Genomic DNA, 57,671 nt, shown 5'->3' with positions numbered 1-57,671 from the left:
ACCGCCTTGGTGAAACGGGGGACCGTATAGATGATGAGCAGCGTGAGTGCTACCAGAGCATACATCACCCACCCTTGTCCGCTGAAATGCGTCAACTGCGCCATAAAGATCAGAATCGCCAGCGCATTCACAAAACCGGTCATGACCGGCTGCGGTAAAAAAGTAATAAATCTGCCGAGCTTCAGCATCCCCATGAGGATTTGAATGATTCCGGCCAGCACGGTTGCTGCGAACAAATACTCTATCCCGTGGTTCAGGACCAGGCTACCGACCAAAAGAGCCATGGCCCCCGTAGCTGCCGAGATCATGCCAGGTCTCCCGCCCGCAAATGCCGTAACCACTGCAATACAGAACGAAGCGTACAGGCCTACCATCGGACTGACTCCCGCAAGTATGGAAAAAGCGATTGCTTCCGGGATGAGGGCAATCGCCACAGTCATCCCGGACAAAACATCATTCTTTGTGTTCAAAAACCACACATTCTTCAAACTAAGCTGCTTCAAATCTTTTGTTCCTCCTGTGAATGATATGGATGAGGCGCTTTCTGTATACGTCCGGGTCCGATGCAACTCCAATGCTACTTATTGTACCTGACCCTCCATAACCTCCACAAAAGTTCAATATGCTATTGTAAGCGTTGTTTATGGCATTATACTCGTCCTAACTGCACTATTCGTCCAAATTCTATATATTCAAAATTCGATTTTTGAATTCAACAGCTTCAGCGGGTTTAGCGGTATAACCCGGAAGCTTTCACTTCATTGAAGAACGTATTGAATTCCTCAATATTCAGCTGCTGTGCAGCATCGGACAACGCAGTAGCCGGGTCAGGATGCACTTCCACCATAATCCCGTCGGCTCCGGCGGCGAGCGCAGCCTTGGCACATGGGATCAGAATGTCCTTGCGTCCGGTAGAATGCGTCACATCGACCAGCACCGGCAAATGACATTCCTGCTTGAGAATTGGCACAGCGGAAATATCAAGCGTATTGCGCGTCGCTTTTTCATAGGTTCGGATGCCCCGTTCAATTAGCATAATCTCCATATTTCCCCGGGACATAATATATTCGGCCGCATGAATGAACTCATCGAGCGTAGCAGATAGTCCGCGTTTCAACAGCACCGGCTTATTCACTTCTCCGACTGCTTTGAGCAGCTCGAAATTGTGCATGTTCCGTGCACCAACCTGAATCACATCCACATAATCCAGTGCTTCTTCAATATGGCGGGGGTCTACAATTTCACTAATGGTCAGAAGACCATATTCTGTAGCTGCTTCCCGCAGAATTCGCAGTCCATCCATTCCGAGTCCCTGGAAATCATAAGGGGAGGTACGGGGTTTGAAGGCTCCACCGCGCATAACCTTCACACCGGCCTTCTGCAAAGCCGCAGCAACGGTGCGGGTCTGCAGTTCGCTCTCCACAGAGCACGGGCCAGCGACCATCAGCGATGATAATCCGCCGACCGTAACATTACCCGGCAGTTCGATTACGGTATCCTCCGCATGGTTTTTCCGGGCTACCAGCAGGGACTTCTTATGTTCCGTACTTTGCAGATCAAGCGATGCGGAGAAAATCTGCTTGAAGAGGGTGCGGATCGCTCCGCTTGTGAAAGGGCCTTTATTGCTTGCCACCAGCTTCTCGAGCATCTGTTTTTCCCGTTCGGGATCGAACTTAGGTACACCCTGTTTTTCTTTTAACGCACCAATTTCCTGCACAACCTGGGCCCGCTCGGAGATTAGCTCCAGCAGTTTTCCATTGATCTCATCCAGGCGGCCCCTCAGGCCATTAAGTTCCACGTTGCTCATTACCTTCCACTCCTTCTTGTCCGCTAAATTTGAAATATGAACGCAAAAAGGCCCCCGCCGCAAGGGACGGGGAACCGTGGTACCACCCTAATTTAGATATTAATCCATTCTGAAGCTTAGGCAAAATAGCACCTTCAAGCCAGGCTGGAATTAACTCTGTCTTACACCCTTAACGCGGAGCGCGGGCCGTCCTACACATAACTGCTGCAGCAGTGTACTTCAGCGGCCAACTCGGAAGTGAACTTCGGCGCAAATCGTCTCTTGAGGGTGCTCTCAGTCTCCGGCACACCTTCCCTGTTCAGATCCGTTCCTTACGCTTACTCTCTTCGTCATCGTCATTGTATTATGTCTGGCATCTCAAATGACCAGTTTCTGCTATCTTAATCAAAATAAGTATGACATGCAAGATATCCATTCACCGCATCTCAGCTTTAACGCAGTGCAATTAAATATCCACACTCCAGCAGCACCGATCAGAAAAACTTGCTTACAGTATTAATAACCGTCTCGCTTCTCAGCGGTTTGCTGATATATTCATCCATTCCGGCAGCCAAACATAGCTCGCGGTCTCCTTTTAGCGCATTGGCGGTAACGGCAATGATGACTGGCCGCTTCTCCGGCGGCAGCATTTCTGTGATCGCCTGTGTGGCTTCCAGACCATTCATGCGCGGCATTTGTACATCCATAAAAATAAGATCGTAGCTCTCCCCGCGCACCATCTGCATCACCTGCAGCCCGTCTCCCGCAACATCGACGGAATAACCGCGTTTCTCCAGAATTTTACGCAGCACGATCTGATTGATCTCATTATCCTCTGCTACAAGAATCCGCAGGGGACGGCCTACCGTAAGCGGTTCCGACTCTTCCTTGCCGGCCTCTGTGCCAGACTGCCTGCCGGTTTCTTCCCGGAGTGCCACTGTGAATACAAAGGATGACCCTGACTCCACTGAAGTATCCAGAGCGATTGTGCCGCCCATCATCTCCACTAGCTGTTTGGTAATGGCAAGTCCAAGGCCTGTCCCCTCATGGCGCCGGTTCATGAAATGATCGAGCTGATAGAAGGGCTCAAATAACCGGCTGCGCGAGCTCTCGGGAATCCCGATACCGGTATCAGCCACTGTAAATTGCAGGACCACCCTTTCCCCGGTTCTTGCTGCCATCCGCGCCGTTACCTTTATCCCTCCGGTGTAAGTAAACTTCACCGCATTCCCTACCAAATTAAGCAGGATCTGCTTCAGCCTGTCCCCGTCGCCAATCAGATGGTTTGGCACATCCGGACTGATGTCCATCTCAATACTCAGGCCTTTCTTGTCTGCTCTATGCTGCAGCAGCTCAAGCACTGAATCTACACAGGTCATAAGCATAAACGGCTCTTCATGAAGGACCGTTTTGCCTGCCTCGATTTTGGAAAAGTCCAGAACATCGTTGATGATGGCAAGCAAGGTATCTCCGCTTTGGCGGATGATATCCAGGTACTCTCTTTGCTGCGAACCCGGCTCGCTCATATCCAGCAGCAGGTCCGTCATTCCGATGACACCGTTCATGGGTGTACGGATCTCATGACTCATCATCGCCAGAAATTCACTTTTGGCGCGGTTTGTTTTCTCTGCTGCTTCTTTGGCAATCAACAGCTTCTTCTGTTCAGTAATATCCTTTACGATGATGTAGAATCCTACTGTGATCTTGTTGATAATGATCGGAGCAATGGTCGTCAGCACTTCAACCGAATGTCCCTCCCGATGCCAAATGTGGTCGATGTTCACCTCTGCAGTACTGTTTTCTCTGGGATAGGTGATCACTTCCTCCAGATGCTCAGCCCCGATAATCCGGCCCAAATTCATTCCGACCAGTTCTGGAATGCTATAGCCTGTAAGCTGGCAGGCTTTCTCATTCCCGTTAATAATCTTGCCCTCAAGGTCAAGGGAAATGATCGCATCATGGTTATACTTCTTGAGAGAGGTATACCGTTCGACGGATTCCTGCAGCTTCTTTTCCACATTTTTACGTTCGGTCACGTCACGTCCTACAGCGAGCACGGTGTGCTTCGATCCTTCCTCCATTAGACGAAGGGTGAACTCAATCCACAAGTAACGGCCGTCGGCATGTTGAACCCGGATCTGAACCCTCCGGAAATCTTGAGCTTCAGGGAACTCTAGCCTCTCCAGATCATCGGGATGAATCAATCCGCGGATATCCCGGCCCACCAGCTGCTCGGGATCATAGCCCAGCACCTCGCTTACCGAAGGCGAGCAGTATCTGCAAATATTGTCCGGTGTTGCATAATAGACCACATCGGAAATATTGGCGATAATCTGTTTAAACAACCCGTTCGAAGGATAACCCTGCTCATCCGCCTCTTCTTCAGCAACCAGCTCTGCCAGATGCAGCAGATAATACAGCCTTTTTCCCGTCGAAGGATCGCTGATGAGCGTCATATGGAGCAGCACCGGCACCGGAGGGCCGGAGGCCGTGGATAAATTGATTTTGCACTCAAAAAAAGGTGTCTCTCCAGCATCAAGAGCACCTGCCATCTTTATATATTTCCCTACTGAATCCCCGTATAGAAGCTCTCTGAAATGCTGCCCCAGGAGCTGTTCCTCCGTAAACCCAAGCAACGTGGTTACTGCCGGATTTACGCTGGTCCAGCGTTCGTCAATGGAAAGGAACGCTACTCCAACCACTCCCGTTCTGCATGCATAATCAAAGTGGGAATACGCTTCTGCATGATGTTTTGACATCTATTTTCACCGCCCGTTTGTGGAGTATCAAACGCAAGAAATTTATATTAAATCTTCAATATTAATATCTTGCATTATATGGCGAATGTCAAATGGTAATCTAAGTTTGTTCAGTTGAGCACAACCGGTCTTCAGGGCGGAGTTCTCCCCAGTTCTCCACCTATCCCTGACCCATTCCTTCTCCACAGAAAGGTAAGCAGCATCAGTTAATCCCGGCTAAAAGCTTCTCCACAACCTCTGTAAGGGCCTTAACCTGAAACGGTTTGGTCATATAACCGGAAAATCCTACATTTTGAGCCCGTTCGATATCAGAACTCTGGGCAAACGCACTGATCGCCAGCACCGGGATCGGACGTGTTGATTCATCGCTCTGCAGCCGATCCATCGCTTCATATCCATTCAGATCGGGCAGACCAATATCCAGAATAATCAGATCCGGCAGCTTTCGCCGGGCGATCTGCAGGCCCAGCGCTGCCGTCTCAGCTTTCAGCAGAAGTACGGAAGGCAGATTTTTTTTGAAAATATGATGCATTAAAGCCATATTCAGTTGATTATCTTCCACATACAGCACTGTCTGCTTATATTCCTCCAACAGCATATCCTCCTAAATGTCCAGCGTAATTCTCCCTATGAGACGTCAGAAAAAATAAAAAGCCGAAGAAGGGGACAATTCCCCCCTCTTCGGCTCATGTTCGGCTCATTCGCATGTCCGACTCATTTCCGCCTCATATGATGGTGCTTACAGAAAAGTATAGGCTATTACGCTGGTGTCTTTGTCAAAATCCCAATCCACATAGATGTCGGCAAGCTCCTTACCCAGCATCGGTGCAATGGTGGTAGTATCCTCCAAATATCGTTTTTCCATTTTGCGTTTGGTTGTCTTAAGCGTGTTCTCATAACCAAGGCCAATCAATTCCTTCTCCAAAGGAATCAGAATACCTTCACGTTTAATAATCAGGGTGCGGGGGCCAAGCCACCAGGAATCCGTATGTACCGGCTCCTTCTGTACCTTTCTGCTTACCTCATTAATTTGGGCATGAACCTCATCCCGTCCAGCATAATCGTCAATCTCCGCGTCCTCATGCTTGATGAGCGCAACGATCATTCCTGAAGCGTTATGTATCCCCCAATCATAGAAAAGCTCGCCGACCTCAACAGCCATCATGTCCTTCAGGTAAGCTGCGAGCTCTGGAAGCAACGATTTCATCAAAAGCTCACGTGTGTACCGAAAAGCCTGCTCCTCTTCCTTGTTAAGCAAAAACCGCTCCACAGGTCCGATAAAATTACGTATATGCAGTGCTATGCAGTGCTTCCCGATGGAAGCATGTATGGACTCAGGTCCCTTCCCAAATCGCTCCCGAAGCAGTCTTCCTGCATAACTGGATAGTTGGCTAGTAAGTTCCGTAGTGCTCATTCAATTTCCTCCAGCATTAAATTCTTTTGTGTGTGTGGGTCTGTGGGGAGAACTTCGCCTGCTGAAAGAAACGGCTAGTTCACTTAAGTATAATATTATCCAGCCTCTGCGTATACAGTAAAATTACCCAAAATATCGAACCCGGAAATAAATCCCATATAGATTATATAGCTTGTCCAAATAATCAAAAGCGGACTACACCTGCATCCCTGTCCGGTTCAACAAAAAGGAGTGCCGTTGCTGCTGCCAGCGCTGGCACTCCTTGATCATGATCATATCCCTAGTACCTTACTATTACCATTATTGCAGCTGCCAGTCACTGATATTGAAATCTTTTTTGGCGAGCTTCTCCTCTACCAGGAAGATCTTTGTACCTTCCAGCAGCTTCGTCCCCTCATCAGTGAAAGGCGTATCCTTGATATCACTGATCGGATTTACCTGCTTAGCAAGTTCTGGTGTAGTATCCCCGATTTCAGCCAGGAACTGATAATATTCATCTTCATGCTGCTTCAAATCGGCCAGTGCCTTCTCGCGCGCCGCATTCCAGACTTTCGGGAAATCCGGGAACTTCTCCAGATATTTCTCGGATACAACCGTAGCGCTCGAGCCCAGCAAGTCCGGATGGCTCGAAGCATCATCCAGATGGGCATAGCCCTGCTCAAGCAGCTTCAATGCATTCACCCCGGTGTTGGTTGTGGCGTCCACATCTCCACGTGCGAGTGCGGCTGTGGCGTCAGGAATAAGCATATGGACCAGTTTATAATCGGTCACACCCTCCTGCTTGAGCAATCCGACCACATAACGGTGCATGAAGGAGCCTTTTTGAATAGCGATCGTCTTGCCCTGAAGATCTTTTACTGTCTTCGGACCATCTTTTTTACCAATCAAATAGCCTACGGTATGGGCTGAGGATTGCCCGATTAATCGTGTTTTGGCCCCAGAGGCATATGCGATAATGGCCGGGGTGTCACCAAGACTGCCGAAATCCAGGCGGCCGCTGATCAGCGACTCCGTTTGATCCGGACCATTCGGGAAGCCGGTCAGCTTCACTTCAGTGATGCCGTGCTTCTTAAGTTCATCCTGAATGATTCCTTTGTACAAGCCCCAGCCCTCTGCGCCTCCCGGCAAGTTAAGCTTATTAGAACCAATGAAACCAAAATTCAGCACCGCCGGAACATTACCGGACCCTTCAACACCCGCTGCCTCAGCAGTGTTTCCTGCCGCGGCTGGCGAACCCTTGCTGCCGGGATTTGCATTATTTCCGCAAGCCTGCAGGACTAGCATTACCATTGTTACGCCTGCGATAAGTGCAAGGCGGCCCCCTTTTGCCCATCGGTTCTGAATTCCTCTATACGTCTTCTTCATTAACCTGTCCCCCTCAATCTTCTGCTAAATATGATCTATGAAGTCTCAGAATCCGGCTCTGGCGGCCAGCTTATACATAAAGTCATGACTGGCCACCGGCTGTCTGCCCTTGCCCCAGCCCACTTTTTCACGGTATCCTCCGAGCAGTCCCTGCAGTTCCAGCTCCTCCTCTGTCACCCCGGTAACCTGTTCAGAATCGGGAGCGACATACAGGGCATCCGCCGGGCAGTACAGCTCACACATGAAGCAGGTCTGGCAATCGCTCTGCCGGGCGATGACGGGAATTCCATCCTCCACCCTATCGAACACGTTCGTCGGGCATACAGACACACATTGGTTGCATTCTACACACTTGGCAGCGCTGATGACTTCAATCACAACCGCACACTCTCCTTCGCTACGTCTTCTGTTCTAACCCAGACCTCATCCAGTCCGCCACTGATCAGGCGGTGATGCTGGCCGTTGTCCGTCTGCTTGTAATCTTCCCGCTTATGCATGCCGCGGGTCTCCGTTCTTGCCAGCGCGGAGCTGTACATCCAGCGGGCCGTCGCCGTCATGGCTTCTGCTTCACGAGCCCGCACGCCTTCAGATGTGCGCTGGATTTCGCGGCTCCGCTGCTCCTTCCATAGTCGGTTCAACCGGTCAAGTGACGCGGTGAGCCCTTGTTCCGTCCGGAACAAATTAATATCATACGGCTTCACTTCAGCCTGCACGGCAGCGGCGTAATCTGCTGCTCTGGCTGCCGCTCCCGGCTGCACTTCCTGGTGAACCAGCGGCGAGGAAGACAAGCCGCTTGGCGCACGTTGCACCGAATATCTGCCGAGGCTCTCCGCATAAGCCGCTGCCCCTTCTCCGGCGAAGGAGCCGGAGGACATGGCCCAGGCGGCATTGTGGCTGCCGCCGCCCGTAAAGCCGCCGCAGATCAACTCGCGGGTAGCGGCATCTCCTGCGGCATACAAACCGGGCACGCCTGTTCCGCAGGACTCATCCGTAATGCGGATACCGCCCGTTCCGCGCACTGTGCCTTCAAGCCGCAGGGTCACCGGAAAGGCTTCCTTGAAGGGATTGATACCGCGGCGGTCGAACGGCAGGAAGAAGTTCGTCTGGGCAACCCGCAGCAGCGGCTGCAGCTCCTCCGAAGCGCCGTCCAGCTTCGCATATACCTGCCGTCCGGCCAGCAGATTTCGGGCAATGACGGAACGGCCCTTCTTGGAGCCAGCGCCTTCCACTTCACTTCCGTCTTCATAATAAAAGCTGGCATAGCTGTAATATGCCGTCTTCGTGACGGAAGAGAAGGTGGGGCAGATGGCATAGGCATTGGAGAACTCCATGCCCGATAAGCTTGCCCCCGCCTCGGCGGCGAACAAATATCCGTCGCCAGTAAGAACGTTGCAGCCCAGCGCCTTGCTGAGGAAGGCGCACCCGCCTGTGGCTATGACGACGGCCCCCGCCTGTACGCTCCAGGGTTCACCGTTCTGGGTCTGCACCCCGGCGGCTCCGGCTACGCCGTGTTCATCGGCCAGCAGCTCAAGCACCGGGCTGTGATCGAGAATCTTCACACCCGCCTTCTTCACCAGCTTACGCATCAGCCGCATATATTCCGGCCCCTGCAGCCCTCTGCGGTAGGGGTTGCCTTGCTCATCCACCGGAAATGGATAACCCGAGACGCCAAGCCTGTTCATGTTCTCATAGGTACGGTCCAGCACCCGGTCCATCCAGCGGTGCTCGGCGAGCTGGCCGCCCAATGCGAAGCGGCTGGCCTTCGCCTCTTCCCGGAGCTTAACGTCAGGTTTCACATACCAGACGCCTGTACCCGAAGGCGCCGTTGCGCCGCTTGAGCCGCAGTAGCCTTTATCGGCAAGGATGACCTTCACTCCCTTGGCCGCCGCCGTAAGTGCTGCCCAGGTTCCTGCCGGCCCTCCTCCAATTACAAGCACATCCGCTGTCAGACTCAGCGTTCCCTTAGATACCGTATTATTCATTTTCATTGCCCCCTTGGATTCATGGTTTCAAAAAGCCTTACCCTTGATAGCTGTCACGCCAGTACAGGAATTTGCGCTCAATGGCGCGGAACAGGGAATCGATCAGTTTACCAACCACAGCGAAAATAAGAATGCCTACAAAGATAACTTGCGTATTGGAATTCTGCTTCGCTTCATTAATGAGGAACCCTACGCCAGACTGCGAGCCGATCAGTTCAGCTACAACCAGTCCGATCCAGGCCACCGCCATCGACAGGCGCAGACCCAGCAGAATGCCGGGCAGCGCCGCCGGAAGAATCAGCCGCCGCAGCCTCTGGAGCGGGCTGAAGCCCAATACTTTCGCTACTTCAAACAGCTTGTTATCCACTCCCCGGATGCCCATAAAAGTATTGATATAAAGCGGAAAAAAGGATCCGCTCATTATAATGACCACCTTCGAGACCTCGTCAAAGCCGAACCATAGAATAATCAGAGGAGCAATCGCCAGATGAGGAACCAGCCGCAGCACCTGAATGGTGGGGTCCAGCAGGTATTCCGCACTGCGGAACAAGCCGGTCAGAACACCGAACAGCAGACCGAGAATACCGCCGATGAGAAAGCCAATGCCAGCTCTGCCTATACTGACACCCAGATGATGGGGCAGCTCCCCGGTAGCGGTAAGCTCGGCAAATGCCGATATAATCGACAGCGGTGTCGGCAGGAACTCCGGTGAGATCAGGCCGGCACTGCCGGCAAGCTGCCATACCGCAAGGACTACGGCAGGAATGGCAGCGCCGCTTCCCCAATCGGACAAACGCATCTTCCAGGCAGAGGAAGTTGATGAATTCACGTTCTTAGCTGCCGTTATGGGAGCCGTTCCACTATAATCCCTCGCTTCCCGTACCCCTTTGACTGTCTTGACGATCGCCTCTATTCCTTCACTCATGCTGTGTATCTCCTCCTATCCTTGGTAACTGTCCTGCCATCTCAGCAGACGCCGTTCAATCAGACGGACGATTGTATCACTCAGCAAACCGGCAGCAGCAAAAACAATAATGCCCACGAACACCACAGGTGTATCGGCAAATTGGCGTGCATCTGACATCATATATCCAATACCGGAGGTTGAAGCAATCAACTCAGCGACCACCAGTCCCAGCCAGGAGAGTCCAAGCGACAGGCGCACACCGAGCATAATGTTCGGTACTGCCGCCGGCAGCACCAGCCGGACAACCTGCTTCATTCGGCTGAAGCCCAGCACCTTGGAGACCTCGAACAGTTTGTTATCAGTCCCGCGTATGCCCATGAACGTATTGATGTATATCGGGAAAAAAGCACCTTTCGCGATCAGCAGCACCTTGGATTCCTCCCCAATACCGAACCACAGGATGAACAGAGGTACCACAGCCAGACTGGGAATCATGCGGATCATTTGCAGCGAGGGGTCCAGCAGCTTCTCCGAACTGCGGAACAACCCGACCAGAATACCAAACAGCAGTCCCAGCCCGCCGCCAAGAATAAAACCAGACAGCGCCCGTCCCGTGCTAATTCGCAGATTGCTCCACAAATCACCGCTGGAGGCCAGAGACACGAACGACTTGGCAATCGTGTAAGGAGTTGGAAACAGCATGTCGGAGATCATTCCGTAATGTCCCAGCACCTGCCATAGAATCAGAATGCTTCCCGGCAGCAGCAAGCCAAGTCCGGCTATAGCTGCTTTTCCGGTTCTTCTTGCACCACTCAATGCCACAGCCCTTTGACTCATTAGTGCTTTCACCTCCTTCTATCCATAAAGTAATAAAACACATCAGATAAGTCGGATATAATGCCGTAAAAAATGCTAACCTTTCACGTTCAGGAGTGTTGTGCGATACACATACAACGGTTCAGCACAAGCACTAGGAGATTGCGCATGAGGCCTTAATGAAATGGAATACATTAAATCCCTGCACCGTCTGTGAGCTCAAGCTCATCCACCTTTTCAAAATAATTCAGCACCTTGAGGCGCAGCTCCTGAAAAGAACTTGTCGTTTTTTTGCGCGGATACGGCAGATCCACCGGTACGATCTTGCGGATCTTGCCGGGACGCGGTTCTAGAATGACTACCCTGTTGCCTAGGAATACCGCTTCATCAATATCATGGGTTACAAAAATCATCGTGGTCCGGTTCCGCCTCCAGATGTCCAGGAGCACCGCCTGCATATGCGCCCGGGTGAAGGCATCCAGTGCTCCAAACGGCTCGTCAAGCAGCAGAATCTTAGGATTCCGAAGCAGCGCGCGGGCAATGGCCACACGCTGGGCCATGCCGCCGGACAACTCGCGGGGATAAGCTTTTTCAAATCCGCCGAGCTTGACCAGATCAATCAGCTCATCAACTTTCCTGCGGATTTCGGGATTACCGAGCGGCAGATCGGAGGCGATATTCCTTTCTACGGTAAGCCAGGGGAACAGCCGGTGCTCCTGAAAAATAAACCCTTTATCGATGCCCGGCCCCCCAATCTCAGCCCCCTCCAGCGTGACTCTGCCGGTATAACCGGTGTCCAGACCGGCGATGATGCGCAGCAGTGTGCTTTTTCCGCACCCGCTCGGACCGATGACCGTAATGAATTCACCCTCCTGCACCTGAAGCTCCACATTCTGCAGCGCCTGCACCCGTCCCCCAGCCTTACCAAAGCTCTTATTCAGCTGTGTGATCGACAGCAATGCTTCTCCCATATCCGCTCCTCCTTCAGCTTGTTCTCTAGAGATGCAACAAAAAAACAGAGGTTCCGCACGGTAGATTAGCACGGATACCTCTGTCTGAACAGTCGGCAATATTTAATTCAAAGTAAGTCAATTGGAATTTGTATATTTAAAATATCATCTAACTCTGAGTCTGTCAACAGTAATTCACAATTAGATCAGATACCTCAAATAGATATACACACTTGAGATTACAATCGACAGAATCATCAGAGGAAAGCCGAATTTCAAATATTTCATGAAGGTGATCTGATGACCTTCTTTTCCCGCGAGACCTGCTACAATAAGATTCGCACTCGCGCCAATCAGCGTCCCGTTCCCTCCCAGACAAGCCCCGAGTGCGAGACTCCACCACAAAGGCTCCAGGTTGTGGATGCCCAGGGTGCCCATCTCCTGAATCAGAGGAATCATCGTTGCTACAAAAGGAATGTTGTCCAGAAAAGCAGAGGCCAGCGCGCTCAGCCATAAGATCAGCATCGAGCTGGCCACCAGATTTCCGCCGGTAAGCTCCATCGCTTTGCCTGCCAATTCTGCGATCACACCCGTCTCCACCAGGCCTGACACGAGCACAAACAGACCGATAAAGAAAAATATCGTAATCCATTCCACACTTTTAAAAGCCTTAAGCAGCATCTTTTCTCCACCAGTCAGGAGAAGCAGCACAAAAGCTCCAGCTAATGCCACTGTTGCCGACTCCAGATGAATCAACTGATGCAGGAAGAAGCCTAGAATCGTCAGTCCCAGCACCCATAGACACTTGCGCAGCAGCTTGCGGTCCTTAAGCATCGCATGTTCATCCATCTCCATTATTCTCTGCTGCAGTTCAGGAGAAGTCTTGAGCTGCTTGCCGAACATCAGCAGAAACAGCGGCAAAAATGCCAAAATGATGATCAGGATCACTGGAGCGAGGTTGTTGATAAACGCCATGAACGTCAGCTCTTTCACGGCACTGCCGATCATAATATTCGGCGGGTCTCCAATCAGGGTCGCCGTTCCGCCCACGTTCGAGGCAACGATCTGCGATAGCAGAAACGGCATGGGTTTGATTCGTAGCTGCCTCGTAATACTGAAGGTAATCGGCACCATTAGCAGGACGGTGGTCACATTATCCAGAAACGCCGAGCATAGCGCTGTAACGAGCACCAAAGCCACTAGAATCCGCCTTGGCTCACCCTTAGCCAGCTTGGCTGATTTTACCGCCACGTAACTGAACAAACCAGTCTCCGCAGTAATCCCCACCATCATCATCATCCCCACCAACAGGCCAAGTGTATTGAAATCAATATGCTTCAGCGCTGTTTCCTGTGTGACAATTCCTGCCCCAATCATAATCAAGGCTCCCAGCATCGCCACAATCGTGCGGTGAACCTTCTCAGAAATAATCAATCCGTATGTAAGCAGAAAAATACCAATTGCCCAAATCCCTTGCTGTTCCATAATGCCCCCCATATATTTCGCCTTGCTTGTCCTAGAGCTTATCATATCTTCCTTGGCGGCAAAAAAAAAGCCCGAAAGCCATTCGCCACTCAGCAGTTAGCTGCGCAGGTTCAAGGACATCCGGGCTTTGGAGCGTTATTTTGGAAGATTTTACACTTTGCTCTACATCTCTTTCGTCAAGGTAATCAGACCTTCCGTCTGGTTCCAGGCCACATTCCATTGCAGAAGTTCGGCAATGAAGCGCAGGGGAACCATCGTTCTGCCATCCTTGTTAATGATGACTTTGGCACCGACGGATTTCTGCATGCCATTGACTTCCATTACATTGCTATCAATCCAGAACTTCAACGTATCGCTGCCCGCCATTACCCATACGGTGCGGGTCTGGTGATCATATTTCACTTTTGCACCAATCCCCTCACCAAGGTAACGCAGCGGGATATAGGTGGTACCGCTCATATTGGAAGGCATCGTATCCATCATCGTTACATTCCCATTAATGTTCAGTTCTTGGCTGTGCAGCTTCATCCACACCGTGGTCATGCTGGCTGGAACAGCCGCTTCCTGAAACTTGTCGTTGAACTGGGAGACAATTGCTCCCGACAGAGCTAGTCCTACACCGAACATCGTCTTATAGCCAGCGCGGTTCGTGGAATAAGAAGCCGAATAATCTCCTGCAGCATACTGGTCCAGCGTGCTCTGCACCTGTCCTTCATGGGCCTTGAGTGCAGTCTGTGCCGCACCTGTCGGCAGGTTCTCAGCAGTTGCAGTACCCAGGAATTTGCCCAGCTCCATAGTGAAGCTGTCGATCCGGGCAAGCACTGCTGCACGAGCGGCAGTATCATTATTCTTCACTGCATTCACATAATCACTTTGTGCAGTGATATGGTTGCCTACCCATATCTGTTCAAAAGCATCCCCGCCAGCAGCGCCATAGATCGAGGCTACAGCCGCCTTGAAATCAGCTGTGTTACCCGCTTCGGCATTAATAAGGGCCTGGTAGTCGGCTTTGCCGTCCAATTGCTTCTGCATTTCCAGTACCGAGAGCGCAAAGTGCTCTGCAGCTACACTGTTCAGGGCGGAACGGAGGTCAGCAGCCTTCGTATCCGGACGGGTGTTCTGGAACTTTTCTGGCATTTGCGTTGCAATGGCTGTAGACAACACCTTGCTGATCGTGAACATTTCCTGGAAGCCTGTGCGATAGGTCGTATAGGCCTTGTCATAATCACCGGCGACATAAGCATCGAATACCTGCTGCACATGATTTTCATGACTGCGAATGGCTCCTTCTGCCGCTGTTTGCGGAAGTTTACCGGCAGTTGCGGTACTCAGAAAGGCAGCAAACTCTGTGACGAAGCCCTGAACCTCCTGCTCTGCTTTTTGACGGGCAGGGGTGTCATTCGCTTTGGTGGCTTTGACCAAATCATCCGTATATTTATTATGTTCGCGGAAGATCCGTTCAAATTCCATACCTCCGGCTTCACCGTACAGCGAGGTAATCGCCGGCTGCATGTCCAGCGCATTCTGATCCAACGCCTGATATGCGGCAGCAGCATCTCTGGAACCGTCATAGGCTTTGGTCATTGCGGTAACCGCAAGGGTAAAATGCTCGGATAGCAGATAGTCGAGACTCGCTCTAAGCTGGGCTGCAGGTGTATCAACAACTGCTTTAGGCGGCGCAGCTGCCGCACTCGCCATCACCGGCAACATCAGGGACAAACTTAGTACAGGGGCTAGCAATTTCTTCAGCTTCATTTTCTTACCTCCTTGGAATGGGTGAGCCTTAGCTCAAGTGAATGATGCATAATCGATACTCACTCTTCAGTCTCTTCAGCGCATGCGCAATAACTTGCTTACACTAATGAATCGTAGCGTTTATATTTTTGGATCACCTTTTTTCATAAAAAATTTTTAAGCTCATCCATTATCAATCACAGCCCTGCCCGGATTCCAATGGATGAAAACGAAAAAAAACAATACACTAATCCAATACACTCAACTAGTACTCTCACCCACTACACTAATCCTCAGCAAAAACATCTTTTCAACGAAACTGCAAACTTACACTCATATACTTACATTTTGTAAGTTTATTGTGATACAATAACTTCATCATCCTGCTTACAAACGGAGAGGCGTGCAGACCCAAACTTACATTCGGGGTGAACCCTTCGCCGCCACTATAAGCTTCTATATTTCACTCAGACAGAAAAACACATATTCTACATTACAAGGGGTTTGAACGATGGACAACGACGCTACAGTAGAAACTTTGCCGGAATTTGAGTTTGGCATTTACACATTGGGGGATATCGTTACCGACTGCCATACAGGGCAGCGGATCAGCCCCCATCAGCGGATGAAGGAAGTGATCGAGGCCGCCAAGCTGGCGGATGAAGCGGGGCTTGATGTATTTGGGGTAGGTGAACATCACCGGCTGGACTTTGTGATCTCATCTGTACCGGTTGTGCTGGCCGCCATCTCCCAAGTGACCAAGCGGATCAAGCTAACCAGTGCAACAACGGTGCTCAGCACTATTGATCCGGTGCGGGTGTTTGAAGATTTCGCTTCACTCGACTTGTTGTCCGGCGGCCGCGCGGAGATCATCTCCGGACGGGGGGCATTTCTGGAATCCTTCCCGCTGTTCGGTTACGAACTGGAAGACTACAAACAGCTTTTTACCGAGAATTTGGAGCTTCTGCTGCAGCTCAACCAGCAGGAAGTCATGAATTGGAAAGGGCATTTCCGCTCCCCGCTCAAGAATGCCGAGATCGCCCCGCGCCCCCTGCAGCAGAAGCTTCCGCTCTGGGTCGGCATTGGCGGCTCCGCCGAAAGCGCCGTACAGGCTGGAAGCTTGGGTATCGGCATGGCTATTGCCATTCTCAGCGGCAGCCCTGAGCCTTTCCAGAATCTTGCCGACACATATCGGCGGAGTGGAGCCGCAGCTGGACATTCAGCCGCAGATTTGAAGATCGCGATTACGAGCCATGGCTACATTGCCAAGACATCACAACAGGCGTTGGACGAATATTACCCTTACTATTACAGCTACCGTAACGCCATCAGTCCAAGCCGTAATCAGGAATACCGCGTCTCCCGCAGCGATTTTGGCCACTTCGTGTCCCCGGTCAATACACTGGCTGTCGGCAGTCCGCAGCAGATTATTGAGAAGATCCTCTACCAGCATGAGCTGTTCGGCCACAACCGCTTCATGACCCAATTGGATATCGGCGGCATTCCGTACAGCAAGGTGGCTACAGCAATTGAACTGCTGGCTACTGAGGTAGCCCCGGTTGTTCGCAGAGAAATCGCCAAGAAGAGCAGCATTTCACCTCAGAAGAAGGGGCTGTCCCAGCAGTAGATTTTCTACAACTCACCAGCTTCCTTCATGTATAAATCCTCAAAAAATAAACAGCGATTCTCCCGTTAGTGGAGAATCGCTGCTTTGCGTTTTGGGTCATTGGCTGCAAGGGTGTCCCAGCCATTTCATGGCTGAGAGGGCACCTCCGTGCTCTATCACCTTTTGCCAACAGTACAGTCCATCAAACTCTGGCAATAGAATGAAAAATTCCGATGAGTTTGTCAGCAATTTGGGTGAGGGGCAGCAGATGGTCGATGCACTTCAGCTCCACTGCAGCTTTTGGCATACCATATACTACACAAGTGGCCTCCGATTCGGCTATGGTAACGCTCTGAAGTGCTGCTTCCTTCGCACGCTTCATGGCGTAGGCCCCATCAGCTCCCATTCCAGTCATAATGACATAAGCCTTCTTCAACCCTCTTAGCTGTGTGATAGAATCAAACATTACCTCTACAGAAGGCCGATGGCCATTCACCGCGTTCTGCTCATGAATGACCGTGCGGTATTTGCCCGCTCCTATACTTTCTACTTCTAGATGTTTGCCCCCAGGCGCAATGTACACGTAACCCGACTCCAGGATTTGATGGTGCCCCGCTTCCACCACCCTGAGATTGGAATGCTGATCCAGACGCTGAGCAAGGGAGGCGGTGAACCTAACGGGCATATGCTGAACCACCACTACCGGAACACCAAAATCTCCGGGTAAAGCTGTAATGACCTTCTCCAGTGCCTTCGGCCCGCCTGTAGAAGTGCCTATTGCACAAATACCGCTAATCCGCTGTTGATGGGGCTTGATTTCTACGGATGGGGGCGGCGAAGGGATTCTAACCTGTCTGCCCGCCTGCGCCGTAGCAGGAGCCTTTGGTGCATCATTCCCCCACTTTTGGACGGAGGGATGTGAAGAAGAAGCCGCCTGGAGCATCATTCTAAGTTCTTTCTGCTTGGAGATTAGCTCGGTAGAGATGGAACCCGAAGGTTTGGCAATGAAATCCACTGCACCCAGCATCAATGCCTGAACGGTTGCATCTGCCCCCTCCTGGGTAAGCGAGCTGACCATGATTACAGGGGTCGGCCTTACTCTCATCACTTCCGCCAGTGCCTTTAATCCGTCCATAACAGGCATTTCCACATCCATGGTAACCACATCCGGCCCTATAGCCACTACCTGCTGTACCGCTTCGGCACCATTCTTAGCCGTACCAGCGACTTCAAAACCGGGAAATCCTTTGATCATCTCTGTCAGCAGCTTTCTCATGAATGCGGAATCATCAACGACAAGTACTCTGATAGCCATCTGATCTAATTCCCTCCTTTCTGTTCATTTCCGCCTGTCCGGCTAACGGATCTATTCTTCAAACAGCTGTTCCACCTTCAATATGCTGACCACACCACTGTCCGATTTGCCGATCCCGTCAAAAAACATGCTGTTGAGTCTGCCCAAACGCTCCGGTGGCGGCCCTATGTCATGAATACGAACCACCTTATTCACATGGTCCACCAGAATCCCCACCTTCTCCTCTTGCCGGTTGATCACTATAATACGGGACCGCTTCGTAAGCTCAGTATTTTCGAACTCAAATCGCTTGCGTAAGCTGATCACGGGTACGATTCTGCCTCTAAGATTGATAACTCCCTCCACATAAAAGGATGTATGGGGGAGGCGGGTAATTTCCTGCACACGGATAATCTCATGAATATCCTGAATCGGAATCGCATAATGTTCCTGTCCAATCCCGAACTCTACATACTGGTCTGCTGTATCCAAAGCCATCTGGCATCACCTGTCTTTCTCGGATTATGACATCCGGAATGCTTCCAGCGACTCGTTCAGCATTGCTGTAGAATCCACTAGATCATGCGAGGAGGCAGAGGTCTCTTCAGCGCAGGCGCAGACCTCCTGGCTTGCCGCGGCTATGCTCTGAACCGACTGCAGCACATCATCGGCCTGCGCTGCCTGTTCTTCACTTGCCGCTGCAATTTCTGTAATCAGCTGGGCTGTTTCATTCACAATACCCTTGATCTTATCGAATGCTGCTGCCGCATCCAGTGAGGATTGCACACCAAGACCAACTGCAGCCACGCTTTTCAATGTATTTTCCTGCATCGTCTCGATAATCTGTGCGATCTGGCGCGTAGCTTCTCCGCTTCGTTCTGCCAGCTTGCGGACTTCGTCGGCCACCACCGCAAAGCCTCTGCCATGCTCTCCGGCCCTAGCTGCCTCAATAGCGGCATTCAGTGCCAAGAGGTTGGTCTGCTCGGCAATATCATCGATCAGCTCCAGGATGTTGCCTATTTTCTTGGAATCCTCCTGCAGCTTGCCCATCTGTTGACTTGCGGCGTTCATTTCATTAATAGAAGCATCTACTATCCGCATGTTTTCCGTTGAAATACCCACCGTCTGCTGGTACATCACGGAGGCCTTTTCCGCGTTCTGAGCCACCGAGGTTACGGCTATACTCAGTTCCGACACCAGCGTTGTCATCGTCTGGGCATCATTCGCCTGATGGGTGCTGCTGCGGACTACTTCCTCCGTATTTTGCGAAATTTCACGCGAGGCTATGGCAACAGTCTGTGACAGGCTTGCTGTTTTTTCGATGAGCGATTTGATTTTACCGGTCATATTGTTAATAGCCATTCCCACTTGCCCTATCTCGTCTTTACTGCGCAGATCCAGAGGTTCTACGGTAAGATCACCGCCCGTCAATCGTTCCATAACGCTCTGAATCAGCTTGAACGCTGCGCTAATTTTACGGATGTACAGAAAACCCAGAATAAAGGACAGGGCCAGAAGAGCTACACTTATAGCGAGAACCTTTATGAAAGAATTGTATATGGCGTCCTCTGACTTTTGGACCTCATTTGTCATAAACAATTCTACAATCTCCGATGCGGAATCAAGCTTATCCCGCGCTTCATTGAACTGGTCCACACGCAGCAGTTCATTCGTAACCCTTTTCTCCCCGGGAGCTGCCAGCAGCTCGTCGATAAATCCGGCCCACTCGGCGAATTGGACTTGGGCATCTGCAAGGTCCTCAGTAATCTTGCTGTTGCCGTCCCCCTTCAGGTCGAGAATTCGCGGATCGTTATATTTATTAATTACTTCCTCCGCTTTGTCTATACGTTCATTGACTTGAGAAAGGTTAGCCGTATATTCGTCAAGTGATTTCTTATCTCCGGTGCCCAGGTATAGTTGTACGGCGGAGTACGCCTGATACATGTCCCTGTCAGCGTTCAGCATGTAATTGGTCAGAATATACCCATGATCGTATAATACACGCACCAGATTATCTCTTGACGAGTTCACCAGACCTAGGGATAGATAAGAGGTCAGCGCCATCGCCAGAATGGGGATCATCAATACAGACAACAGCTTTGCCTTCACGGACATCTTTATTTTTTTCATTATGGGTCACCACATTTCTTCAGATTTAATTAGAATAATGAACCTATATCAAAAATCAGGGCCACCCTGCCATCTCCCATAATTGTAGCTCCTGTAACGCATTTGATTTTACCGGCATATTTACCAATGGATTTCACGACAATATCTGCGTTGCCGTTTAATTCATCCACCACAAGCGCGACCCGCTTTTCGGCCATCCCGAGAATGACCACCTGTTGATATGCCTTTTCCAATGGGGGCTTCCCCCAGCCAAGCACTTCCTGCATGTATAACACTGGAAGGACTTCCCCCCGCAGACTCATAACAGGCTGCTTCTGGACATAACCGGTTTCTTCGGGTTTCATTCGCAGGATTCCCAGTATATTCGACATTGGAAGAATAAAATTCGTCTCCCTCACCTTAATCTGCAGTCCAGGGATGATCGCCAGTGTGAGCGGAAGCCGGATACGGAACTCTGTTCCCTGGCCTACTTCGCTCTGGATGTCAATAACACCGTTCAATTTCTCAATATGATCACGGACGATATCCATACCAACTCCCCGCCCGGAGATATCACTAACGACAGCCGCCATGGAGAAACCCGGTTTGAAAATTAACTGGATCGCTTCACGGTCTGACAGGTTCGCTGCTGCCGCTTCACTAATGATCTGCTTCTTGACCGCACTCTGCCGGATGCGTTCCGGATCTATTCCATTGCCGTCATCCATTACACGGATAACCACCTGATTTCCTTCATGGGAGGCTTGAATCGTCAAGGTTCCCTTTGGCGGCTTGCCTTTTGCCAACCGCTCCGCTTCCGATTCAATTCCGTGGTCCACGCCGTTACGGAGCAAATGGATCAGCGGATCAGTGATTTCTTCAATAACCGTCCGGTCCATTTCGGTTTCACCCCCAACCAGGCGCAAATCAACCTCTTTGCCCAGCTGTTTGGATAAATCCCTTACAATCCGGGGCATCCGGCTGAATAATTGCTCGGCAGGCAGCATTCTGATCTTCATCACCTGCTCCTGCAATTCATGGATGACTCGCCCCAGATGATCCGTCTGCCCATCCAGCTTGCTGCACTCCTCATCTCCACGGTACCGCTGATTCAGAAGCCGCCCAGCCTGTTTGATGCCCACTTGGTCAATTAACAGTTCTCCCACCAGATTCATCAGATGTTCCAGCCTTTCCACATCTACCCGGATAGATCGTGTTTTTTTCTTATCTGCCGGCTGGACGGGGGCAGGTACACCGGTATCGGCTGAAAGTGTGGAGGCTTCTAGGTCCTGGACAGGTTCTCCGTCCGGTTCACGGACTACGGCCGAAGGAATTCCCTTTGGCACATCAGGCACATCTGGCACATCTAGCACATCTAGCTCATCTAGCTCATCTGGCTCCTCCAGCTCAATGTTCTGAATCCGGACCTCTGCCACCTCAACCAGTGAAACCAATTTTTTATGCAGTTCATGATCCGGCAAGTCCGAAATCAGGAGGAATTGGAGCGACTGGTATTGATCCTCATTCTGCTCTGCAGCCGACTCGTCCAGCAGAGGACTCATATTCACAATGTCGGCAAGATCAGAAAGACGTTGATGAATAATCGCTGCCCGTGCAGCTTTCATCAGACAATCCTGCACCAGCAGGATTCCCACATCCAGAATAGCCTTCCCCTGCTCCTGAGCCTCCAGACAGCGGTAATGCTCATCCAGAGTCAGCGATAGCGGATGGAGCTTAACAGATTCAGTCCACGACTCCGCAATAGGGGCAGAACCTGAGCCATGAATACGAAAAGATGCAATTCTGGATAAAATCCCTTCAATGGCCGTTTCACCGGCACCAGAGGACAATTCCTCCTTGAGAAGCTTGATGATATCCAGACTATCAATAAGCAGCTCTACCAGTTCATTGGTCACATCCAGTTGTTTGGTGCGGATCAGATCCAGTAGAGACTCCATTTCATGGGTCACATTCTTAATAAGGTCAAAGCCCATGGCTGCTGAAGATCCTTTGAGGGTATGTGCTGCTCTAAAAAGCGATTGGATCGTTTCATCATCGCAGTTGCCTTGTTCAAGCAGAAGCATCTTTTCCTCCATGATTTGAATCTGCTCATCTGCTTCTTCCATATACACTTCCAAAAACTGGTTCATATCCAAGTGCGATCACCACATCTCCCGGGGAACCACCCCTTATTGCTGTACAATCTAGTTTTATCAAACAAATCTAGTGACAAAGTGATTTAAATATAAAAAAATATAGAGAAGATATGATAAAATCATAGATATGAGCATTGCTTTGGAGGTAATCCCTTTATGAATAAACCCAAAATCCTTGTAGTGGACGATGATCGAGATATCCTTATTCTTCTAAAAAAACGGCTGGAGCTTGAAGGTTATGAGGTATTTACAGTCTCAGAGGGTGAAGAAGTAATCCGGCTGGTTAAGCTTCATTCCTTTTCGCTAATCGTTCTGGATATTGTAATGCCTTCTATGAATGGACTCGATATTTGCAAGGCGATCCGCGACCTCGTAAGCGCACCCATACTGCTGCTTAGCGCCAAGGATCGCGAAATCGACAAAGTGCTCGGGCTGGAGCTGGGGGCCGATGACTATATCACCAAGCCCTTCAGCATGGACGAATTGACAGCACGTATCAAGTCTCACCTCCGGCGCGAACAGCGCAGTGCCAAACCTGCAGCTTCGAACCAGAAGATCTTTCAATTTGATGATATAACGATTAACGGGGAAACCTATGAAGTGATTATTGGGGGAGAACTCATTCATTTATCGGGAAAAGAACTGGAGATTCTGCTGTATCTGGTGCGCAATAAGAATCTTGTACTCAGCAGAGAGCAGATATACAATGCCGTATGGGGCTATGAAGACAGCGGGGACATTAACACTGTAACCGTCTATCTAAAAAACATCCGCAAAAAAATTGATCCCGATCATAAGATGATCAAGACCATTTGGGGGATTGGCTATAAATTTGTTGTATGATCTGAGTATATACAAAGGGCTGGTGTGCGACTATCAGGGTCGCCAGACCAGCCCTTTTTCTGTTAATCCTGCCATGTCTCCCGAATCCACATCAGTTCATCATGGATATCAGCAAAAGCCTGGACAACCACCGGATCAAAATGAATACCGCTTAATCGCAAGATCTCAGCCATGGAGTCCTCAACAGTCCACGCAGATTTGTAGGGACGTGTCGAGGTGAGCGCATCAAATACATCACAGACAGCGGTGATCCGCCCTTCCAGCGGAATGGCTTCACCCTTCAAAGCCCGAGGATAGCCGGTGCCATCCCATTTCTCATGATGGGTGAGCGCAATGCTTTCGGCGATGGCAAGAATTTCGTTACGGCTGCCTGATAACAGTTCGGCACCTTTGGTTGTATGCTCTTTCATGATTTCGAATTCTTCCGCCGTTAATTTCCCTTTCTTATGCAGGATACGGTCGGGGATAGATATCTTTCCTATATCATGCAGGGCGCTTGCCAGCTTAAGCTTATGCGAAGTCTCTTCTCCCAGCCCCATCCGCTTCGCCAGCGCATATACATAGTTGCTGATCCGAAGCAGATGCCTGCCGGTTTCATTATCCTTTTGGCTCATAGTCTGAAACATACGCTGTACATATTCCTGCCGAAGCTCTTCAAGCTCACAAATATGCTGCTGCAAAAGCGATTCTACCCGAACGTTCTGCTCTTCCTGCAGTCTGCGCTTGTAATTCGCCTCTTGCAGATGTTGTACCTTAAGCAGTACTTCTATTGGATCGAACGGTTTGGTTATGAAATCACTCACCCCCAGCCGCAGCGCACCGTGAAGGAGGGCCGTGTCCTGATAGGCTGTAATAATGATTATGGAAGACAGCAAAGGGGAATTCTGTTCATTAAGCTGCACCAGAATATCAAAACCGCTGACCACAGGCATGTTCAAATCCAGCAGCAACACCGCCGGAGCTTCATCGTGAATCGCCTGAACCGCCTTTTGCGGATCTTCTATGATGGAGATATTCGAGTACCCTTCGAGAATAAACAGTTTTTGGAGCAGAAGTGTATTTGCCCGGACATCATCAATAATCATGATTTTCCCTTGTTTGTATAGTTCCGGATATATCGTGTCAGATATTAACATGTGCCATCCCTCATTCATCCCGCATCGGCCGCCTGCAGGCGTTCCTTTTAGAGCAGATCCTATTCATTACTATGAAGATCTGCTCTGCCAATTAGTATTTCAAACCGGCTGCCTACGCCCACAGTACTTGACGCAATGATCTCCCCGCCCATCATTTCCAGCAGCTTACTGGAGACCGTAAGCCCGATTCCCGTGCCTTCAATCTGCCTGCCTTGCTGAATCCTGTGGAAGGGTTCATATATCAATTTCATATCCTCTTCACTTATTCCGATTCCCGTATCTTCAACCACTATCGCAAGCCTATTACCGCCGGCAGGGTGAATACTGACTCTGATGGAACCATCCTTCTCATTGTATTTCACGGCATTGGATAAAATATTTAACAGTACCTGCTTCATACGGATGCGGTCACATGCCATCATTTGTCCGTACATCGGTATCGCTGCATTATGGAACTGAATAGAATTCAGACTGCAAAGGGGCTGTATCCATGAAAAACATTCTTCCAGAATCTCGCCTACAGATACATTCTCTATGTTCAAGGCCAAGCGGCCGGACTCCACTCTGGACAAATCCAGTATTTCACTGATTAGTTGAAGCAGATGTTTCCCTGCTTTGATGATCTCACCAACATTCTCCTGTTGTGAAGCTGTCAGCGGCTCGGTACGGTCATATTCAAGAAGCTGCGCAAAGCCCAGAATCGCATTCATCGGGGTACGCAATTCATGACTCATACTGGACAGAAATTCAGACTTGGCCTGGTTGGCCTTCTCTGCACTTTCTTTCGAACTGAGCATGGATTCTTCAATCAGCTTCCGGTCGGAAATGTCACGAGAGACCATAACGACTTTACGGACCTGCTCGTGTTTATAGTCAATCGGTGAAATCATCGCCTGCATCCATCGGATCCCTATCCGTGTAGACACCTCATATTCCAGGCCAGCCGTTTCACCTGTAACCAGCATTTTTTGCAGCAGGTCCATAAATTGCAAGGTTGTTTGCGGATCAAACAGTACGCCCACATGCTTGCCTTCGTAATTCCTCGCAAGGTTGATATCATACCTCTTGTCTACGGACCAGACCTTAATAATCGTACCGGACTCATCAATCTCGGCAATCATATCATCTACGGATTGAATCATTGCATTGATATTGGCCTCGCGGCTTTCGAGCGCCTCTTTGGCCTCCCTCAGTTCTTGATTGGATGCCCCCAATTCCTGTCCGACCTGAGTCAGGATCTCAGCAGTCTGCCTCAGTTCAATCACGTGGATATCTGGAATCTCTGGATGATATTGGCCTTGTCCTATACCCAGAGCAATGGCATTGATCTTCTGAATAGGCTCGGACATCTTTCTACTCATTCTTTTGGTACGCTGGTTCAGCACCACAAAATATATACTATAGAAGAAGATCAACCCGAAGACCATATACATCCCGATTTCATACAGTTCATGCTTCAGGTGATTGGTATCAGCCAGAATGTTGTCTTCATCAGCCAGAATGATTAATTTCCAGCGCGTGTTCTCAACGGCTGCCCAGGCTAGAATATGCTGCTCCCCGCCCAACTTCAACTCGCCTAACCCTTGGCTTGCCGCCGTAAGCTCGGCATTAATCGTCTTAAGATCCTCATGGGCGAAAAGATTGAATTCCGCTGGCTTGAAAGTATCCTGCTTGACCGCCTCAGTATATTGATGGGAGGTGAGTTCCTGGATCCCAAATAATTGCTCCACCTGATCCGGCATAGCGAGAATGCTTCCGTTATCGTCTACCAGAAATCCATGTCCGCCCCAAGGAATGTCCAGTCCAAGAATCTCGCTCCTGAAGGTGTCTATGGTGACATCAATACCGGCGACTCCCTCCAGAACAGCTCCGTTATAGACAGGGGCAATACAGGAGGCCATCCAGCCGTTTCCTGCCGGGTCCAGATAAGCATCTGTCCAGACGGCCTTATGATCCGGATTATGGTCTTCATCGGCTTCATAATAGAAATTAAATTCAGGAATGTTCATTTTCGGTGCATATTGTGTTATTACATCCATATATGGATAGATCACGTTCAGGGAATCAAAGGTGTTGAAATAAATCGCTGACGCAAGCTTTTCCCTGGCGATCATTGACTTCATCTGAGGCTGCAGCGCCAGCAGACTGGCCACCTTTCTTTTCTGTTCATCGCCAACTGTATATACACCGCTATAAAACACTGCAGCTCCCCCTGCAGGACTGTCGGCTGCCGAGTAATAGGCACCATCCTGGCCTGTAACCAGCCGTCTGCGGTCATCTTCCCCGAGCGGAGCCCGCTGCTCAAGCGTATGCGAAACAGCATCCCGGAATATATCTACATTTGTCAAAATCCGCTGTGTTTGCCCATTTATGATCGCAGCTTCCTGGGAGGAGAGGATCTGCATTTCATGGAACACTTCGTTCTTCATGCTGAGAACCTGACGTTCCCGCGACCAGTTGTTCGTCACAAAATAAATCCCGATAAAGACCAGCTCCACAAGCAATAACGGAATAACTGAAGTTTTAATATACGGTTTCCATATCCATTCAAAAATAGATACAGTCTTCTCTCTATTCATCGTTATTCCCCGTTTCCTAGCGTTCGCATGGCTTAATCAAAATTTCCACATGTTCCAAATAATATTCCAGCCGATCCAGACAACTCTTCACCAGTACACCGTCCCTCAGCCCACCATCCCGCTCCAGGTCACGGCCGATCTCTGAGATAGCAAACAACCCATACCCCCCGCCGCTGCCTTTCATCGAATGCCCGATATTGGCAATGGCTTCGAATTCACGGATCTCCAGCAGCGAGGAGAGATTAGCCAAGTCCTCTCTGCGGCGTCCCATATACCCCGGGATCAGTTCTGCAATATCCTCATCAATCCATACTTGGAATGGAGATTCCATGAATTTCATCCCCCACTCTCACTAAACTCGGCAAATCCATACCGCCGGATGGTCTCGAACAACGGTTCCATAAAAATCGGTTTCTCCAAAAAGTCATCACAGCCAGCGTCCTTGGACGCTTGGCGATGCTCGGCAAAAGCATGGGCAGTCAATGCCACTATAGCAGCAGGCTTCAGTCCTTCCTGTCTCTCCCACTGGCGGATTTGCCTTGTAGCTTCATATCCATCCATGACAGGCATTTGAATATCCATGAAAACCATATGATAATACCCTTCGGTGAACATTCGCACGGCCTCCAGCCCATTCACGGCAACATCAACACGGCAGCCTATCTTCTTCACAAACGCAATGAACAAATTCTGATTATCTATATTGTCCTCTGCCAAAAGCAGCCGTGGTTTCCCTGCGGACCCTAATGCGAAATGATCGGCTGACAACAGAGTGAACGGCAGTTCTGCTGCAAACACTGTGCCTTCTCCAACCTTGCTAAGGTACGATAATCTTCCTCCCAAAAGTTCTATGAGTTTACGGGAGAACGCCAGTCCAATTCCCAGACCGCCATATGGTCTGGTGGAGGACAGGTCGGATTGGAAAAACGGCTTAAAGATGTCTTCTCCCGCATCCTCTGGAATGCCAATCCCCGTATCCCTAACTCTGATCATTAGCAGAAGCTTCATCGGGTCCAGCATAGGCCGGACATACGCCGAGAGTTCAACCTCACCAAAAGGTGTGAACTTCATGGCATTATCTAGCAAGGTCTGAATAATTTGCGCGGTGCGGCGTGCATCGCCAATCACCGGCACATTCGGAAGCTGCTCTGCTGTCAGGCGGAATTCAAGTCCCTTCTTGCCCAACTTCTCCTCATATTCGGAGGATAGATTCACGATGAGCTCTTTCAGATTGAAGGGCCTCCGGTCTATATGCACTGCTCCGTTCTCCATGGCAGAATAGTCCAAGACACGTTCAACTAAAAATAAAAGATGCTCTGAGGAGTGCTTCAAAGTAAGCATCTCTTCTGACGGAAGATGATCTTGTTCCTGAAGCTGTACGATGCCAAGAATCGCATTAAGCGGCGTCCGGAACTCATGGCTGATCATTGCCAGGAACTGGTCCTTTGCGCGATTGGTATGCTCCAGGGCCTCCTTATTCAGCAGGAGCTGGCGTTCACTCTCCCTATGGGACGTTATGTCGGTAAAGGTAAGCATGACCATATCTTCAAGTTTGCTGATGCTGACGCGGTAGGCACGAATATTCCCGCCAATTCTGAGTTCCATTTCCTGCTCAGCGGCTTCTTGTCCATACAGCGTGGCTAGAATTAGTTCCTGATACGCCATTAGCTTGGTAACATCCGTGCGGTCCAGCGATTCATATAACTCACGTGCAGCGTCATTCATCATCACGGGATGCAGCTGGAATTGCTCGGCACGCATCACCAGGACAGGATCCTTCAAATAACGCATCACCTGTTCCAGCATCGTGCGCGACTGCTGCTCACTCAGCATCAGTTGCTTGCGGACCGTGACATCCGTCTGAACACCAATGAAATGGGTGACCTGACCGGTCTCATCACGGAGCGGGGTAATCGACAGTTCGTTCCAAAAGGGCTCATGATTCTTGCGGTAATTCAGGATTTCCAGCTGGATTCGGGTCTGCTGATCAAGCGCAATGCGGATTTGTTCAATATGCTCCGGCTTCGTGTCTTTGCCCTGCAGGAAATTGCAGTTGCGGCCCAGCACCTCTTCCGCCGAATACCCCGTTATCTGTGAAAATGCTTCATTGGTATAAATAACGGGTGAATGCGGCAAAGCCTCTGCGATAATGACTCCTGTTCCGACATCCTGCACTGCACGTACATATAAATTCTTCTCGGCAACGGTCTCCCGCAGGACCTGCTCCGTAAGTTCATACTCCCTAATCATCTGCAAGCGTTTTCCCGTGGAAAGATAGATCACAATGCTTGCTGTAAGAAAGATAACGAGCGCAAAACTGGTCTTCTTGATATCCCCTGTGAAGAATAAGAACAGGATCAGCTCAAGTAATATCAGAACCATGTAGATTTGCAGCCGTCTCAGAGAACTGATTGTCTGACTTACCACAAAGTACATCATTAGGATTGTAATCAACAGCATCGAGTTATATTGGTTCTGCAGTAAGGATACGAAGGCGGAGGCCGATATAAACCACAAATACGCAAACAGGAATGGCTCCGGGTTTGACCTCACCCTCTTCGAGAAGAAGGTGGCGGCCAGCACTAATGCACCGATGGTCAGAACAGTCACTTCCACGATATCCAGAGCAGGATCAGTAGGATTCATCCAGTTTGCAAGCTGTCCCATCACCAGTACGCATATTAATGACAATCCTACGTACAGGCGCATCATCTTTAATTGATTCATGAACAGCTCTCCCCATTTATGGACCGACTTGTGCCCGCTCATCATTCACCCAGGCTGATATGCGCCATGATCGTGAGTTCTCCTGTATATACCGGTATGCTGACAAATTTGCTGCTTGTCCGCAGGCTACCTTTTCCTTCGTGGATGACGGGGGGTGTAATATTGGTGTTCAGCTCTTGCTCTTGAAAAGCGGTACAGCAAGCGGCCCCCACCCAATTGCCAAACTCTGAAAAAGCACTCCATCCCATATCATCGATTACTTCTACGTTGAAGCCGAACATGGTACTGACTATGCCTTTCAGGACTTCATCGTCCATGCTGAGAATGATCTCGCCACGAAGGTCTCCGGTCATTCCAACCATTACAGATACATTCTCCGTATTTACATAAGGCTGTTCGGCAGATGGAACGCCTGCACGAAAAGCGGTCCCAAGATGGGTGACCAGCACTTTTTCAATACCAGCAAGAACCGTATTCAAATGATTCGCTTGTATATGTTTCATATCGGCATTTCTCCCTCTTTTTTTACAGTTGATTTTCTACAGCTTGCAACAGCCGGTCTGCCTGAAAAGGCTTAACCACAAAATCCTTTGCCCCGGCCTTCATTGCATCCATGACCATCACGGTCTGTCCCATGGCACTGCACATAATAATTTTGGCCCCGGGATCTATAGCCAAAATATTTTTGACTGCAGTAACCCCGTCCATATCCGGCATGGTGATATCCATCGTGACCACATCCGGTTTGACTTGCTGGTAGATTTTGACCGCTTCTGCTCCATTAACCGCTTCACCCACAATCTCATGCCCTTTACCCTCCAGTGCCGAACGCACCATCAACCGCATAAAAGCTGCATCATCCGTAATCAATATCTTCGCCATTTGAACACTCCCTATCAGGTTTCTGTACAGCCTATTCTAGAAGCCAATCCTAAAGGGAACATGACGAAATTATGAAAGAAATATAAAAAAAGCCCCCAGCATGTGCTGGGGGCCCTATCTTGGTGAAGCACCAGTTAAGCAAACGAAGGTTTGTTATGGTCTACCTTCCCGCTAGTGAGCTTCTTGTATTCGTCGTCTCCGCCTTCAAGAGAAGGCGCAATATATACGTTCATGGCTGCAGGTGATAGCTTGGTGGGCCTTACGGCTCCAGTCTTTCGCTTCGCGCGGCTTTTGCTGCCCTCGCTGCTGTTAGCGGTCCGGCGGACAGCACTGGATAAACTGACTGCATTCTTCATATTCTTCATCGTGTCAGTCCCCTTCCACTAAATGATTGACGGTACGGAATAAATCCCGGTTGTACGATACGACCTCGGTCAGATCATCCGCAGATAACCCGTCGTTTCCGGAAAAATGTACAGAAAGGACATGCCTCTCACCTAAAGGATAGCACAGGATATATACCTCAGCAACTTCGGTGCGCTGCAAAAAGGTCCATTCTTTGGCTATAAAAGCATCCACTACCCCCGGACGGGAGCCCTTTTCTTCAGTCGATGAAAAAGGATAGGAATGTCCGCGGCCCACATTACCGCCCACCTGCACCAGCCCTTCCTGTTCACGGGCCTGCCACATAGCCGCGCCCATCACACGGCAATGCTTAGGGGGAAGAAAGGAATTGCGGATAGCCTCACTGAGCGCCTGATATTTGTCCCGGTCATCAGGGGTAGATATATTGCTATTATATTGCCAGAAGAAGTGAAGGATACTTTCTTTCCGCCCAAGTTCACTCTTCAGCTGTTCCAGCTCCTTAAGCGGGTCATGGAAGCTTCCCAGCTCCTGAATGCTGTCGATGATCTTGCCGCAGCTGACATCTACGGCTGCCACCGGATTCTCATGCTGCCATTCGTACTCCAGCGGAGTAAGCCCGGATAGATCCGAGAGCAAATGATATTCCTCAATATTCTCCCCCGGAATTAAGTCCTTGCGGACAGGCACCTGATCCGGAAGCAGACAGAACACACGGTTCCGTCGCAGCCTCGCCCAGAATAATCCCATCTCAAACTGTGTATTATCACGGGTCACATAATAATATTTGCCGCGGATTCTGGCTACATCATCCGGCGAGAACACAAATACGGCAAAATCGCTCTCATCCAGATTCCGTTCGAGCGCTTCCATGGTATATTCGTTTGCCCGGAATGCGTTGGCATACCACGGATTGACCTGAGCTTCCCGTTTCAGCTGCTCATGTATCGCCCGTGCGTAACGGATGGATTCTCTGGAAGATCCAATGAATAATTTCGGTCTGGTCACGTCGGCACTCCTTTGTCGTCTTTCACGATATGTAATAATTATACAGATGTTTACACGACTGGAACAGAGACAGTTTTCAATTAAAATTTTGACTATCTTCCGTTTCTACCCCGCCGGAGCGGGTAATAAACCTTTAATCTATTTGTGAAACAGAAGGGGAATTTATAGCGTGAAACCAATGAATTCATATATTTTCAAAAAAACAATATCTGCCTCCATGCTTGCAGTCACTTTATTACTATCCACTGCTGTGCAGACTGAATCAGCTCAGGCTGCCGGATCTTATACGGCGAGGGTATACGCTTCTTCCCTGAATGTGCGCAGTGAGCCGGCGGCAAGCGCAGCTGTAACGGGATCGCTAAAAAGCGGAACTCTGGTCACCGTAACCGCCGAGCAGCACGGCTGGCTTAAGGTCCGGTCCGGTTCCGTCTCCGGCTGGGTTGCCGGATATTATCTCAAGAGAACCGGCGGCACAAACGCGGCAGCTTCAGGGAACATAGCCGCAGCCGCTTACGTGAAGACCTCTGCCCCATCCTCCGGCAGTGCTGGAACCGCGCACGTTACCGCCTCTTCCCTGCGGATCAGGGGCGGCCCGGGAACAGGATATACAGTGCTGGGATCTTTGAAAGAAGGAGATTCTATTACTGTACTGCTTCGCCAGGGGGATTGGGCACGCATTCGCACCACTAGCGGAGAGATCGGCTGGGTATCCGGGCAATACATTGCCGGAGGAAGTACAGGAAGCGGGAGTAGTTGGAGCACCAGGAGCAGTAATACCAGGACTTCCGGGAGCATCCACGGCAAGCTTATCGTCATTGACCCCGGACACGGCGGAAGTGACCCCGGTATGCTGGGTACAAGCTTTGATACGATGGAGAAGGATTTGACGCTGCAGACAGCCTTTTATGTGAGAGATTATTTGAGAGCCAGAGGAGCACATGTGGAAATGACCCGGACACGGGCAGACCAGAAGCCTTCGCTCGCCCGGCGGGTACAGATCGGGCAGCAGCTGGGAGCGGATGCTTTTGTCAGCATTCATTATAATTCTTCTCCGAAGAAAGTATCGGGGACCCTCACCTTTTTTTATTCAGAGAATAATGATCTGCGTCTGGCCCGTTCGATTGAGAACCGGCTTGGACAGGGAATTGGCCTGAAGAGCAATGGCCTATCCTTTGGGAACTACCACATTCTGCGCGAAAACACCCTCCCGGCAACGCTGGTGGAGCTTGGTTTTCTGACCAACCGTTACGACGAATCCGTCGTCCGCAAAACCTCTTATCAGAAAAAAGCTGCCCAGGCGATTGCCGAGGGGCTATCGGATTATTTTGACTAAATCTCAGCAATTTTACTTCCTACTCAATATTGATTTCTTTGATCTTAAGGGTATTCATTTTGCTCAGGTCAATATACTCATCGTCAATTTTCACTAGAGGGGTTCCAATATCGTGGGGGTTCAGGTAGACAATTTCACCGACACGCCCGTCCGTCAGAACCACTTCGCGGCCCACGGTGCGCTTCACAATATTCTCAAGAAAGACGGACACGATGTTCGGGTCAAGCGCACCAAAGCTACCTCTTCTCATCTGATCGACAATGGTATGGAACGGAACCGGCTCATGATAGGGGCGTCTGGAGGACATGGCATGAAAAATATCGGCTACGGCTACGATCTTGCTGTAGAAGTCAATCTGCTCTTCTTTTAGACCCAGGGGATAACCTCTGCCGTCATTCCGCTCATGGTGCTGTAGTGCCGTCAGTGTAATGTGGGAATTGGCCCCCGTGGTTTCCTTCAGCATTTCATAACCCAGTATGGTATGTTTTTTGACTAGTTCGTATTCATCCGGGGTCAGCTTGCCGGGTTTGTTCAAGATCTCGGAGGGAATCTTCAGCTTGCCGATATCATGAAGAGTGGCGGCTAAAGAGAGAACCGACAGCTCGGCCTCACTCATGTTAAGCCATCTGCCGATGAGCGTGGACAATACACCTACTCCAATATTATGCTGGTACGTATAATCATCCTTGCCTTGGATCGCACTGAACATCGCAAAAATATCGGGATTTAGGGATATTTCCTGAACAACAGGCACGACCTCCTTGCGGATATCTGTCAGAGGAACCTTGCGTGAGACCCGGAAGGACTCGAACAAATCCCTGGATACGTTCACCACGTTATACGCCAGTTCCTTGCTGGAGGGCTTCTGCCCTTTCTCAGCTTCAAAGATGATGTCGAGTACACTGATTTTCTGCTTGCGGATAAGCTCCAGATGCTCTGCATTCAGGATGCTGTCTGCAGGGATTACCGTTACTCCATAGGCATTAATCAAATCGTTTTTAATTTTTTTGCCTAAATATCTTTCCATGCTGCGTCCTCCCGAATCAACCGAATGAATATGTACCTATCTCTATACTCTATACTATCGGTTAAAAGCAGAAGAAAGCTGAAAGGGCCGACCTATAATCGTGTAATTGTGCTAGAGAATTTCTCCCTGCTTGCGGTATTCCCTGGGTGTCTGCCCTGTAGATTTTTTGAAGACACGGCTGAAATATTTCTCATCCTCATAACCGACCAGCTCTGAAATTTGCGACAGCCGGAGATTAGTATTCTGCAGCAGTGTTTTGGCCTTGTCGATCCGGATACCGGTTAAATAATCAGACAGATTCTCCCCTGTGATCTGCTTGAACTTCCGTGAGACATTCTCTCTGCTGATAAAAAATTGCTCTGCAATATGCTGCAGTGTCATATCTCTGGCATAGTTCTGATGGAGATACTGCCTGATCTCCTCAATAAGCCGATTGTCCGGCGCCTGGGTGTTTCCTTTGGACAAGTGCTGAAGCAGCGCCTTAAGCTGATCCCGCCAATTCTCCACGGAGAAAAGACCTTCGTTATCATAGCAAATGCCTAATGAAATCTCCTCATCCGGCCGCCAGCGCTTCAGAACCTCTGAGATCTCATGCTGAAGCTGGAGGAGCCTGCTCTCCGTCAGCAGAGGCAGACGGGACAACAGGTCTGACCATTCGTCTACTGCCCGCTCCATTTTGTCCAAATCTCCGGAGAGAACCGCAATTCTTAGCTTATCCAGGTGAGCTTCGGAGGCGTAGTCTCCTTCAGGCCCACTCTCCTCCATATGCTCCCGGTAGAGGTGAATGCGCCCTTCCCGTTGCAGCAGATTACGCTCGTTCAAAGCCTGTAAGGCCTGGTGGAAGGCCGTCTGCAATTCTTCCGGAAAGGCTGCGGGAAGGCTGAGCCCAATATCCATTTGCACACCATAGGTCTGCCTAATGGACTCGTTGATCCGGCTCACCTCTGCCTCGGTTTCCATAACAGCTGCCCAGAATAGAAGGACCAGGTCTGCCCCCTTCTGCCAGCTGCGGAAGGCAAAGCCCATCTGCTTCGGGGCAAGCACTTCGTTGCAGACATTGGCCAGTACAAAAGAGGTCAGTCCCACATCGCCGTGGAATCTCTGCAGCAGCCGGCAGTCCGCTCCCTGCAGCGAGAGGGCCGCAATTCTGCAATCTGCCGCAAACAGCGGCATGCCGAGTTCTTCGCTCAGCGGATGCCTCAGTTCCTGAAAGGACGCCTGTCCAGCCACCAGATCCGAGAGTACCTTGTCCCAATAAAGCGGCCGCAGCACATTTAGCTGCATATTTTGACGCTGCGCCTGTTGTCGTCCCTCCTCCTCCTCCAGCCACAGCTTAAAGGCACGCTCCGCTGCAGCGATCAGCTGCTTACTGTTCAGCGGCTTGAGCAAATAATCGGTTCCGCCGTAGACAATAGCAGGCTTCACATAGTTGAAGTCCTGATAACCGCTGATCACAATAGTCTTGGTATGCGGATAGTGGCTGTGTAGCCACTCCAGCAGCTCCGCTCCATCCATCAGCGGCATCCGCATATCCGTGAAGACAATTGCGGGCTGATGCTCCTGCATGATACGCATCGCTTCTTGCCCGTTGGTAGCCTCATAGATATCGGTAATATGATGTTTCTCCCAAGGTACGAAATAGCGTATCGCCTCTCTAACATGCTTCTCATCATCTACTATCAGTACCTTCATGCTCCGCCGCTCCTTTTCTGTAAGTAATCGATATAAGTTGAACTTTTGATTTTCATATTATAGTCCGGTCGTAACTGCGGGGAATGTTTGGACTTCCGGCCGCTGCCCATCTGCAGATTACTTGATTTATACCGCTGTTCGCGGTGGAAATCCGCAGACAAAGGCGCTCGCTATCGCTCCTACAGTTCCAAACTTCCCCTCCGCACTCCTACCCTTTTATGTTTTTTAGTTCAACTTATCTATATGTCCAGCGGAATAAGGAGAGTGACAGTCAGGCCCCCATCCCCATTATCACGCAGCAGCAGTTCCGCCCCAGCGCTCATCTGCAAACGGAGCCGGGCCAGCACATTGTACAGTCCAATCTCCTCCTGCTCCATGCCTCTGTTGACTGCAAGTAAGGCATTGATTTCTTCCAGCCGCTCAGGTGTTATCCCCTTGCCGTTATCTTTGACAGCCAGGACTAACCGGCCCTGCGTATCCACCGCGCAAGCGATAGCGATGAGTCCACCCTGTATACCATCCGCGAAGCCATGCTTGAAGATATTCTCCACAATCGGCTGCAAAATCATTTTGGGCACCACTATCTCCAGCGCTTTCTCTTCCGCGTCTACTTCAAGACGGAGATTCTCTTCCCCGAATCGTTCTGTCTGCAGGATAACATAGTTCTGGACATGCTCAATTTCGTCACGGAGCGGCACCTGTGTGCGTTCAGTATTCATGGAATAACGCATCATGCTGCCAAGTGAATAGATGAGATCATATACCTTCGGCGCATTGTACCGCAAGGACAAGCTGGCGATAGACTGCAATGCATTGTATAGAAAATGTGGATTAACCTGTGCCTGCAGCGCCTTCAGCTGGTTGGTCTTATTCGCCAGCTCCAGCTTGTATTCCTTGAGGATCAGATCATTGATCGTCCGGGTCATCCCGGTGATTTTGCGCGTCAGCAGGCCGAATTCATCTTCCCGTTCCACATCCATATGTGCATCCAGCTGCCCAATCTGTACCTTCTGGGTGAAGGAGATCAGCTTCTTGATCGGTCTGGTGAAGCCAATAGAAATAAGCACGGCGCTGATTCCCCCCACTAGGAGGAACAATACGCCGATTCCGGTATTGAACCGGGTGATCACCCGGGCATCCCCGTACAGATCCTCATAGGGAACCAGCTTGATAATATTACCCTTGAATAAGGGATCCTCGATATGCCGGTACATGACGATCCCTTCGAAACCTTCCTTCTTCCAGGTAAAATGTCCGCTGCCCTTGTTCCCGGGAAGCTGGCTCCAGCCTGCCTTAACCGGCTTGCCGATCCACTCGGGGTCGGAGGCAAAAAGCGCCTGTCCTTGATCGTTCAACACATATAAGCGCTCCGTATCGGAATTGTACATGGATTTGACGATTCCCTCCAGCTCCGTGAGGCGGTAGTCTATGGAGAGATCTGCCAGAACGTCCGCACTTGGAGTCTTGTAAATAGGAAAATGGGCCGTAAATACCGGCTCGCTTCCCGGCTTCAAATTAGGAAAACCGGATTTCATCCCGTACTGATGATCCATATGCGTGACTTCGATGTAAGGCCGGTAGGTTTCTCTCAGAGGTTCTGCCGAGACATAGCCGGTATCAGACTCCCGCCGGAACAATCCGCCCAGCAGCAGATTGGACTGCCGGGCCGCCCGCACATACAGATGAATCTGAAAGGTATTCCGGTCAGAGAGGAACAGATTGTATAGCTGGGTGGAGATCACAGCCCGGGTATCTGGAACAGCGGTGCCGGGTGGAACATCTTTTGGGCTTTTGGCGGTAAGGAGGGTGGTATAAAAAGAGCTGGGCACGTTGATTCCGCTATATAGCGACATGATCCGCTGATTCATACCGCTGAAGTAGCTGCTCAGATTAGCCTCCCCGAGTGTCAGCAGCTTCGTGTTCTGCTTCACCGACTGCTCGGTAACCGATTGTTTGGTATACAAATAGGAGAATGTAACCGATATGGCGGATGGAATTACCGAAGCCAGCAGCACAAGCGCCATTAGCCGGGTCCGGATACTGTTTTTGAACATACTTAAGCCTCCTGAAGAATTCGCGAGCATCCGCTGCAAAATAATCCACTTTTATCATCATCAAATTGAGTGTTGATCATTCCTGCCTGTTCCTATAATGAAGGTGTGAACCCGTAGATTAACTATATACAAAGGAGACTCCATATGAGAAAAGCTCTGCGCCTGCAAAAAGGCTGGGGACAGCAAATCATTTTCCTCTGGCCCGCCTTGCTCTTCTTCCTGACCATTGTGGTCACACCCTTCATTCTTGGCTTCTACTACTCCTCCACCAACTGGAACGGGCTGGATTTGGACAAAGCAGTCTGGACAGGTGCGGCTAACTGGAAACGGATTTTTACGAATGACGACAAGTTCTGGGATTCCCTATTCTTCACCTTGCGCTTCACCGTCGTATCCGTGATTGCTGCTAACGTACTGGCGCTTCTGCTCGCATTCCTGCTAATGACGACCCTGAAGACCAAGAAAGTATTGCGCACGATCTTCTTCATGCCCAATGTCATCGGCGGTATTCTGCTGGGCTACATCTGGCAGTTTATTTTCACCAAAGGCTTCGCCACGATCGGCGACATTACCGGCATTGCCTTCTTCCAGCTTCCTTGGCTGGGTACATCCGGTACCGGCTTCTGGGGTCTGGTGATTGTGTTTGTCTGGCAGACTGCCGGGTATATGATGGTCATTTATATCGCCGGACTGGCCGGAATTCCGAAGGACCTGATCGAAGCCGCCAAAATCGACGGCGCACGCGCTCCGCAGTTGTTCAAGAGCGTCTATGTCCCGCTGATCATGCCTGCGATTACCATCTGTCTGTTCCTGACCACTTCGAATGCTTTCAAAATGTTCGATCTCAACCTGTCGCTAACCAAAGGCGGACCGGGAACCTCCACCCAGTCGCTCGCTTATAACATCTATGCGGAAGCACTGATCAACAACCGTTACGGCCTCGGCACCGCCAAAGCGCTGCTCTTCTTCTTCGCCGTTTCACTAATTACGGTCACCCAGGTCTGGATCACTAAACGGAAGGAGGTATCGGCATAATGGAGAACAGCAGATACCGTCTCCGAAATTTCGTTCTGGAAATCGCCGCTATACTACTGGCCCTTGTGTTCCTCTCTCCGTTCTACCTGGTGCTGAGCAACTCGGTTAAGGGACTGAAGGAAATCCTGATTGATGCCGCATCCTTCCCGCAGGTATACCACTGGGACAATTACTCGAAGGTATGGGATGCGATCAACTTCCCGCAGGCCTTCTGGAACTCGCTGCAGATCACAATCCTAAGTGTCATCTTCATCGTGATGTTCAGCTCCATGGCGGCTTACCAGATCGTCCGCAAGCCGTCGCGCTTCAATTCCTTTGTATTCCTGCTGCTCGTATCCGCAATGATCATCCCGTTCCAGTCCCTGATGCTGCAATTGGTCCGGGTAACCAGCATCCTGGAGCTGCGCGGTGAACTGTACGGTATTGTCGCCTGCTATCTCGGCTTCGGGATGCCGCTATCGGTCTTCCTGTTCCACGGCTTCATCAAGAGCGTGCCCATTGAGCTGGAGGAAGCGGCCCGGGTCGACGGGTCAAGCCCGTATGGGGTTTTCTTCAAAATCGTATTCCCGCTGCTGATGCCTATTATCGTAACGGTTATCATTCTGAACACGTTATGGATCTGGAATGACTACCTGCTGCCGGTACTTGTTATTGGAGGCAATAAGGACCTTACCACCTTGCCGGTTGCTGTGACCAAGTTCTTCGGCCAGTACACCAAGAAGTGGGATCTCGCCCTCGCGGGTCTGGTGATGGCAATTACACCGATTCTTCTGTTCTTCCTGTCACTGCAGCGTTATATTGTTGAAGGTGTAACCGCCGGCTCCATTAAGGGATAAAACCTTTGCAACAATATCCACCTTTTCGAGCAAAATATTAAGTGTAAGTCTATTCGTATTTACATTACGATCAAGTTGCAGGAACCACTAGACCAGGGAGGTTATACTATGAAAAGAAAGTTCGCATTTGTTATCGCAACCGTTTGCACACTTATTATCGCAGGTTGCGGTAATGGCGGCAATAATAATTCCGCAAGCAGTGGTAACGCTGTCAACTCAGGAACAGAAACAGCAGCGCCAGAAGCTACTGCAGCTCCGGCCAAAGATGTAACGATCAAAATGTTCCAGTTCAAGGTTGAAATTGCCGAGCAGCTGAATGCACTGGCTGAAGAATATGAGAAAGAAACCGGCGTGAAGGTTGAAGTGGAAACACATGGCGGCGGTGAAGATTACGGTGCACTGCTCAAAGCGGAGATCGCTTCCGGCTCCGAACCGGAAATTTTCAATAACGGTGGGTTTACGGCCCTGGTTCCTTATATGGACCGTGCCACCGATTTGTCCAATGAGCCTTGGGCGGCTAATCTGATTCCAACCGCCAAAACTCCGGCCACTGTGGACGGCAAGCTGTATGGCATGCCGATGAACGTTGAGGGCTATGGACTGATCTATAACAAGGATCTGTTCACCAAAGCCGGGATTACTGAAGAACCCAAAACACTTTCACAACTGAAGGAAGCAGCAGCCAAATTGAAGGCCGCAGGCATCACACCTTTTGAAGCTACCAATGAATGGTGGTCCATGGGGATTCACTTGGTTAACGTAGGTCTGGCCCACCAGCCGGATCCGAAGAAATTCATCGATGATGTTAAAGCCGGCACAGCAACGATCAAAGGCAACCCTGTCTTCGAGCAATGGCTGAATCTGGTAGACGTCATCTTCGACAACGCACAGGATAACAAAATGACTACAGATTATGCTACCCAGGTTGCTGAATTTGCATCCGGCAAAGCGGCTATGATGCTGCAGGGTAACTGGACGCAAGGAGATATCGACAAAATTGATCCTGCGCTGAATCTCGGTCTCCTTCCGCTTCCAATCAGTGATGAAGAAGGAACGATTCTTGTAGGGGTGCCTAACAACTACGTAGTGAACAGCAAATCCGCTCATCCGGAAGAAGCCAAGGCTTTCCTGAACTGGCTCGTGAGCTCGGAAACTGGCAAAAAGTATCTCACCAAGGAATTCAAATTCATTCCGGCTGAAACCAACGTGGAAGCCGACGCCGCAGACATCGGCCAGGTTGCCGTGGCTGTGCAGGAGAAATCCGCTACCGCACTGGGCTGGAACTGGGATATGTTCCCTGACGGTGTAACTCAAGGCTTCGGTGCTGCCATGCAGGAATACCTGGGCGGCCAGCTGAACCATGATCAGCTTCTGGCAGCGCTCGACAAAGCTGTTCAGGATATCGTGAAACAATAATATTATCCGTATTAAAGAGCATAGTCTTTGTCATAAGAACAGCCCGTCTCCAGCCCTCGATCAGGTTAACCTGATTGAGGCCGGGGCGGGCTTTTTGGTATGGATTCCATTCATTAACCAAATAAAGTATAATAAATAGGAACATTTGTTCCTATTTAGGTTGTAATTTCGTTCGTTCCCTTCACTTTATAGAGTATAGGGTGAACAAACCACATCAAGAAAGGAAGATCTACAATATGAATAGAAAATCAGGGACTGCCACACCCATCACCAGATATGAATTTGAATTATCCCTGCAACATCCTATCGTACTTGGGTTCTCCTCTCACCCCGAGAATGCTCTATACGTCCAAAAGTTTATACACGAACCTAATACAACCAATCAGGCCAAGCTGAACCAAGCCTTCAAGGCTTATTTATTCGCCATCCGGTTTACAAAATACCTCAGTTCTCTAATTACGAACAGCCGGATCGATTATTTAAGAAAAATAAAAAAAGAAGAGGAACGGGAATTACTGATCTTCGATAAACCCGGCTCCGACGAAGACACTGTTTCTTTGGGCGAGATATTGTCGAATGTTTATAACGGAGATGATATTCCCCAGGTCACAGTCGATCCCGATGTTTTTCAATCCCAGCTTAATAATGAGTGGCTCTATGATGGCTTCTCCCAATTAACACCCAAACAAAAATATGTGATCACCCTTGCCTATTCTTCCAGCAGCCGCGATAGCGAAATCGCCCTTCTCTTACATGTAACCCAGCAATCCGTCTCCAAGACGCGCCAGCGTTCCTTGCAGAAGCTGAAACAATGTATACCACCAGCCCATTTTGAAACCGCTATAGAAAAGGAGGAGATGTAAAAATGGATCAGGCCCAGTTCATTTCTGTCCTTACAACGACCATTGGCAATTTCGGCTTTCCCATTGTGGTAACCGGATACTTGCTTTTGCGTTTCGAAAAAAAAATAGACAACCTCATTCATACGATGCAAGATCTGAAGCTGTCTGTACTTGGTGAGGGGGAGAATAAGAAGTGAAGAATTACGAATTATATGAATGGGTGCGCAGAGCCCAATTTGGTGACCGGGAGGCCATGGGCCAAATTATTGATGCTTACTATCCTTTAATCCGTAAAACATCAAGAACTCTGTCTGCCCTTTCTGCTAAAGATTTTGAGCAATCCACCATTGAAAAGATCGTAAGGGCCGTGCATAATTATGATCTTGATTCACTCCCGGATTTCGAAGCCTTTCTGAATACGGAGACTGATCCCTAGAACGAATGCTCCTTCTGCATCTTCCAAAATAAAGAAAGCCTCCGGACACGGGAGGCTTTCTTTTGCATTCCTTCTTATTCTAGTTCCCTCAGATGACCATCTCCACAATCAGGAACAGATTCAGTGATACAACCAGGGCACAGATGATCCAGCCCAGAATGGTAGTGATGCGGTGGTTAACCAGCCCGTTCATGATCTTGCGGTCACTCGTGAAGAGCACCAGCGGAATCAGGGCAAACGCAATCCCAAACGACAGAACAACCTGGCTCATCACCAGCGCGCTCGTAGCATTGATGCCGAAGGCGATGATGGCCAGCGGAGGAATGATCGTAATCGCGCGCCGAAGGTATAGATTGATTCTTTTATTAATGAAACCCTGCATGACCACATCACCGGCCATCGTCCCTACCGACGAGCTGGAGAGCCCGGCAATCAGCAGGCCAAGTCCGAAGGAAATCGCGGTAACGGGTCCGGCCAACTGGCGGAACTGGTCGAAGGCTATATCCAAATCCTCGACTACCAATCCGTTTTTGAAGAATAATGCCGCGGCTACAACCACCATCGCCATATTAACCGCACCCGCAATCAGCATGGCAATCAGAATATCGATGAACTCCAGCTTGAAGATCTGTTTCTTCTCCTTGTCATCAATTCCGACCACTCGGCTCTGTGTTAGTGAGGAGTGCAGATAAATCGCATGCGGCATAACCGTGGCGCCAAGGATACCCGCAGCCAGAAGAATACTGTCCACACCCTGGAACTGCGGAGTGAAGATCCCGGTGACAACTGCCCCGGCATCCGGCTGTGCCATGACCACCTGGAACGCAAAAGCCAGAACGACGATTAGCACCATGCTGGCAATTCCCGCCTCAAGCGTACGGTATCCGCGCCGCTGCAGCTCCAAGATAGCAAATGAACCGACAGCGGTAATCAGTGCGGCAGGCAGCATGGGGATACCGAATAATAAATATAATCCGAGGGCCGCCCCAATAAATTCCGCCAGGTCTGTGGCAATAATCACCAACTCACTCTGAATCCATAAGAAAACCGATACGCCTTTCGGGAATCTCTCCCGTGCCACCTCGGGCAGATTTTTACCGGTGGCAATGCCGAGCTTGGCAGATAACGACTGAATAAGAACAGCCATCAGATTGGATGCGAATATAACCCATAAGAGCAAATAACCGTATTTCGAACCCGCTGTAATATTGGTGGCGAAATTGCCTGGGTCCAGATAAGCTACGGAAGCGATAAAAGCCGGCCCCAGGAAAGGAAGAAGTCTTTTAAGTCCTTTGACATCCCCGCTCAGTACGGCCTGTGCAGTCAGTCTGTTTTTAGATCTGTGTATCATTGGAGGTGCTTCTGCTAAGTTTTGCTCCATCATTTTCATTCCCTCCTCTTGCCTGGAAAAGTTGTCTATACACACGAAAGTTTCCCCGATGCAACATTTAGTTTAATTTTATTATAATCTGCGTTGTGAAAAATGTAAATGCATTTGCGCAAACTAATGCTTGGCGTCATTTCCATACCCTATTATTAACCCGTTCTGCCTGCCGTCCATCTTCTGTGCCCTAATGTTTATCTAGGCTTTCTTATTCATATGAGAAAAACCCCGACAAAGTGAAGCTTTGGAGCAAAAGCGTTGCCACAAAAGAAAACGGGCAGGGTCCAGGGTTCATCCCCGGCTCCCGCCCGCTGCTATTTCATGCCCTTAAGAAGTAATCCTGTTAATATCCGCCCGCATTTTTTCATTTTGCGTCTTCAGCTCGTTCAATTCTTGCTGCAGCTCTTCTACCTTCGGCTGCCGCCGTGAATGCATTCCGTGCCCATGTCCTCCACGCATACCGAACATCATGATGATCATCATAAGCGGACAGACCAGTGTAACTAACCAGGACCAGTTCATCGCTCTACCTCCTCCAGAATTCAGGGTATAGAGTTCATTATAAAGAGGGGTTGTGAAGAAACTATGTTGCTGTGTTAATTGCTGACTTTTCCCCCGCCTTTCCAAGAATCCTTCAGCGGAACGATACGGTTGAACACCAGCCGGTCCCCGCGGGTCAGCTTGTTGTCTACGCAAAAGTAGCCTTGGCGCATAAATTGGAATTTGTCCTCAGGCTTGGCACCAGCCGCATAAGGTTCCAGCAGGCAACCCGTCATAAGTTTTATGGAATCGGGATTCAGGTATGCCTCCCAGGTTTCGCCTTCTGTCTTAGGGCTATCGCTGTCTTTCAGCAGCTTCTCATACAGGTATATCTCCGCTGGTATGCCATGACTGGCCGATACCCAATGGATGGTGCCTTTGACCTTGCGCCCGCTAAGGGCGTTACCGCTTTTGGTCAGAGGATCATAGGTGCAGCGGAGCTCGCTGATCTCCCCGGTTGCTGCATGCCTAACCACCTCGTCGCATTTGATGATATACGCCCCCTTCAGACGGACTTCACCGCCCGGGACCAGCCTGCGGAAGCCGGTTGACGGCTCTTCCATGAAATCCTCCCGCTCAATATAGAGGACACTGGAGAAGGGCACTTCTCTCTCGCCTAGCCCGGCATTCTCGCTGTTATTGGCAAGGGTCAGCCATTCTGTCTCCTTAGCTTCATAATTGGTAATCACGACCTTCAGCGGATCAAGCACAGCCATGATACTTGGCACACTGGCCTTAAGATCCTGTCTCAGGCTGTGTTCCAGCATGGAGAAATCGGCCATCGTCTGGTTTCGGACCATGCCGATCTCCCGGACAAAGCTGCTGATGCTCTCCGGGGTGAAGCCCCTTCTCCGCAGACCACGCAGCGTGGGCAGCCGCGGATCGTCCCAGCCATCCACATAGTTCCCCGCAACCAGCTCTCTGAGATACCGCTTGCTGGTCACCACTCCCGTCAGGTTCACCCTGCCGAATTCCCTTTGCCTAGGCGCTTCCTCGATTCCCAGCTCCTCCAGTACCCACTCGTACAGCGGCCGGTGGTCTTTGAATTCAAGCGAGCATAGCGAGTGGGTGATGCCTTCAATCGCATCCTGAATCGGGTGGGCAAAATCATACATCGGATAAATACACCATGCATCCCCTGTACGGTAATGCTCCGCATGAATAATTCTGTAGAGTATCGGATCACGCAGGTTGATGTTCGGTGAAGCCATATTGATCTTAGCCCGCAACACCCGGGAGCCTGTGGGGTATGACCCTTTTCGCATCTCACTGAACAAGAGCAGATTCTCCTCCACAGACCGTTCCCGGTAAGGGCTGTCCTTCCCCGGCTCTGTCAACGTGCCTCTATATAAGGTCACCTCTTCCGGTGATAAATCGCAGACGTAGGCTTTACCCTTGCGGATTAAGCGTACAGCGCTGTTATAGATTTCCTCCGAGTAGTCCGAGCCGTAATAGATATGCTCTCCCGGGCTGCAGCCCAGCCATTTGATATCCTCGATGATTGCTTGAACATATTCCATATCCTCTTTGAGCGGATTCGTATCATCGAACCGCAGATGGAAGGTTCCGCCATATTTTTGCGCAATCCCGTAGTTGGTGTGAATGGCGAACGCACTGCCGATATGCAGATACCCGTTCGGCTCCGGCGGGAACCTTGTGCAGATTTCTCTGCTGTAGATTCCGGCCTCTATATCTTCCCTGATCAGCTTATCCATATAATTCTCCGCTGCTGCGGCTTCCAGATCGTTACTCATGCCCATAACCTCCTGTGTGTATGTGATTACCGCTCTTTCGAACCTTTGCCCCACGCAAAAAAGAACCTCACCTCCAAGACGTATGGTCTTGGGGACGAGATTCTCGCGGTACCACCCCAGGTTTATTAATATGTCGCCATATTAATCTCATCGAGTACGGCATTACCAGGCAGGCAAGGCTTATACTCTAGCTCTGTAACAGGAGCTCCTGTCGTACTATCCCCAGATCTTACTGGTTCCAATACGCCGCTCAGAGACTTGGTTCAACACACCGTTCTTTGCCCCTTTTCAGCACCCGGAGCTCTCTGTGAAAGAATGGATATATCTACTCTTCTCTTCATTGCGTTTCATAATCATAATTTATTGTATTCTACAAAATAACAGCTGTGATGTAAAGCAGGCTTAGTTCCCGCTAAGTGCCGCCAGCAGATCCAGCGCTTCCTCATGCTCTGGCTCTAGAACCAGCGCCTGCCGGGTATACTCCAGCGCTGCCTCCAGATCCTCAAGCTCATAGCTGCAGATGGCCAGGCAGTACAGAACTGTAACCACAGGCTCGTCTTCTGTCTCTTCCAGTGAGTGCGTAAGGAAGCGCCGGGAATCCTCATACAGTCCCATCTCGAACAGCAGCAGGCCGCTGTCGAGGGCCAGATCATATTTCTGCGGCATCGGGTAGAAGCCTGTCCACATCCGGTCAATTCCCAGCTTCAGATCTAAGATCTCCTCGTCGCTGGCATCCTCCAGCAGGCTGGAGATCCGCTCCGCACTCTGGATGAACAGCTCGGCATCATAGCCGCCCAGACGCCAGAAGGCCAGAATCTGCTGCAATCCGATGGTATCAAAATTCTGATCAATCCACAGCTTCAGGCTGAAGAAGTCATCCGGACCAAAGCGCTCAATAAATCTGCGGTAGGCCAAGCGGGCCTGGACATGGCGCATAGGTTCTTCCAGCATATAGATGCAGCCAACGTTCAGGTTCTTGTAATGATGTTCTGTAAATGAAGATACTGCGCCTTTCTGTTCAAAATAACACACCAGCGCATGATAGTTGGCGGTTAGCGAGATGCTGCCATGATGAATCAGCTTCGGCGGCTCAGCATACTCCCAGTTCTCCGGCCGGTGGTCGCCTTTATCGGCGGTCAGCAGCAGGAATCCCGCCCCGGACATCGCACTCAGCCGTTCCATACATCCCAGCGCAGCCTCCGGGAAGAGCACATGCGCGTCCTCCATCTTCTCCTGATAGAACGCTATCACATCGCGGTACGGGTAGGTCTTCTGTTCATAGCCTTCTGCGCGGCGGTAGTAATATTCCGGGATAAGATCTCTAAGCACCTCTGAAGGGCCCATGGTCGCTGACTGCTCCGGGTACTTCAGAGAGACCTCGCATTCATATATTTTGCCTTCATCCACATAGAGCAGCTCCTGCTGGATACTGTCAAAAAAGTAGTTGGCAATCACCATCAGCGGCTGTGCGAGTGTCCCTGGTGAAATCACCTTTCCACTCTGTGTCAAATGCAGTTCTGTATCCGCAACGGCATCAAAGCGTGCGAAATCCAGAATACCCTGCGTAACGAACGGAATCAGGCCGGGATGCTGCTGCCATCCGGTGATATTTTTCCAGGGAAGATCACTCATGACATAGGTGAAAGGTGGCAGCGTCAGCCCTGCATAATCGATCAATTCACACAGCTTCTGCAGCACATGGAACGCGAGGCGTCCCGCTCCCGCACCCAGCTCCAGAATAATGACCGGCTCCGTAGTCTGCCCCATCGCCGCCCGGTCCTGCAGGAAACCGAAGATCATCTCTGCATAACCCGTTCCGATCATCGGATTACTCGTTATATACTGGGGTACCTGGTCGTTCTTCCACGCTTGCATGCCCAGTTCTTCATAATATTTGCGCTGCAGCTCCCAGATCGGTGCTTCGCTGAAGCGGTAGCGTTGTTGTCCGCTATCTGTCATATGTGTATACCCTGCTCTCTGTAATCATCTGATTGATATTTTATCCACTATTAAGAATCCATCTTCAAGCGGCCGCTGTCAATTACTGTTTCAGTACATGAAGTAATAACTTCAACTTTCCCTTCATAATGTGAAAAGGGGGGAACGAAGCAGCTTCTTGGGAGAGGAGATGCGGTCCGAAGAGCCATCCTACCGAGGATTGGAGGCCGGACCCCTATGAGTATAGACCAGCTCATTGCCCTGCTCGTTCTTGTCATCATGATTGTACAACTTGCCGTAGGCAAAAAGAAATCCTAAACTCTGCATTATTGTAATTGCCTGCCGCCCCCAGTTTGAACCGGGCGGCGGGCATTTTTTTATCCGAAATTAACTTACTAAAGTTGATATACTTTATAAAGTATAGTAATATAAAAATACGAGAAAAAGGAGGCGGATTGAAATGCCCGACAAGGATACCCTTATGGAAATAGGCATCAGCACATTTTTGGAGACTACGCCAGACCCGGTGACCGGTGAGGTCATCAGCCATGCCGAAAGACTGCGTGAAGCCGTGGAAGAAATTGTACTCGCCGATCAAGTCGGACTGGATGTATATGGTATCGGTGAACATCACCGTGCCGATTATGCCGGCAGCGCACCTGCCGTAGTGCTTGCCGCTGCTGCTGCTATGACGAAGAAGATCCGGCTCACCAGTGCTGTAACGGTGTTGTCCTCGGATGATCCCGTGCGCGTCTATCAAGCTTTTTCCACCCTCGATGGACTCTCTAACGGCCGTGCAGAGATTATGGCGGGCCGGGGTTCCTTTATCGAATCCTTCCCGCTCTTCGGCTATAGTCTGGAGGACTATGACGAGTTGTTCGAGGAGAAGCTGGAACTGCTGCTGAAGATCAGAGCCTCAGAAAAGGTAAGCTGGCCCGGCGGCCATCGTCCGGCCATTAATAATCTTCCCGTCTATCCGCGCGCCGTCCAGGACCCGCTGCCGGTATGGATCGCCAGCGGCGGCAATCCCGAATCCGCCATCCGTGCGGGCATGCTTGGCCTTCCTATCGCCTTCGCCATCATCGGCGGCATGCCGGAGCGCTTCGCGCCACTGGTCCAGCTGTACAAAGATGCAGCCGTCAAAGCCGGGCATAACCCCGATAAGCTGCAAATCGCCACACATTCGCATGGTTTTGTCGGCGAAACTACCGAGCAGGCAGCCGCTTTGTTCTATCCTTCCACGCAAGCCCAGATGAATGTCATCGGACGCGAGCGGGGCTGGGGACAAACCTATAACCGCGCCACCTATGACGACGCCCGCAGTCTGCGCGGCGCCCTCTATGTAGGAGATGCTGAATATGTCGCTGAGAAGATCCTGCTGCTGCGCAAGAATCTTGGTGTTACCCGCTTCTTCCTGCATGTCAACGTTGGTACCATGCCGCATCGTGAAGTCCTTCGAGCCATCGAGCTGCTGGGTACCAAGGTTGCGCCAATCGTTCGCCAGGAACTCGCCCGGGGAGCCGCTGCGCATTAAGCTCAGACACTATAGATCAGAAGGAAGCTGTATCTGCCATGTGCATTATTAAATGGCCGGTACAGTTTCCTTTTTTTAATAAATAGGTATCCCCTTCATCTTCATCTTCATCTTCATCTGTAAAAAGACCGCCTCCCAGGGAGACAGTCTCTATCTTTCAAACCGCTTATTTTGACGGATAAAAGCCCTGCAGCACTTCGCGCATTTCCTGCTTGATATTAATATCCGGACGTCTTTCTTTGGCTAACGCCTCCGCCTCTTCTACAGTAGATGCCAGTCCCAGCTCCAGCAGGACTCCCGTAGCTACTGTTCCCGTACGGTTACGGCCTCCAGCGCAGTGGAAATATACTGTTTTGCCGCTATTCACAGCCGCTGTAACCGCATGGATAGCCGCCTGCACCGAACCCTCCTGGCCGCTCTCATGCTCCACAATCGGATAATGATGACGGGTTACCTCTGCAGGAAAGTCTTCGGCTTCCGTTCCGGTATCCCTCAGATCGAATACATCGCTAATCTCCCGCTCCCGCAGAGCCTCGAACAGTGCATTCTCTCCGCCAATATAGACTTTACCCGGAATGAGCTCGTGATAATTTGCCATAATCGTTCTCCCTTATTCGCCGGTTTCTGCAAACTTCTTAATGCGCTCGCCCACTTGGTCACGTACCCGCTGAAACACAGCCCACTTCTCTTCCTCCGTACCCTGCGCTTTTGCAGGATCATCGAATCCCCAGTGCTCACGTTTCACTTGTGGCGGGGTAACCGGGCATTTATCAGCGGCATCTCCACATAAGGTAATCACGAGGTCCGCGTTATTAAGCAGCTGTGGATCAATAATATCCGAGGTCTGGCCTGAGATATCAATCCCAACTTCGCTCATCGCCTGAACGGCTTTCGGATTCAGACCGTGGGCTTCAATACCGGCACTGTAGACACTCCATTCATTGCTCAAGTATTTCTTGGCCCAGCCTTCAGCCATCTGGCTCCGGCATGAGTTACCTGTACACAAAAAGTAAATGGTTTTCTTATCCATGAGTCATAATCTCCTTTGAAGTTAAAATAGGATTAAAGTGATATAGAGGCCAAGCAGCGTAATGAACAGTGTAGGGATTGTCAAAATAATACCTGTTTTGAAATACGCACCCCAGGATATTTTCACACCCTTTGTTGACAGCACATGCAGCCACAGCAGGGTTGCCAGCGAGCCGATCGGGGTAATCTTCGGTCCCAGATCCGAGCCGATCACATTCGCATAGATCAAAGCTTCTTTAATCAGTCCAGACGTATGGGTAGCATCAATCGCCAGGGCATCGATCATCACGGTAGGCATGTTGTTCATTATCGAAGAGATGACGGCAGCTATGAAGCCCATCCCTATCGTTGCAGCGAACAGCCCCTGATCGGCTACAGCCTGAATCACATCAGCAAGAACGTCCGTCAGACCCGCATTACGCAGACCATATACGACCACATACATCCCAATCGAAAAGAATACGATCGCCCATGGTGCACCTTTCACCACTTCCGTAGTAGGTACGTAGGGACTTCTTCTTGCCATCAGCAGGAAAAAGATTGCAACCACTCCAGCCACGGCAGACACAGGAATGTTCAGGAATTCACTGACAAAGTAACCAACCAGCAGAACTGCAAGCACTACCCAGGACAGCTTGAACATCTGTTTGTCTTTTATAGCCTCTACCGGATCTCTCAGCTGTGAGCTGTCAAAGGACCGCGGAATGCTTTTACGGAAAAAGAAGTACAGGACCAGAATACTTGCCCCCAAAGAAAACAAGGTAGGCATTAACATCCGGCCCGCGTATTCCATAAAGGTTACCCCGAAGAAATCCGCCGATACTATATTAACCAGATTACTGACAACAAGCGGCAAGGAGGTGGTATCCGCAATGAACCCGCTGGCCATGATAAACGGAAAAACCTTCTTCTCATCAAAATTCAGCGCACGGACCATAGCCAGCACGATTGGGGTCAGAATGAGCGCCGCACCATCATTGGCAAAAAATGCCGCCACCACGGCTCCAAGAACGGTGACATAGATGAACATCCGGGTGCCATTCCCGCGTGCCGCTCTCGCCATATGTAAGGCAGCCCATTCGAAAAAACCAATTCTGTCGAGGATTAAGGAGATCAGAATGATCGCAACAAACGCCAGTGTCGCATTCCATACGATCAAGGTGACGTCATACACATCGCCAAAGCTGACTACACCTACAAGCAAAGCGAGTACCGCCCCGCCGCAAGCCGACCATCCAATGGACAGATTCTTGGGCTGCCAGATGACAAAGACCAGCGTGATTACAAAGATAAGACCTGCTAAGATTTCCAAAATTCAACCTCCTATGTATATCCGGGCTTTATCCGGCTGGATTAATGCAGTATTTCGCAGCAAGCTGTTACCGGCGTTCTATTCAGCATGGCCAGAATCGCAGGCGTATCCGGCGTAAGCTTCAGCACAGCCTGAATGTGGGGTTTGTCTTCTATGTTAAGGGAATAGTATACCCATTGGCCCTTTTTTTGTTCCTTGACGATTCCTTTGCTTCTTAATCTGCGCAGATGCTGGCTGATAGCAGGCTGTGAGATGTCAAAGATCGCAACAAATTCGCATACGCACCATTCGCGCTCTTTTAATAAAGCCAGCATCAGGAGACGCGTTCTATCGCCCAAAAGCTTCAGGTCATCAGCGAGTTCAGTCACATCTGTTATAACGGCAGCTTCCTCCATGACAGTCCCTCCATTCCCAGGTATATAAGCCTGCGCTTATATACTAAACTAGGATCTCAAAAATGACAATCCTAAATAAATATTGCAACTTGCAACTAAATAATATATAACTGAATTACGAGGTGAATCTACTTGGAAAATACACGTGAATTGTTTCAGATCATGACCCGCCGTCTGGGACTGCTGAACAAGAACTGCTGTACCGTCGGAGGATGTGATCTCTCCCCTGCCCATAGCCATATTCTGTATGAGGTGGACCGCAGACATAATCCCTCCATGCAACAGATCGCAGATGCACTGGGTACAGATGTCACAACGTTCAGCCGGCAGGTTCAAGCGTTAATCAAAATGAATCTGGTCCAAAAAACACCGGACCCCAGCGACCGGAGAGTCTACACTCTCTCGCTTACAGCTAACGGCAAGAGCGTCGCTACAACTATTGATACCCAAATGAATGCGTATCTGGATGAGGCTTTTTCGTATATGAGTGAATTTGAGCAAGAGACTCTGCTGCGCTCTGTGAAGCTTTTTAATGAAGCTATGGGGAAATCCAGCAAATGCTGCGCGCCTGTTACCGGGTGATTTCTCTTAACTTATACTTGCAATTTGCAATTAATTCAAAGGAGTGTTGAAGAATGGACCAGCTTTCCAATGACCAAATCCGCCAAAATGTAAGAGGACGCTATTCGCAAATTGCCGTGAAGAACGTGACATCAGCCTCTTCCTGCTGTGGTTCACCGTCAGATTTCGATTCTATCTCCACGAAGCTCGGCTATTCCGGCAGTGAGCTGGCAGCAGCTCCCGAAGGTGCAAACTTAGGTCTTGGCTGCGGCAATCCTCAAGCGATTGCAGCGCTTAAGCCGGGAGAACGCGTGCTTGATCTCGGCAGCGGGGGCGGCTTCGATTGCTTCCTGGCCTCACGCCAGGTAGGGGATGAAGGGCATGTCATCGGTGTCGATATGACACCCGAAATGATCAGCCGCGCCCGGGACAACGCATTAAAAGGAAAGTTCGGCAATACCGAATTCCGTCTGGGTGAAATTGAACATCTTCCGCTCGCAGACCATTCCGTGAATGTCATTATGTCCAACTGCGTTATCAACCTTTCTCCCGACAAACTTCAGGTATTCCGTGAAGCCTACCGGGTCCTTGAGCCGGGTGGACGCCTCGCCATCTCGGATATTGTAACTACAGCAGAGCTTCCTCCTGAGATCAGGAACGACTTTGGCGTGCTGTATTCAGGTTGTATCTCCGGCGCTTCTTCCATATCGGAGCTGGAGGCTATTCTTAAGGAAAGCGGCTTTACAGAGATTAGCATTGAGCCCAAGGATGAATCCAAGACCTTTATTAAAGATTGGATACCAGGAGAAAACATAGATCAATATATCGTATCTGCAGTAATCCAAGCGAAGAAATAAAGCTGCAAGGAGAGATACCCATGGAGAAGAACACCACACTTACCGTCCGCACCGCAGTGAACAAGGATGCAGAAAGTCTCCTCCGTATTTACAACCAGGGAATTGAAGACAGGATTGCCACACTCGAAACCGGTTTGAAGGATATGGCCTACATGGAGACATGGTTGCAGGAGCATCAGGGGCGCCATACTGTACTGGTCGCTGAACAGGAGGGGGCAGTGATCGGCTGGGCCTCCCTTAACCCGTACTCTCACCGCTGCGCCTATAGCGGGGTAGCCGACCTGTCCGTGTATATTGAGCGCAGCGTTCGCGGGCAAGGTATCGGCAGCGCCCTGCTTGCGAAGCTGGAGGCTACCGCACAGGACAACGGTTTTCATAAAATTGTATTGTTCACCTTCCCCTTCAATGACGCAGGCCAAGGGTTGTACCGGAAAAGAGGGTACCGCGAGGTTGGGGTATTTGAGAAGCAGGGTGTTATGGACGGATCCTATATCGATGTTATGGTGATGGAGAAGCTGCTGTAAGATACTACGGACGACAAACACCCCTTGGCTTGCCCGGATAAACCATAGGTTTATTCAGAGGGCATTGCAAGGGGTGTTTTCTATTAAATACTCTTTAGTTATTTATCAGTCCTGCCTGGAGCAGCATCCGGTACAACAGCACAGTAGTCTCTGCACGGGTTAATGACTGCTGTGGACGTAGTTCATTTCCATACCCTTTGATCAAACCGGATTGAATAGCAGTCTGCACAGCGTCACTTGCCCAGCCGGCAATTTGGTTGCTGTCGGTATAGATGTCTATATTGGCTTGTGCACCGTTATTACTTGTCAGCCCCGCGGTATCCGCCAGCCGCAATGCCCGGATCATCATTACAATTGCTTCTTGCCGGGACACGGCCTGATTAGGCCTGAACGTCCCATCCCCGAAGCCATCCATCATTCCATATGCTTTTAACGCAGCTACGGCGCCATTGTACCAATTGTCACTGCTTATGTCGACGAAACCCGCAGGATTCTCTCCTTCAGGCAGTCCAAGCGCCCGTGCCAGCATTGCAGCGAGTTCCGCCCGGGTAACCATAGCTTCAGGTGCAAATTCTGAACCATCCGTTCCCAGAACGATCAATCTGCTGTTCATGCCGGCAATTTCATTTTCCGCCCAGTGTCCCTGAGTATCTGTGAATTTGGACGGTTTATAAATGACAGCATAAGTACTATTCGTAAGACTCCGAACCACAGCTGATCGATGGCCGTCTACTGTGATGAAGACTGTCGGTACCGTACGCACACCTTTATTCTGATCCCACACTACCGCCGTTGAGGCAGCACGGGCATCCGTAGGCAAGTAAATGACTCTTTCTACAAAATGATTGAAGCTGGATATTTCTTCAGTTTCACCATTCCGCTTGATTTGGACGGTAAATTGGATCGGAGCCGTCACCAGTTGATAACCACCGGCGTTCGCCGCCTTCTGCAATCCTTCTTCCGCCGGGCCGCGCCCTGTCAGGATTCTCAATTCCATATCCTTCGTCCAGCCAGACTCCCGGTTTACGATTTCATGTAGTGGCAGCCGATATTGGCCGTGCTGGGTGATGAACGTGATTGTGGCTACTTTTCCGGCCAGAATCGGGACTGTATCACCGGAAAGTCTTAATGTGAGATGATCTGCCTCTTCCTCGATTGAAATCGAGAGATTAGCTTCAGCAGTGTTGGGCAGAGAATCGATCGCCTGGCGCAAATGATCCAAATTCAAAAGCGCGTCGATGGATTTCGATCCATTCGCATCTGTTTGAACTGCGACCGTTCCCGTAACCTTCTGATCATTCACCCGAATCACTGGCATGTTGTCCGGTGATGGCGGATTCGAAGAGCTTTGAGGACTCGAAGAAGCCGTCGGAGCCGGGACTGGTGCTGGATCTGGTGCTGGAATGGGATCCGGCACGGAGTCAGCTAAGCGTGTCACGTTGAGAGTATAGGTTTTCATGGAATCATCTTGTGCTTTGACACGCACCTCGAATTTATTTTGGCCCGTTGCAAGAACATACTCCCCGGTTAGCGAATTATTGCCTACCTGGTGTTCATTCACATAGACGGCGGAGTATACGTCGGCGGGGGTCAAAAGCATCTTCAACCCGTACACCGGATGGTTCACTACCAGATTGCTGTTTGACTTCCCTGGATCAAAATCAAATGGTACCGGCCCGCCGAGTCCTAACAACTGCCAGACCTTCAAGTCTGCATTGCTGCTCAAAGGGACGATGTTCTGGATTTCAATCAGGCTTACATTGGCGTTGCCCGCTGTATCTTTTACATACACAGAATAAATGCCATTCTTTTGCACCGTAAAGTGGTCTGTTATTTCTGTACCCTGAGTATCAAAATCCGTAACCGTACGGCTTCCTGCTGCCCATTTCATGGAGGAAACCTGATTGAATTCACCATATACAGACGCCGTTACCTTAACATTTACGCTGCCAAAGGTTGGACCGGCCGGATCCATATTCAGTTCGACAGCAGGTGGCTGGTCGTACGTAAATGCAATACTCACCGTCTGATCCAATAATATACTGCTCGCCATCTCTTTTACCGTATAGGTCACTGTCTCTGCCGCCAGGTTGCTTACGGAAAAGCTGGTTAGCCCATCCACATTGGTCCATCCATACACATCTTTGATTACCGAACTTCCATCTTGAGCTTGCAGTTGCACCTGTCTACCCTCAAGCGGATGGTCATATTCGTCTTTGAGCTTCACGTTAATCGTAGCTTGGCTTTGTCCATCTGCACGGACGACCAGATCACTTGCGGTAACCGTAGAGCGGGATGAACTGACCTCACCAGGTACAAGCTGGACAACTGCTACCGAGGCTAAAAGACTGCCGCCGACAGTAGCACTTACTGTCGCCGCTCCCACCGTTACCGGCGCCGTCAGCGTCGCCGTATAGGTCCCGTTATGTTTATCCGTGACGGCGCTAACCGTCCCCGAGGTCGACGTGATTCCCACCGTCGCCCCTCCGGTGGTCAGCGCATTACCCTGCGCATCCTTCAGCTTCACCGTCACTGTCGTCTGACTCGTTCCATCTGCCGTCAGCGAGCTATTGCCCACAGCCAGCGTGCTGTTCACGCTGGACGGCGCTCCAGGCACGAACTGGATCGTTGCCGTTCCTGTTAGCGCACTGCCGCCGACAGTAGCACTTACTGTCGCCGTTCCCACCGTTACCGGCGCTGTCAGCGTCGCCGTATAGGTACCGTTATGGTTATCCGTTACGGCGCTAACCGTTCCCGAGGTCGACGTGATTCCCACCGTCGCCCCTCCGGTGGTCAGCGCATTGCCCTGCGAATCCTTCAGCTTCACCGTCACTGTCGTCTGACTCGTTCCGTCTGCCGTCAGCGAGCTATTGGCCACAGCCAGCGTGCTGTTCACGCTGGACGGGGCTCCGGCCACGAACTGGACCGTTGCCGTTCCTGTTAGCGCACTGCCGCCGACAGTAGCAGTTACGGTCGCGGTTCCCACCGTTACCGGCGCCGTCAGCGACGCCGTATAGGTCCCGTTATGGTTATCCGTGACGGCGCTAACCGTCCCCGAGGTCGACGTGATTCCCACCGTCGCCCCTCCGGTGGTCAGCGCATTGCCCTGCGCATCCTTCAGCTTCACGGTAACTGTCGTCTGACTCGTTCCGTCAGCCGTCAGCGAGCTAATTCCCACAGCCAGCGTGCTGTTCACGCTGGACGGCGCTCCGGCCACGAACTGTACCGTTGCCGTTCCTGTTAGCGCACTGCCGCCGACAGTAGCACTTAC

The 57,671-nt window shown here is 50.4% G+C and carries 50 protein-coding genes and 1 other annotated feature (1 of these 51 running past the window's edge); of the genes, 13 read left to right on the top strand and 37 right to left on the bottom strand.

Annotated features, from left to right (window positions below):
* The 13 genes from ACAN54_RS26660 to ACAN54_RS26600 form a co-directional block, all read right to left on the bottom strand.
* On the bottom strand, positions 1-503 hold the start of the coding sequence (locus ACAN54_RS26660; protein WP_379162823.1) for a SulP family inorganic anion transporter. The gene continues 949 nt to the left of window position 1, outside the view; only the first 503 of its 1,452 coding nucleotides appear in the window; its start codon is at positions 501-503; the stop codon falls past the left edge of the window.
* 227 nt (positions 504-730) lie between these two features.
* Positions 731-1,807, bottom strand: coding sequence for a bifunctional 3-deoxy-7-phosphoheptulonate synthase/chorismate mutase (locus ACAN54_RS26655; protein ID WP_379162820.1), 1,077 nt, complete (start codon positions 1,805-1,807; stop codon positions 731-733).
* A gap of 473 nt (positions 1,808-2,280) precedes the next feature.
* Entirely contained in the window at positions 2,281-4,545 is a 2,265-nt protein-coding gene (locus ACAN54_RS26650) for a PAS domain S-box protein (protein WP_379162817.1), read from the bottom strand.
* A gap of 202 nt (positions 4,546-4,747) precedes the next feature.
* Positions 4,748-5,137, bottom strand: a complete 390-nt coding sequence (locus ACAN54_RS26645; protein WP_379162814.1) for a response regulator — start codon at positions 5,135-5,137, stop codon at positions 4,748-4,750.
* A gap of 147 nt (positions 5,138-5,284) precedes the next feature.
* Positions 5,285-5,959 carry a Na-translocating system protein MpsC family protein gene (locus tag ACAN54_RS26640; protein ID WP_379162811.1) on the bottom strand — a complete coding sequence of 225 codons (675 nt, stop codon included), beginning with the start codon at positions 5,957-5,959 and terminating at the stop codon, positions 5,285-5,287.
* A gap of 300 nt (positions 5,960-6,259) precedes the next feature.
* A complete protein-coding gene (locus ACAN54_RS26635) occupies positions 6,260-7,324 on the bottom strand; it encodes an ABC transporter substrate-binding protein (protein WP_379162808.1) in 1,065 nt (354 codons plus the stop codon).
* Between the two features lie 45 nt (positions 7,325-7,369).
* The gene (locus ACAN54_RS26630) at positions 7,370-7,702 is read right to left on the bottom strand and encodes a 4Fe-4S binding protein (RefSeq protein WP_379162805.1); all 333 of its coding nucleotides are present in this window, start codon (positions 7,700-7,702) and stop codon (positions 7,370-7,372) included.
* Complete coding sequence (locus ACAN54_RS26625; RefSeq protein WP_379162802.1) at positions 7,699-9,306, bottom strand: FAD-dependent oxidoreductase; 1,608 nt, start codon at positions 9,304-9,306, stop codon at positions 7,699-7,701. Before ACAN54_RS26625 ends, ACAN54_RS26630 begins: the two co-directional genes overlap by 4 nt.
* Before the next feature lie 37 nt (positions 9,307-9,343).
* Positions 9,344-10,231, bottom strand: coding sequence for an ABC transporter permease (locus tag ACAN54_RS26620; protein WP_379162799.1), 888 nt, complete (start codon positions 10,229-10,231; stop codon positions 9,344-9,346).
* A gap of 15 nt (positions 10,232-10,246) precedes the next feature.
* Positions 10,247-11,050, bottom strand: a complete 804-nt coding sequence (locus tag ACAN54_RS26615) for an ABC transporter permease (RefSeq protein WP_379162796.1) — start codon at positions 11,048-11,050, stop codon at positions 10,247-10,249.
* Between the two features lie 173 nt (positions 11,051-11,223).
* Positions 11,224-12,000 (bottom strand): ABC transporter ATP-binding protein, encoded by a 777-nt coding sequence (locus ACAN54_RS26610; protein WP_379162794.1) that lies wholly within the window; start codon positions 11,998-12,000, stop codon positions 11,224-11,226.
* A 180-nt stretch (positions 12,001-12,180) separates the two neighbouring features.
* Entirely contained in the window at positions 12,181-13,464 is a 1,284-nt protein-coding gene (locus tag ACAN54_RS26605) for an ArsB/NhaD family transporter (RefSeq protein WP_379162791.1), read from the bottom strand.
* 162 nt (positions 13,465-13,626) lie between these two features.
* Positions 13,627-15,219, bottom strand: a complete 1,593-nt coding sequence (locus ACAN54_RS26600; protein WP_379162788.1) for a copper amine oxidase N-terminal domain-containing protein — start codon at positions 15,217-15,219, stop codon at positions 13,627-13,629.
* 490 nt (positions 15,220-15,709) lie between these two features.
* Here ACAN54_RS26600 and ACAN54_RS26595 point away from each other — a divergent pair, with 490 nt between their 5' ends.
* Positions 15,710-16,825, top strand: a complete 1,116-nt coding sequence (locus ACAN54_RS26595; RefSeq protein WP_379162785.1) for an LLM class flavin-dependent oxidoreductase — start codon at positions 15,710-15,712, stop codon at positions 16,823-16,825.
* 181 nt (positions 16,826-17,006) lie between these two features.
* On the opposite strand, the gene ACAN54_RS26590 is transcribed toward ACAN54_RS26595, so the two are convergent.
* The 4 genes from ACAN54_RS26590 to ACAN54_RS26575 are packed head-to-tail and all read right to left on the bottom strand — an operon-like array spanning position 17,007 to position 22,357.
* Complete coding sequence (locus ACAN54_RS26590; protein ID WP_379162782.1) at positions 17,007-18,119, bottom strand: protein-glutamate methylesterase/protein-glutamine glutaminase; 1,113 nt, start codon at positions 18,117-18,119, stop codon at positions 17,007-17,009.
* Between the two features lie 51 nt (positions 18,120-18,170).
* Positions 18,171-18,596, bottom strand: a complete 426-nt coding sequence (locus ACAN54_RS26585) for a chemotaxis protein CheW (protein ID WP_379162779.1) — start codon at positions 18,594-18,596, stop codon at positions 18,171-18,173.
* 24 nt (positions 18,597-18,620) lie between these two features.
* Positions 18,621-20,228 (bottom strand): methyl-accepting chemotaxis protein, encoded by a 1,608-nt coding sequence (locus tag ACAN54_RS26580; RefSeq protein WP_379162776.1) that lies wholly within the window; start codon positions 20,226-20,228, stop codon positions 18,621-18,623.
* A 29-nt stretch (positions 20,229-20,257) separates the two neighbouring features.
* Positions 20,258-22,357 carry a chemotaxis protein CheW gene (locus tag ACAN54_RS26575; protein WP_379162773.1) on the bottom strand — a complete coding sequence of 700 codons (2,100 nt, stop codon included), beginning with the start codon at positions 22,355-22,357 and terminating at the stop codon, positions 20,258-20,260.
* Between the two features lie 162 nt (positions 22,358-22,519).
* Here ACAN54_RS26575 and ACAN54_RS26570 point away from each other — a divergent pair, with 162 nt between their 5' ends.
* On the top strand, positions 22,520-23,206 hold the full coding sequence (locus tag ACAN54_RS26570) for a response regulator transcription factor (protein ID WP_379162770.1): 687 nt from the start codon (positions 22,520-22,522) through the stop codon (positions 23,204-23,206).
* Between the two features lie 62 nt (positions 23,207-23,268).
* On the opposite strand, the gene ACAN54_RS26565 is transcribed toward ACAN54_RS26570, so the two are convergent.
* From ACAN54_RS26565 to ACAN54_RS26530, 8 genes are all read right to left on the bottom strand, one after another.
* Positions 23,269-24,342: an HD domain-containing phosphohydrolase gene (locus tag ACAN54_RS26565; RefSeq protein ID WP_379162767.1), complete on the bottom strand. Its 1,074-nt coding sequence runs from the start codon at positions 24,340-24,342 to the stop codon at positions 23,269-23,271.
* A gap of 59 nt (positions 24,343-24,401) precedes the next feature.
* Positions 24,402-26,921 (bottom strand): ATP-binding protein, encoded by a 2,520-nt coding sequence (locus ACAN54_RS26560; RefSeq protein WP_379162763.1) that lies wholly within the window; start codon positions 26,919-26,921, stop codon positions 24,402-24,404.
* Positions 26,922-26,937: 16 nt separating this feature from the next.
* Positions 26,938-27,252 (bottom strand): Hpt domain-containing protein, encoded by a 315-nt coding sequence (locus ACAN54_RS26555; protein ID WP_379162760.1) that lies wholly within the window; start codon positions 27,250-27,252, stop codon positions 26,938-26,940.
* A 5-nt stretch (positions 27,253-27,257) separates the two neighbouring features.
* Positions 27,258-29,648 (bottom strand): PAS domain-containing protein, encoded by a 2,391-nt coding sequence (locus ACAN54_RS26550; protein ID WP_379162757.1) that lies wholly within the window; start codon positions 29,646-29,648, stop codon positions 27,258-27,260.
* Positions 29,649-29,689: 41 nt separating this feature from the next.
* On the bottom strand, positions 29,690-30,151 hold the full coding sequence (locus ACAN54_RS26545) for a chemotaxis protein CheX (RefSeq protein ID WP_379162754.1): 462 nt from the start codon (positions 30,149-30,151) through the stop codon (positions 29,690-29,692).
* Between the two features lie 22 nt (positions 30,152-30,173).
* Positions 30,174-30,530 (bottom strand): response regulator, encoded by a 357-nt coding sequence (locus ACAN54_RS26540; RefSeq protein ID WP_379162750.1) that lies wholly within the window; start codon positions 30,528-30,530, stop codon positions 30,174-30,176.
* A 134-nt stretch (positions 30,531-30,664) separates the two neighbouring features.
* Positions 30,665-30,895, bottom strand: a complete 231-nt coding sequence (locus tag ACAN54_RS26535; protein ID WP_379162747.1) for a hypothetical protein — start codon at positions 30,893-30,895, stop codon at positions 30,665-30,667.
* A gap of 4 nt (positions 30,896-30,899) precedes the next feature.
* Positions 30,900-31,901, bottom strand: a complete 1,002-nt coding sequence (locus tag ACAN54_RS26530) for a TIR domain-containing protein (RefSeq protein WP_379162744.1) — start codon at positions 31,899-31,901, stop codon at positions 30,900-30,902.
* 178 nt (positions 31,902-32,079) lie between these two features.
* Here ACAN54_RS26530 and ACAN54_RS26525 point away from each other — a divergent pair, with 178 nt between their 5' ends.
* Positions 32,080-33,234, top strand: coding sequence for an N-acetylmuramoyl-L-alanine amidase family protein (locus ACAN54_RS26525; protein ID WP_379163031.1), 1,155 nt, complete (start codon positions 32,080-32,082; stop codon positions 33,232-33,234).
* A 19-nt stretch (positions 33,235-33,253) separates the two neighbouring features.
* On the opposite strand, the gene ACAN54_RS26520 is transcribed toward ACAN54_RS26525, so the two are convergent.
* The 3 genes from ACAN54_RS26520 to ACAN54_RS26510 all read right to left on the bottom strand — a co-directional run bounded on the left by ACAN54_RS26520 (position 33,254) and on the right by ACAN54_RS26510 (position 38,007).
* Positions 33,254-34,261 carry an HD-GYP domain-containing protein gene (locus ACAN54_RS26520; protein ID WP_379162741.1) on the bottom strand — a complete coding sequence of 336 codons (1,008 nt, stop codon included), beginning with the start codon at positions 34,259-34,261 and terminating at the stop codon, positions 33,254-33,256.
* A 111-nt stretch (positions 34,262-34,372) separates the two neighbouring features.
* Complete coding sequence (locus ACAN54_RS26515) at positions 34,373-35,953, bottom strand: response regulator (protein WP_379162738.1); 1,581 nt, start codon at positions 35,951-35,953, stop codon at positions 34,373-34,375.
* Positions 35,954-36,192: 239 nt separating this feature from the next.
* The gene (locus tag ACAN54_RS26510) at positions 36,193-38,007 is read right to left on the bottom strand and encodes a sensor histidine kinase (protein ID WP_379162735.1); all 1,815 of its coding nucleotides are present in this window, start codon (positions 38,005-38,007) and stop codon (positions 36,193-36,195) included.
* Positions 38,008-38,151: 144 nt separating this feature from the next.
* Here ACAN54_RS26510 and ACAN54_RS26505 point away from each other — a divergent pair, with 144 nt between their 5' ends.
* The 6 genes from ACAN54_RS26505 (at position 38,152) to ACAN54_RS26480 (ending at position 42,572) form a co-directional block, all read left to right on the top strand.
* On the top strand, positions 38,152-39,042 hold the full coding sequence (locus ACAN54_RS26505; protein WP_379162732.1) for a carbohydrate ABC transporter permease: 891 nt from the start codon (positions 38,152-38,154) through the stop codon (positions 39,040-39,042).
* Positions 39,042-39,878, top strand: a complete 837-nt coding sequence (locus tag ACAN54_RS26500) for a carbohydrate ABC transporter permease (protein ID WP_379162729.1) — start codon at positions 39,042-39,044, stop codon at positions 39,876-39,878. Before ACAN54_RS26505 ends, ACAN54_RS26500 begins: the two co-directional genes overlap by 1 nt.
* A 108-nt stretch (positions 39,879-39,986) precedes the next feature.
* The gene (locus ACAN54_RS26495) at positions 39,987-41,294 is read left to right on the top strand and encodes an ABC transporter substrate-binding protein (RefSeq protein WP_379162726.1); all 1,308 of its coding nucleotides are present in this window, start codon (positions 39,987-39,989) and stop codon (positions 41,292-41,294) included.
* Between the two features lie 236 nt (positions 41,295-41,530).
* On the top strand, positions 41,531-42,157 hold the full coding sequence (locus tag ACAN54_RS26490) for a sigma-70 family RNA polymerase sigma factor (protein ID WP_379162723.1): 627 nt from the start codon (positions 41,531-41,533) through the stop codon (positions 42,155-42,157).
* Positions 42,158-42,159: 2 nt separating this feature from the next.
* Positions 42,160-42,333, top strand: coding sequence for a YvrJ family protein (locus ACAN54_RS26485; protein ID WP_379162720.1), 174 nt, complete (start codon positions 42,160-42,162; stop codon positions 42,331-42,333).
* Positions 42,330-42,572, top strand: a complete 243-nt coding sequence (locus ACAN54_RS26480) for a helix-turn-helix domain-containing protein (RefSeq protein WP_379162718.1) — start codon at positions 42,330-42,332, stop codon at positions 42,570-42,572. Before ACAN54_RS26485 ends, ACAN54_RS26480 begins: the two co-directional genes overlap by 4 nt.
* An 88-nt stretch (positions 42,573-42,660) precedes the next feature.
* On the opposite strand, the gene ACAN54_RS26475 is transcribed toward ACAN54_RS26480, so the two are convergent.
* The 4 genes from ACAN54_RS26475 to ACAN54_RS26460 all read right to left on the bottom strand — a co-directional run bounded on the left by ACAN54_RS26475 (position 42,661) and on the right by ACAN54_RS26460 (position 48,209).
* Complete coding sequence (locus tag ACAN54_RS26475) at positions 42,661-43,923, bottom strand: Nramp family divalent metal transporter (RefSeq protein ID WP_379163029.1); 1,263 nt, start codon at positions 43,921-43,923, stop codon at positions 42,661-42,663.
* 360 nt (positions 43,924-44,283) lie between these two features.
* Complete coding sequence (locus ACAN54_RS26470; RefSeq protein ID WP_379162716.1) at positions 44,284-44,478, bottom strand: DUF2933 domain-containing protein; 195 nt, start codon at positions 44,476-44,478, stop codon at positions 44,284-44,286.
* A gap of 74 nt (positions 44,479-44,552) precedes the next feature.
* A complete protein-coding gene (locus tag ACAN54_RS26465; RefSeq protein WP_379162713.1) occupies positions 44,553-46,250 on the bottom strand; it encodes a glutamine--tRNA ligase/YqeY domain fusion protein in 1,698 nt (565 codons plus the stop codon).
* An 87-nt stretch (positions 46,251-46,337) separates the two neighbouring features.
* Positions 46,338-46,600 (bottom strand) — a binding site (T-box leader).
* A gap of 52 nt (positions 46,601-46,652) precedes the next feature.
* A complete protein-coding gene (locus ACAN54_RS26460; protein ID WP_379162711.1) occupies positions 46,653-48,209 on the bottom strand; it encodes a tetratricopeptide repeat protein in 1,557 nt (518 codons plus the stop codon).
* A 439-nt stretch (positions 48,210-48,648) separates the two neighbouring features.
* Here ACAN54_RS26460 and ACAN54_RS26455 point away from each other — a divergent pair, with 439 nt between their 5' ends.
* Positions 48,649-49,722 (top strand): LLM class flavin-dependent oxidoreductase, encoded by a 1,074-nt coding sequence (locus tag ACAN54_RS26455; protein WP_379162709.1) that lies wholly within the window; start codon positions 48,649-48,651, stop codon positions 49,720-49,722.
* A gap of 166 nt (positions 49,723-49,888) precedes the next feature.
* On the opposite strand, the gene ACAN54_RS26450 is transcribed toward ACAN54_RS26455, so the two are convergent.
* From ACAN54_RS26450 to ACAN54_RS26435, 4 genes are read right to left on the bottom strand one after another with little or no spacing between them, the layout of a single operon-like run.
* On the bottom strand, positions 49,889-50,320 hold the full coding sequence (locus ACAN54_RS26450) for a protein-tyrosine phosphatase family protein (protein WP_379162706.1): 432 nt from the start codon (positions 50,318-50,320) through the stop codon (positions 49,889-49,891).
* A 12-nt stretch (positions 50,321-50,332) separates the two neighbouring features.
* Positions 50,333-50,752: an arsenate reductase (thioredoxin) gene (gene arsC / locus ACAN54_RS26445; protein ID WP_379162703.1), complete on the bottom strand. Its 420-nt coding sequence runs from the start codon at positions 50,750-50,752 to the stop codon at positions 50,333-50,335.
* Between the two features lie 21 nt (positions 50,753-50,773).
* Positions 50,774-52,063, bottom strand: coding sequence for an arsenic transporter (locus tag ACAN54_RS26440; protein WP_379162700.1), 1,290 nt, complete (start codon positions 52,061-52,063; stop codon positions 50,774-50,776).
* A 41-nt stretch (positions 52,064-52,104) separates the two neighbouring features.
* Positions 52,105-52,440, bottom strand: a complete 336-nt coding sequence (locus tag ACAN54_RS26435) for an ArsR/SmtB family transcription factor (RefSeq protein ID WP_379163026.1) — start codon at positions 52,438-52,440, stop codon at positions 52,105-52,107.
* Positions 52,441-52,590: 150 nt separating this feature from the next.
* Here ACAN54_RS26435 and ACAN54_RS26430 point away from each other — a divergent pair, with 150 nt between their 5' ends.
* From ACAN54_RS26430 to ACAN54_RS26420, 3 genes are read left to right on the top strand one after another with little or no spacing between them, the layout of a single operon-like run.
* Positions 52,591-53,040: a MarR family winged helix-turn-helix transcriptional regulator gene (locus tag ACAN54_RS26430; RefSeq protein ID WP_379162697.1), complete on the top strand. Its 450-nt coding sequence runs from the start codon at positions 52,591-52,593 to the stop codon at positions 53,038-53,040.
* A gap of 53 nt (positions 53,041-53,093) precedes the next feature.
* Positions 53,094-53,876: an arsenite methyltransferase gene (locus ACAN54_RS26425; protein ID WP_379162694.1), complete on the top strand. Its 783-nt coding sequence runs from the start codon at positions 53,094-53,096 to the stop codon at positions 53,874-53,876.
* A gap of 20 nt (positions 53,877-53,896) precedes the next feature.
* Positions 53,897-54,400 (top strand): arsinothricin resistance N-acetyltransferase ArsN1 family A, encoded by a 504-nt coding sequence (locus ACAN54_RS26420; RefSeq protein ID WP_379162691.1) that lies wholly within the window; start codon positions 53,897-53,899, stop codon positions 54,398-54,400.
* 94 nt (positions 54,401-54,494) lie between these two features.
* Here ACAN54_RS26420 and ACAN54_RS26415 read toward each other — a convergent pair.
* Positions 54,495-57,671 (bottom strand): invasin domain 3-containing protein (locus ACAN54_RS26415; protein ID WP_379162688.1); only part of this gene is annotated, 3,177 nt, incomplete at its 5' end.

Source organism: Paenibacillus diazotrophicus, assembly GCF_042610465.1.
Note: the sequence above shows the minus strand (reverse complement) of the source record. Positions and strands in the feature narration are given on the sequence as shown.

What these genes read in the sequence shown, in the direction of transcription:
- ACAN54_RS26655 (WP_379162820.1), bottom strand. Translation starts at nt 1,807, where the DNA reads ATGAGCAACGTGGAACTTAATGGCCTGAGGGGCCGCCTGGATGAGATC.
- ACAN54_RS26650 (WP_379162817.1), bottom strand. Translation starts at nt 4,545, where the DNA reads ATGTCAAAACATCATGCAGAAGCGTATTCCCACTTTGATTATGCATGC.
- ACAN54_RS26640 (WP_379162811.1), bottom strand. Translation starts at nt 5,959, where the DNA reads ATGAGCACTACGGAACTTACTAGCCAACTATCCAGTTATGCAGGAAGA.
- ACAN54_RS26635 (WP_379162808.1), bottom strand. Translation starts at nt 7,324, where the DNA reads ATGAAGAAGACGTATAGAGGAATTCAGAACCGATGGGCAAAAGGGGGC.
- ACAN54_RS26625 (WP_379162802.1), bottom strand. Translation starts at nt 9,306, where the DNA reads ATGAATAATACGGTATCTAAGGGAACGCTGAGTCTGACAGCGGATGTG.
- ACAN54_RS26620 (WP_379162799.1), bottom strand. Translation starts at nt 10,231, where the DNA reads ATGAGTGAAGGAATAGAGGCGATCGTCAAGACAGTCAAAGGGGTACGG.
- ACAN54_RS26615 (WP_379162796.1), bottom strand. Translation starts at nt 11,050, where the DNA reads ATGAGTCAAAGGGCTGTGGCATTGAGTGGTGCAAGAAGAACCGGAAAA.
- ACAN54_RS26610 (WP_379162794.1), bottom strand. Translation starts at nt 12,000, where the DNA reads ATGGGAGAAGCATTGCTGTCGATCACACAGCTGAATAAGAGCTTTGGT.
- ACAN54_RS26605 (WP_379162791.1), bottom strand. Translation starts at nt 13,464, where the DNA reads ATGGAACAGCAAGGGATTTGGGCAATTGGTATTTTTCTGCTTACATAC.
- ACAN54_RS26600 (WP_379162788.1), bottom strand. Translation starts at nt 15,219, where the DNA reads ATGAAGCTGAAGAAATTGCTAGCCCCTGTACTAAGTTTGTCCCTGATG.
- ACAN54_RS26595 (WP_379162785.1), top strand. Translation starts at nt 15,710, where the DNA reads ATGGACAACGACGCTACAGTAGAAACTTTGCCGGAATTTGAGTTTGGC.
- ACAN54_RS26590 (WP_379162782.1), bottom strand. Translation starts at nt 18,119, where the DNA reads ATGGCTATCAGAGTACTTGTCGTTGATGATTCCGCATTCATGAGAAAG.
- ACAN54_RS26585 (WP_379162779.1), bottom strand. Translation starts at nt 18,596, where the DNA reads ATGGCTTTGGATACAGCAGACCAGTATGTAGAGTTCGGGATTGGACAG.
- ACAN54_RS26580 (WP_379162776.1), bottom strand. Translation starts at nt 20,228, where the DNA reads ATGAAAAAAATAAAGATGTCCGTGAAGGCAAAGCTGTTGTCTGTATTG.
- ACAN54_RS26575 (WP_379162773.1), bottom strand. Translation starts at nt 22,357, where the DNA reads ATGAACCAGTTTTTGGAAGTGTATATGGAAGAAGCAGATGAGCAGATT.
- ACAN54_RS26570 (WP_379162770.1), top strand. Translation starts at nt 22,520, where the DNA reads ATGAATAAACCCAAAATCCTTGTAGTGGACGATGATCGAGATATCCTT.
- ACAN54_RS26565 (WP_379162767.1), bottom strand. Translation starts at nt 24,342, where the DNA reads ATGTTAATATCTGACACGATATATCCGGAACTATACAAACAAGGGAAA.
- ACAN54_RS26560 (WP_379162763.1), bottom strand. Translation starts at nt 26,921, where the DNA reads ATGAATAGAGAGAAGACTGTATCTATTTTTGAATGGATATGGAAACCG.
- ACAN54_RS26555 (WP_379162760.1), bottom strand. Translation starts at nt 27,252, where the DNA reads ATGGAATCTCCATTCCAAGTATGGATTGATGAGGATATTGCAGAACTG.
- ACAN54_RS26550 (WP_379162757.1), bottom strand. Translation starts at nt 29,648, where the DNA reads ATGAATCAATTAAAGATGATGCGCCTGTACGTAGGATTGTCATTAATA.
- ACAN54_RS26545 (WP_379162754.1), bottom strand. Translation starts at nt 30,151, where the DNA reads ATGAAACATATACAAGCGAATCATTTGAATACGGTTCTTGCTGGTATT.
- ACAN54_RS26540 (WP_379162750.1), bottom strand. Translation starts at nt 30,530, where the DNA reads ATGGCGAAGATATTGATTACGGATGATGCAGCTTTTATGCGGTTGATG.
- ACAN54_RS26535 (WP_379162747.1), bottom strand. Translation starts at nt 30,895, where the DNA reads ATGAAGAATATGAAGAATGCAGTCAGTTTATCCAGTGCTGTCCGCCGG.
- ACAN54_RS26525 (WP_379163031.1), top strand. Translation starts at nt 32,080, where the DNA reads ATGAATTCATATATTTTCAAAAAAACAATATCTGCCTCCATGCTTGCA.
- ACAN54_RS26520 (WP_379162741.1), bottom strand. Translation starts at nt 34,261, where the DNA reads ATGGAAAGATATTTAGGCAAAAAAATTAAAAACGATTTGATTAATGCC.
- ACAN54_RS26515 (WP_379162738.1), bottom strand. Translation starts at nt 35,953, where the DNA reads ATGAAGGTACTGATAGTAGATGATGAGAAGCATGTTAGAGAGGCGATA.
- ACAN54_RS26510 (WP_379162735.1), bottom strand. Translation starts at nt 38,007, where the DNA reads ATGTTCAAAAACAGTATCCGGACCCGGCTAATGGCGCTTGTGCTGCTG.
- ACAN54_RS26505 (WP_379162732.1), top strand. Translation starts at nt 38,152, where the DNA reads ATGAGAAAAGCTCTGCGCCTGCAAAAAGGCTGGGGACAGCAAATCATT.
- ACAN54_RS26500 (WP_379162729.1), top strand. Translation starts at nt 39,042, where the DNA reads ATGGAGAACAGCAGATACCGTCTCCGAAATTTCGTTCTGGAAATCGCC.
- ACAN54_RS26495 (WP_379162726.1), top strand. Translation starts at nt 39,987, where the DNA reads ATGAAAAGAAAGTTCGCATTTGTTATCGCAACCGTTTGCACACTTATT.
- ACAN54_RS26490 (WP_379162723.1), top strand. Translation starts at nt 41,531, where the DNA reads ATGAATAGAAAATCAGGGACTGCCACACCCATCACCAGATATGAATTT.
- ACAN54_RS26485 (WP_379162720.1), top strand. Translation starts at nt 42,160, where the DNA reads ATGGATCAGGCCCAGTTCATTTCTGTCCTTACAACGACCATTGGCAAT.
- ACAN54_RS26475 (WP_379163029.1), bottom strand. Translation starts at nt 43,923, where the DNA reads ATGATACACAGATCTAAAAACAGACTGACTGCACAGGCCGTACTGAGC.
- ACAN54_RS26470 (WP_379162716.1), bottom strand. Translation starts at nt 44,478, where the DNA reads ATGAACTGGTCCTGGTTAGTTACACTGGTCTGTCCGCTTATGATGATC.
- ACAN54_RS26465 (WP_379162713.1), bottom strand. Translation starts at nt 46,250, where the DNA reads ATGAGTAACGATCTGGAAGCCGCAGCAGCGGAGAATTATATGGATAAG.
- ACAN54_RS26460 (WP_379162711.1), bottom strand. Translation starts at nt 48,209, where the DNA reads ATGACAGATAGCGGACAACAACGCTACCGCTTCAGCGAAGCACCGATC.
- ACAN54_RS26455 (WP_379162709.1), top strand. Translation starts at nt 48,649, where the DNA reads ATGCCCGACAAGGATACCCTTATGGAAATAGGCATCAGCACATTTTTG.
- ACAN54_RS26450 (WP_379162706.1), bottom strand. Translation starts at nt 50,320, where the DNA reads ATGGCAAATTATCACGAGCTCATTCCGGGTAAAGTCTATATTGGCGGA.
- arsC (WP_379162703.1), bottom strand. Translation starts at nt 50,752, where the DNA reads ATGGATAAGAAAACCATTTACTTTTTGTGTACAGGTAACTCATGCCGG.
- ACAN54_RS26425 (WP_379162694.1), top strand. Translation starts at nt 53,094, where the DNA reads ATGGACCAGCTTTCCAATGACCAAATCCGCCAAAATGTAAGAGGACGC.
- ACAN54_RS26420 (WP_379162691.1), top strand. Translation starts at nt 53,897, where the DNA reads ATGGAGAAGAACACCACACTTACCGTCCGCACCGCAGTGAACAAGGAT.